Genomic DNA, 56,998 nt, shown 5'->3' with positions numbered 1-56,998 from the left:
TTGCGGTGCAGCACGCGCACGTGGTCGTCCACGGCGGCCAGCTCGTCGGCCAGCTTGCCGGTGCCGTCGGGGCTGTTGTCGTCGGCCACGAGGACGTGGGCCTCGGGGACGGCCTTGCGCACCCGGCCGACGATGGCCTTGATGTTCTCCGCCTCGTTGTAGGTCGGAATGATCACCAAGGCCAGGCCGAGCGGGCCGAACTTCCTCCCCCGGTCCTGTGCCGCGAGAGTCCCGTCGCCGTCGTTCACTGCTGCCCCTTCGAGTCCGTACGCAGGGGACCACCATAGTGGCCGCCGCCTGCGATGACATGGCGGGACCTTTCATAAGGTGGTGTCGTTTTCCGAAGATCGGGGTAAGTAGGTCTTTTTCGGCGTCTTCGGAAGCCCTGGCTCCGCGCCAGGGAGCGCGTGGGGCCGAGCGTACGCGTACGGGTGAGCCCGCGGTGTGCCGCGTCGCTGCGGATGGGGGCCCGGCGCCCTTCGGGCCGACCTGGGGCCCGCTGGCTGCGGGTCGACCTAAAGCCGTTGTCTACTGAGCGCCCGGGCCCCACCCGGGTCACACCTCCCCGACCGGCCGGAAAGTTCCCTCGCGCGCGGCGCGGGCGCTGAGCCTGGCTCCCAGTGACGGCGGCCCGGAGTGGCGCACCGTCCCTGACCCAGCGGCGCCGCGGCGAGTGCGTGAACGTTCGCCGGCGGGGTGTCCGGTGGTGGACCCGGCCGAACCTACCGGCCCCCCGCCGTCGGCTGTCAACAGCCGCCCTACCTGCGGGTCTTCGGTCAAAGCGCTGGTCAGCGCGGAGGCGGCGGGGTCCGCGGGGCGGTGCGCGGACGGGTGATCTTCGCCGCTCCGCGCGGCCGGATCACTCGCCCGGCCGTACGAACACCGTCCGTCCCGCGACCACCGTGCGCAGGCATACGGGCAGGTCGGCGCCCGGGGTGAGGTCGGGCAGGCCGGGCGTTCCGGAACGGGGGTCGGTGGACCAGCGGGCGACCCGGTCGTCGGGTGCCTGGACGACCAGGTGGTCCGTGCGCCACACCGCGTAGTCCGCGGGCGCCCCGGGCACCAGGACGCCGGCGTCGTCGCGCCCGATCGCCCGCCAGCCGCCTCGGGTGTGGGCGGTGAACGCGGCGCGCACGGAGACGCGGTGCTCGGGGGTGCGGTGGAAGGCGGCGGCCCGGACCGTGCCCCAGGGGTCGAGCGGGGTGACGGGGCTGTCGGAGCCGAAGGCGAGCGGCACCCCGGCGCGCAGCAGGGCCGCGAAGGGGTTCAGCGAGCGGGCCCGTTCGACGCCGAGACGCTGGGCGTACATGCCGTCCTCGCCGCCCCACAGGGCGTCGAAGGCGGGCTGGACGGAGGCGGTGAGGCCGAGTTCGGCGAACGCGGCGATGGTTTCGGGGGTGAGCATCTCGGCGTGCTCGACGCGGTGCCGGGCGGCGCGGATCCGGGCGAGGCCCACCTTCTCCGCGGCGGCCCGCACGCCCTCGACGACGGCGGTGACGGCCGCGTCGCCGATGGCGTGGAAGCCCGCCTGGAGCCCGGCCTCGGTGCAGGCGCCGACGTGCTCCGCGACCTGGCGGGCGTCGAGGTAGGCCTTGCCGGTGTGGGCGGCGTCGGTGTACGGGGCGTGCAGGCAGGCGGTGTGGGAGCCGAGGGCGCCGTCGACGAAGAGGTCGCCGGCCGCGCCGAGGGTGCCGAGGGCGCGCGCCTTCGCCACGCCGTCCGCGCCCTGTTCGGCCCAGTAGCCGACGATCCGGGGGCCCTCCTCCTCGGCGGCGAGCCGCAGCAGGCCGGTGAGGTCGTCCTCGGAGGAGATCTCGGGTCCGGCGCACTCGTGCACCGAGCCGATGCCGAGGGAGGCGGCGTGAGCGAGGGCGGCGCGCTGGGCCTCGGTGCGCTGCCCGGCCGTCACGGCCGCGAACGCGGCGGCGCGTACGGCGTGGTGGGCGTCGGCGGTGAGCGGGCCGTCGCCGGGACGGGCGGCCAGGCTCGGGACCAGGTCCAGCAGGGCCGTGGTGACGACCGCCGAGTGGACGTCGATGCGGGACAGGTAGAGGGGCCGGCCGCCGGCCGCCTCGTCGAGCTCCGCGCGCGTCGGGGGGCGGCCGCCGGGCCAGCGGGAGGCGTCCCACCCGTGACCGAGCAGCACCTTGTCACCCGGCCTGGCCGCGGCGAAGTCGCGTACCCGGGCGAGGGCCGTCGTCAGGTCGGGCGCGGTCGACAGGTCGAGGCCGGTCAGGGAGAGGCCCGTGGCGGTGGTGTGCACATGGGCGTCGGTGAAGGCCGGGGTGACGAGGGCGCCGTCCAGGTCGACCACCTCGTCGACGCCGTCGGCGAAGGCGTCGGCAGCGCCCTCGGAGCCGACCCAGGCGACCTGGCCGCGCTCGACGACCATCGCGGTCGCGAACGGGTCGGCGGGGCTGTGGACCTCTCCACGGCGGAGCAGGACGGTCTTCGGCTCGGGGGTGCGCTCACTCATGGGCACCAGTCTCGCGCCTCGCCGGGCCCGCCCCGCACACGGGCCCCGTCGGGCGCGCCCGGCCGGTCCGCCCGCCGGGCCTGCCGGACCCGGGCGGCCGGGCGTCGTCATATCCGCGGCGGCCGGGCCTCGTACGGCGTGGACAGGACGACCGTCGTACGAGTGGAGACGCCCGCGAGGGCGCGCAGCCGGCTCAGCAGCTCCTCCAGTTCGTGCGGGGTGGCCACCCGCACCTTGAGGATGTAGTTCTCGTCGCCGGCCACGCTGTGGCAGGCCTCGATCTCGGGCACGCCGGAGAGCCGGTCGGCGATGTCGTCGGGCGCGCTGGGGTCGAACGGTTTCACCGAGATGAAGGCCGTCAGGGGCAGCCCGACCGCCTCCGGGTCCACCACGGCCGCGTAGCCGCGGATGACGCCGCGCTGCTCCAGCCGGCGCACCCGCTGGTGCACGGCCGACGTGGACAGGCCCGTGGCCTTGCCCAGGTCGGTGTAACTCATCCGCCCGTCCTTGACGAGCAGCTGCACGATCTGTCGGTCCAGCTCCTCCATGGCGCAAGAACCTACAGTGCGCCCGATCTCCGCGTATACCTATGCAGCCCAGGTCATACGCGGGTTCGGGACGGAACGCGGGGGTGTGCGGGAGACGCGGGCGGGGCATGTGGAGGGACGCGGGGACGGGCATCTGCGTTTGGCATGTGACGAACGCCACAGCGTACGCCGACGGTACGTGAGTTCCTCGTGGTTACCGCCGAGACGTGCAGGGAAGTGCTTGCTGTGGTCGAGGCCGCAGTGCCGTCACGGCCCAGCCCTAGGGGGAGAATCCCATGCAGAGTCTTAAGCGCCCTGGTCGCACCGCGCCCAAGCGGCTCCAGCCGGTCGCCGTCGAACCCGAGCCGGAGGGCGTCGAACCCGACGACCTGGCCGACGAGTTCGACGCCTACGACACCTTCGAGATGTACCGGGTGATCTGCCCGGACTGCGCGCAGCCCATCGCGCTGCTGGCGGACGAGGAGGTCCTGCCGGAGCACGCGCTGTGCGCCTCGCCGTGGAACCCCTTCGGGCTCACGGTCTGCGCCGGCACGGGACGCGCGGCGGCCGAGGCCCGCCCGGCGGATGCGTCGGCGGAGCCTCAGGAGCAGGACACCGCGCTGCTGTTGACGCTCCCTCAGGGGCTCGACTGGCGTACGCAGCCCTTCTCGCACGTCGGCGGCCCGGGCTCGCGCCCCATGCGCGTACAGGTGCTGCGCCGCCAGGCCGCCTGAGTTCCTGGCCCGTCCGGCCGACTCGACTGCCGCCCTCGCCCCGGGCCACGGCATCCGCGGACCGCCGTGGTGCGGGACCGGCATGCCCGCGGCCGTCTTGGACGGCGGCCCCGGTGCGGCGACCGGCCCCCGGGGGAAAGCGGGCCTTCCCCGGCTGACGAGCCGTGACCTGGAGCCGAGGGTGCGCGTTGCCCTGGTATGACCCCCACCCACACGGCGGCACCCGGGCGGCACCGCCAGCTGTTCGTCCCCGCGCCGGCAGGAGCGGTCCCACCGGCTCCGCCGGCCGCGCAGGACCCGCCGATCTACCGTGACCTGATCCGGGTGTGGGCCGAGCGGGGCCGCACGCTGCCCGGGCGGCACGACCCGGAGTGGGTGCGGCTGGTGGCCCCGCTGGTGCGGCCGGGGCAGTTCAGCGGGTCTCCGGACCCACTAGGTGACGTGCGATGACCATGCGCTGGATCTGGTTCGTGCCCTCCACGATCTGCAGCGCCTTGGCCTCGCGCAGATAGCGCTCGACGGGGAAGTCGGCGGTGTAGCCGTAGCCGCCGAGGACCTGGACGGCGTCGGTGGTGACCCGCATCGCGGCGTCGGTGCAGTGCAGCTTGGCCATGGCCGCCTGCGCCGCGAACGGCCGGCCGGCGTCCCGCAGCCGCGCCGCCGCCAGGTACAGGGCACGGCCGGCCTCGATCCGGGTCGCCATGTCGGCGAGCAGGAAGCGCAGCCCCTGGAAGTCGGCGACGGGCCTGCCGAACTGCCGCCGGTCCCGGGCGTAGGCGACCGCCTCGTCGAGTGCCGCCTGAGCCACCCCGACCGCGCAGGCGGCGATGCCGAGCCGGCCGGAGTCGAGCGCGGCCAGGGCGATCGCGAAGCCCTGACCGGCCTCGCCGACGCGCCGCGCGTCCGGGACGCGCACGCCGTCGAAGTGGAGCTGCGCGGTGGGTGAGCCCTTCAGTCCCATCTTCCGCTCGGGCGGCGCGGCGCTCAGCCCGTCGGCGTCGCCCGGCACCAGGAACACGGTGATCCCGCGCCGGCCCTCGCCGCCGGTGCGCGCCATGACCGTGTAGAAGTCGGCGATGCCGCCGTGCGTCGTCCAGGCCTTGGCGCCGGTGATCACCCAGGTGTCGCCGTCGCGCACCGCGCGGGTGCGCAGGGAGGCGGCGTCCGAGCCGGAGGCGGGCTCGGAGAGGCAGTACGCGCCGAGGAGCCCGCCGCCGAGCACCGCGGGCAGGTACGCGGCCCGCTGCTCCTCGGTGCCGTGGGCAGCGAGCGGGTAGGCGGCCAGGGTGTGGACGCTGATGCCGAGACCGACGGTGAGGCGGGCGGCGGCGAGCTCCTCAAGGACCTGGAGGTAGACCTCGTAGGGCTGGTCGCCGCCGCCGTGGGCGGAGTCGTACGGCAGCCCCAGCAGGCCCGCTTCGGACAGCAGGGTGAACAGCTCGCGCGGGAAGCGGCCGGCCTCCTCGTCCTCGGCGGCCGTCGGGAGGATCTCGCGGCGTGCGATGTCACGGACGAGTGCGAGCAGGTCACGGGCCTCGTCGGTCGGAAGCGGCCGGTCCACCGGCGGCGGGAAGTGATCGGGCACGGTGACTCCTCTCCTCGCCGGCCGGCGGCCTCGCGCTGTGAGTATGCCCGCGGGCGGTCGCCGCCGCACGGGCGGACGGGCCGACGGCGGTCAGCGCACGCGGGCCGCGCGGCCCGGTCTCACGCGTCCTCCCGCTGGGCCTCCTTCGGGGCGGGGAAGGCGGGGTCGAGTTCCTCGATCGCGCGCAGGGCGCCGCCCAGGGTCCGCACGAGGAGTTCGCGCATGGTGTCGCGGGTCAGCCCCCGGGGGCGGTCGATCCAGTCGAGGGTGGCCCCCTCCACGCTGCACACCCAGGAGAGCAGGCCCATCCGGGGCAGCGAGGGGATGTCGGAGCGGCCGTAGGCGCCCTCGGCGATGGTGACCACGAAGGCCTCGCGCACGCCGTCCCGGATGCCGTGCACCTCGGCGTCGAAGCCGACGCCGCCGCTCACGATCGTGCGGTAGGAGGCCTGGTGGTCCTCGGCGAAGCGCAGATAGCTGTCGATCGTGCGGTGCACCCGGTCGAGCTGGGGCAGCTCCCGGCCGCTCGCCGCGAAGGAGACCAGTTCGGCGACGGAGTCCTGGATGATCGCCAGGTAATAGCCGCGCTTGGACTGGAAGTAGTAGTAGATCAGCCCCTTGGCGACGTGCGCCTGCCGGGCGATGTCGTCCATCGAGAGTGCGTCGTAGGACGTGTCGGCGAACAACTTCCGCCCGATGGCGATGAGTTCGGCGCGACGCGCGAGTGAGCGCTCGGTACCGCGCGCCCGGGGACGGGCGGCGTCGCGCTGGTGACTGATATTCAACTCGACCCTGGTCTCCAACGGTCGGCGGGACGACGTCAGTATGTCAGGTCGAAGCGTGGGTCAGGTCACACCGGTCACCGGCCGGAGGGCGGCGCTCCGCGCCGGTGTCAGACCAGTTGGAGCTGGGCCACGAGCATCGCGAGGACCACGACGAGGGTCCACCCCAGGACGTGTTCGAAGATCTTGGGGCCGTCGTCCTGAGGTCCGCCGGTGCGGGCTCGGGCGGGGGCGGTCGCGATGTGTGCGGTCATGGCGTCTCTTCGCTGGCTCTCTGCTGGCGGTGCGGGCGGGTGCCGGACTCGGTCTGTCCACCTTGCCACCGAAAAGGGCTTTTGCGGCAGAGAGCTTGCTCACACGAGATCACACAGCTCGGCGGCTCGGCGGCTCGGCGGCTCGCACGGGAACGGCCCCCGGCCATGTGCGCCGGAGGCCGCCGCGCGCGAGGTCACCGCACGCCGACCGCCGCCAGCGCCGTGCGCTGCGCCGCCGTCGGAAGGGCCGGGAAGTAGAGGTAGCAGACGCCTCCGCTGCCGGAGACGACCTTGCCGCCGGCGTTGAGGCGCTTGGTCCGCAGCCACACGTTCTCGAACTCCCGCCGCCGGTAGACGCGCCGCACCGCCGCGTTGGTCGGCGAGGCCGGGTCGTTGGCGATCACGTCGCCGTCCGCGGTGAAGCCGATCACGGTCATCAGATGGCCGGCGGTGCCGTAACCCGCGCCGGTCAGCTCCTCCTCGATGAAGGACTGCGACGTCATGGCCGGGATGCCGGCCGCGATCAGCGTCTCCAGGTCGGTCAGCGAGCCGAGCCGGGTCACCACGCCCTGGAGGCCCTCGAAGGTGGCCGCGTAGGCGGCGTTGAACGGCCAGTTGCCGCAGCCGGCGTACTGGTGGTCGTAGGTGTACCGGGCCGCGTGGCAGACCTGGGGGTCGGCGTAGGAGGGGTTCACCCAGGCCAGCTGGCCGGGGGTGAGGCGGCCGCCCCAGTACTCGATGATCATCTGCGAGGAGGTGGGGCTGCACCACGCCTCGCCGCCGTCGTCGTACTCCGGGTACTGGCCCTCGTGCGTCTCCTGCGAGTAGCGGGGCACGTCCAGCTCCCGGGCGACGCCTGGCACGGAGGCGGGGACGGTGAAGCGGTCGGGGACGTCGGAGCCCATCGCGCCGATCCGCCACACCGTCGGGGTGGTCTGCGCGCCGGGCCGGCGGTAGAGGGTCAGGCGCAGCCGGTACGTGACGAGGCGCAGGCCGCCGGAGGCGTCGTCGATCGCCACGGTGTCCGTCCAGACGGTGCTCTTGCCGTCGCTCTGCCCGCCCACCGAGGCCCGCTTGACGTCCTGGTCGCCGGACGCCCATCGGCCCAGCACGTACCAGGGGGTCTCCGTGCCGTCGGAGTACGTGCCCTCGAACTCGACGGCGATCCAGGTGCCGGCGGGGGTGCTCGCGTTCCAGGAGGCGATCGCCTCGGTCGCGGGGACGGGCAGCCGGTGGACGGGGGACGTCCAGGTCGCGTACTCCCAGCGGGCGGTGGTCCCGGTGTGCGGGTCGGTGTGGTCCACGACGCCGAGCGGCGTGTCGACCACGACTCCGGGCCGGTCTCCCGCGACGGCCCGGACGCCCTGGGCGACGCCGGAACGCCAGTCGTCGTACGTGGTCCAGGCCCGGTAGTCGACGGGGCGGGCGGGGGCCGCCGTCGCTTCGGGCGTCACGGTGTCCGGTCCGGCCGGGTCGACGGCCGCCGCGGACCCGGAGCCGCCCGCCACGGCGGCGACGACCGCGGCGGCGAGGACGGACCTGCGGGAGGGCCGGTCGGCGGCACGGGAGAGCTGGTCGGTCACGCCGGGGCCCTGGTCGGTCCCGCTGAACGGCTGTTCGGCTCGGCTCATGGACGGAAGACTCCCCAGGGGTGCGGGACGGGTCCGGTACGACGGTAGTGCGCCCACTATGAACGCGGACGCCCGGGCCCGCCAGCACCCGCACCCGTGCCACGCCGCCCGTCCGGCGAGGAGCGACCGAATAGACTCGTACGCCACCGGACAAGCCCCGCACACGCCGCACGCCCCTCCGGCGCGCCACCTCACCCGCCCCCTCGGGCCCGCCACCGGACAAGCCCTTCTGGAGCCGTCATCCACCAGCTCGCCGCCCGGCTCCGCCGGCTGCCGCCGTCCTGCGGTCCGGTCCGTCTCGTGGGCGTCGACGGACACGCCGGATCGGGGAAGTCCACCTTCGCCGCCCGGCTGGCCGAGGCCCTCGGCGGTGCGCCGGTCCTGCACCTCGACGACATCGCCAGCCATGACGAGCTGTTCGCGTGGACGCCGCGTCTGATGGCCGAGGTGATCGAGCCGCTCGGCCGGGGCGAGACGGCGCACTACTCCCCCTACGACTGGCGCGCCCGCCGCTTCGCCCCGCCCCGGCCGCTGCCGCCGGCCCCCGTGGTCCTGATGGAGGGCGTCGGCGCGGGCCGTCGCGCGCTGCGGCCGTACCTGGCGCGGCTGCTGTGGATGGAGATGCCTGCCGAGGAGGCCTGGGCGCGCGGGCGGGCACGTGACGGAGAGGAGCAGCGGGAGTTCTGGGACGGCTGGGTCCGGGCCGAACTGCGTCATGTCGCCGAGGACCCTTCGCGTCCCCATGCCGACGCGCTGGTACGGCAGTTGGGCGAGGGATACGAGGTGCTGCCGGGGCCCGCAGCCCGGTCTGGCCCGGACCGCGATGTCACACACCGTGAGGACCCGCGTTCGATGTGGTGAACCTGTGAAGGGACTTGCGCTCGAACTTGGCCAACTGCTCCGACGACGCTTGACCGGTGGCCGGGGCAGGACTTACGTTCTCAATGTGCGGCAATCGAAGCCGCCCGAAGGACGCGAAGCCCCCGGTTGTTCCCCCGTGATCGGGGGCTTCGTTCTGCCCGCGCCCCGTTCCCGCGCCCCTCTGCGAGCGCGATGTGACGCCGGACTCTCACTCAGCGTCACCGTGCTGTCATGCGCCCCCTCTGCTCCCACCTGGCCGGACGGCCCGTGCGGCACCCTACGGCGGGCCGCGTCCGCGCGGGTACGATGCCCTCGGTGCGACCTGGGAAAGCCGCTAGCACCTTCCAACTCCGGTCCGCGGCACAGTGGTTCGACCACCGGCGGGCGACGGTCCGGCGGCACACCGACGGGGGCAGGGTCTGTGGGGGACGTGATGGACTTCGGCACGCAAGGCCCCGACGCCCCGGCCGACCTGGCCTGGCTGCGCGGCGTGGACGCCTACACGATGGGCGCGTATCCGCAGGCGGAGGAGGAGTTCCGGGCCGCCGTGCGCATGGACCCCGGCATGGCCGACGGCTGGCTGGGCCTGCACGCGCTGCGCGTCGACACCACGACCGCGCTGCTGCGGATGTTCCGTCACCGCGACCGCTTCGGCGAACAGCGCACCCGGCACCGCCGGACGCTCAACTCCTGGTACTGGCTGGGCTGGTGGGTGCAACCGGTGCTGGAGAGTCCCCGCGACCTGCTTCTGGCGCACGCCTCGCACTGGCTGGACGGCCGCCATGTGCCCGAGCTGGACCGGGCGCTCGCGGGACTCCCGCCCGTCGACACCGACCACCAGGTCCGCTTCCTGCACGCCTGCCGCGCCTATCTGGTCAAGGACTGGGAGCAGCTCGCCCGGCACACCGACCCGCTGATCGACGACCCGCTGCTGGGCATCGAGGCGGGCCTGTTCGGCGGCATGGCCCGGGTCCGCCTGGAGATGTACGGGCAGGCGGAGCCCCTGCTCTCGGCGGCGCTGATGCGTTGCCGCAGCGAGCAGCCGCAGCGCAAGGAGCTGCGGTACTGGCTGGCCCGCGCCCATGAGGGCACCGGCCGTTCCGCCGCCGCCCTCCCCCTCTACCGGGCCGTGCACCGCGTGGACCCCGCGTTCATGGACACCTCGGCCCGGCTGGCCGCGATCGCCGAGGGCGACGGCTACGACGACCCCGCCGACTTCGCGGCGATCGCGCTGACCGGCGCCGGCCAGGACGCCGGGGACGGGCCGGACGCCCTGGACCCGCTGTTCGGCACGGAGGGCCGGGACCTCAGGCTCCCCGAGCCCGCCGATCTGCCGCCGGCCGGGCCGCTGCCGTCGGCGGTCGACCCGGCGGTGCGCGCGAGGACGCTCGGGGCCACGACCCTGCCCGCCGGCCCCACCGACCCGGCCCTGCTGCAGGAGGCGCTCGCCGAGCTGGAGCGCATGGTGGGCCTGGAGCCGGTGAAACGTCAGGTCAAGGCCCTGTCGGCGCAGCTCAACATGGCGCGGCTGCGGGCCGGGCAGGGGCTCCCGGTGCAGCCTCCGAAGCGGCACTTCGTCTTCTCCGGCCCGTCCGGCACCGGCAAGACCACGGTGGCCCGCATCCTCGGCCGGGTCTTCTACGCCCTCGGACTGCTGGGCGGCGACCACCTGGTGGAGGCGCAGCGGGCCGATCTGGTCGGCGAGTACCTCGGGCAGACGGCGGTGAAGGCCAACGAGCTGATCGACTCCGCGCTCGGCGGGGTGCTCTTCGTCGACGAGGCGTACTCACTGTCGAACTCCGGCTACGGCAAGGGCGACGCGTACGGGGACGAGGCGCTGCAGGTGCTGCTGAAGCGGGCCGAGGACAACCGGGACCACCTGGTGGTGATCCTGGCCGGCTACCCGGAGGGGATGGACCGGCTGCTGGCCGCGAACCCGGGCCTGTCGTCCCGCTTCACGACGCGGGTCGACTTCCCGTCGTACCGGCCGCTGGAGCTGACCTCGATCGGCGAGGTGCTCGCCGCGGAGAACGGCGACGTGTGGGACGAGGAGGCGCTGGAGGAGCTGCGGTCCATCGCGGGACACGTCGTCGACCAGGGGTGGATCGACGAGTTGGGGAACGGGCGGTTCCTGCGCACGCTGTACGAGAAGAGCTGCGCCTACCGGGATCTGCGGCTGTCGGTCTACCCGGGGACGCTGTCGCGGGACGACTTGTCGACTCTGCGGCTGCCGGACCTGATGCAGGCGTACGGAGAGGTGCTGTCGGGCCGGGGCCCGCAGGACCCTCCGGGGATGTGAGCCGGAAGGGCCCCGCGGGCAGCCGCCTCTCAGGGCGACACACCTGACACGCTCTCCTGCCGGGGCACTACGTCGCCATCACCACCTCGGGGACGCCGGGGGCGGAGCGGTGGGCCGGGTCGCGTACCTCGCCGACCAGCAGTTCGAGTACGTCCTCCAGGGCCACCAGGCCCAGGACCTTGCCCGAGCCGTCCACCACCTGCGCCAGGTGGGTGGCCGCCCGGCGCATGACGGTCAGCGCGTCGTCGAGCGGCAGGTCCGGGCGGAGCGTCGTCATCGGGCGCCACACCTGCTGGGGCACGGCCCGGTCGGACTCCTCCAGGTCGAGGACGTCCTTCACGTGCAGGTAGCCCATGAAGGCGCCGTTGCCCGCGCCGACGGGGAAGCGGGAGTAGCCGGTGCGGGCGGTCAGCCGGACAATCTCGCCGGGGGTGACCGACGGGCTGACCGTCACCAGGGACTCGCGCTTCAGCAGCACGTCCGTCACCGGGCGGGAGCCCAGCTCCAGGGCGTCCTCCAGCCGCTCCTGCTCCTCCGGGTCGAGCAGGCCCGCCTGGCCGGCGTCCTCCACCAGCCGGTTGAGCTGCTCGCTGGTGAAGACGGCCTCGATCTCGTCCTTCGGCTCCACGCGGAAGAGCCGCAGCACGGCCTGGGCGCAGGCGCCGAGGGCGACGGTGATGGGCCGGCACAGACGCGCGAACCAGACCAGGCCGGGGCTGAGCCACAGCGCGGTCTTCTCCGGGGCGGCCATGGCGAGGTTCTTCGGGACCATCTCGCCGATGACGAGGTGGAAGAAGACCACGGCCGCGAGGGCGATGACGTAGGTCAGCGGGTGGATCACGCCCTGCGGCAGGTGGATCCACTCGAAGACGGGTTCCAGCAGGTGCGCCACCGTCGGTTCGGCGACCGCGCCCAGGGTGAGCGAGCAGACGGTGATGCCGAACTGGGCGGCGGCCATCATCTGCGGCAGGCGCTCCAGGCCGTGGAGGACCTGACGGGAGCGGGCGGTGCCGAGGGGTTCGATCTGGCTGCGGCGCACCGAGACGAGCGCGAACTCGGCGCCGACGAAGAAGCCGTTCGCGAGCACGAGGAGGCCTGCGAAGACGAGTTGGAGGACGCTCATCGGGCGGCCTCCACGGCCACGCCGGTGCGCACCAGGCGGACCCGTTCGGCCCGGTAGTGGCCGACGCGGCGCACCGACAGCCGCCAGCCGGGCAGTTCGGCCCGGTCGCCGACGGCGGGGATCCGGCCGAGCAGGTCGGCGACGAGCCCGGCGACCGTCTCGTACGGTCCCTCGGGCGCGTCCAGGCCTATGCGCCGCAGGGTGTCGACGCGGCAGCTGCCGTCGACGTCCCAGGCGGGCCTGCCGTCCTCGGGCGGCACGGGGGCGAGTTCGGGCGTGTCCAGCCCGTCGTGCTCGTCGCGGACCTCGCCGACGATCTCCTCGACGATGTCCTCCAGGGTCACCACGCCGGCCGTGCCGCCGTACTCGTCGACGACGACGGCGATGGGCTGCTCGCTGCGCAGCCGGGCCAGCAGCGGCTGGACGGGAAGGGTCTCGGGGACGAGCAGCGCCGGGCGGGCGATGCGGCCCACGGGGGTGCGCAGCCGGTCCTGGACGGGGACGGCCAGGGCGTCCTTGAGGTGAGCCATGCCGACGATCTCGTCGATCTTCTCGCGGTAGACGGGGAAGCGGGACAGGCCGGTGGCGCGGGTCAGGTTGACCACGTCCTCGGCGGTGGCCGACGCCTGGAGGGCGCTGACCTTCACGCGCGGGGTCATCACGTGCTGCGCGGTCAGCTCGGCCAGGGACAGGGTCCGCACGAAGAGGTCGGCGGTGTCCTGTTCGAGGGCGCCGGCCCGGGCGGAGTGGCGGGCAAGGGAGACGAGCTCGCCGGGGGTGCGGGCGGAGGCCAGCTCCTCGGCGGGCTCGACGCCCAGGGCGCGCACCAGCCGGTTGGCGACGGCGTTGAGGCCGGCGATGACCGGGCGGAAGAGCCGGGCGAAGACATGCTGCGGGCCCGCGACGAAACGCGCGACCTGCATCGGCTTGGACACCGCCCAGTTCTTCGGCACGAGCTCGCCGATCACCATCTGCACGGCGGACGCCAGCAGCATGCCGACGGCGACGGCGACACCGGAGACGGCGCCCTCGGGGACGCCGACGGCGGTGACGGGGCCGTCGAGCAGCTCGGCGAGCGCGGGTTCGGCGAGCATGCCGACGACGAGCGAGGTGATGGTGATGCCGAGCTGGGTGCCGGAGAGCTGGAAGGACAGCTCCTTGAGCGACTCGACGACCGTGCGGGCCCGTCGGTCGCCTTCGGCGGCGGCCTTCTCGGCGTCCGGGCGCTCCACGGTGACCAGGCCGAACTCGGCGGCCACGAAGAACCCGTTGGCGAGAATGAGCAGGAACGCGGCTGCCAGGAGCAGCAGGGGCGTTGTCATGATGCCGCCGCCTCCACGTCGGAGGGGGCGGCGCAGGTACTACAGGACGAACCGTCCATCGCCGGAGAGGGTCACTCCTCGGTTAGCAGGAACCCCTGTGCACCCGGCCGGGCGCCACAGGGGTGGAGGCGAAAGGGGAACGCATCCGTCACCAGATTAATCAAGACAGGCGCTTTTGCGGCAGGGCGGGCGGCCCCGAGTCAGCCCTGATCCTTCCCCGGGCCGGGCTCGGGGTCGCGGACGGAGCGGTTCTCCACGAGGGCGCGCAGGGCGCGCGCGTCGGCGATGGCCTGCTGTTTGGCGATGCCGGGCTGGATGCCGAGCGCGGGCAGGCTGGTGCCGTCGCTGAGGTCGAGGAACACCCAGGGGTCGCCCGGCCGGAGGTTCACCCGGAGGATCTCCGCCCAGTCCAGACGCCGCTTGCTCGCGATGTTGACGACGGTGACGCCGGTGTCGTCGGCGACGACCCGTACCCGGGCGAGCTGGGCCAGCACCCAGAAGACGATGCCGCCGGTGACGATGAAGCTGAGCCGCTCGCCGGGGCCGAGCTGCTCAAGGAGCAGTGCGATCCCGGAGATGACGACGAAGATCACCGCTCCGGCCGTGAGAAGCACCACACGGGTGCGTCCGGGCCGGAAGGTGACGGGGAGGGCGGGCAGGTCGGACATCGCTGCGTGATCCCCCGGGTCAGAGACGGCAGGCGTGGATGGCCGTGGTGAGGATGGCGCGGGCGCCGATCTCGTAGAGGTCGTCCATGATCCGCTGGGCCTCCTTGGCGGGGACCATGGCGCGGACGGCGACCCAGCCCTCGTTGTGGAGCGGGGAGACGGTGGGCGACTCCAGGCCCGGGGTGAGCGCGACGGCCTTCTCCAGCTGCTCAACGCGGCAGTCGTAGTCCATCATCACGTACGTCCGGGCGACGAGGACGCCCTGGAGGCGGCGCAGGAACTGCTGCACCTTGGGCTCGGCCTCGTCGGGCTCGGCGCCGGTGCGGCGGATCACGACGGCCTCGGACTGCATGATGGGCTCGCCGAAGACCTCCAGGCCCGCGTTGCGCAGCGAGGTACCGGTCTCGACGACATCGGCGATGACCTCGGCGACGCCCAGTTCGATGGCGGTCTCGACGGCGCCGTCGAGGTGGACGACGGAGGCGTCGATGCCCTCCTGGGCGAGGTGCTTGGCGACGATGCCCTCGTAGGAGGTGGCGACCGTCTTGCCCTTGAGGTCAGCGAGGGTGCTCGCGGTGCCCGGCTTGGTGGCGTAGCGGAAGGTGGAGCGGGCGAAGCCGAGGGGGAGGATCTCCTCGGCTTCGGCGCCGGAGTCGATCAGCAGGTCGCGGCCGGTGATGCCGATGTCGAGGCGGCCGGAGGAGACGTAGATGGCGATGTCGCGGGGGCGGAGGTAGAAGAACTCGACCTCGTTGCCCGGGTCGACGATCCGCAGTTCCTTGGACTCGCGGCGCTGCTGGTAGCCGGCCTCATGCAGCATCTCCCCCGCAGGTCCGGACAGGGAACCCTTGTTGGGGATGGCGATGCGCAGCATGGGGTCGGCTTCCTTCGCGTGGTGTGTCGGCGTGGTGTTGACGGACGCGGGTCACAGGTGGGCGTAGACGTCGTCGAGGGAGATCCCCCGGGCGACCATCATCACCTGGACGTGGTACAGCAGTTGCGAGATCTCCTCGGCGGCCGCGTCCTTGCCCTCGTACTCGGCGGCCATCCAGACCTCGGCGGCCTCTTCGACGACCTTCTTGCCGATGGCGTGGACGCCCTTGCCGACGAGTTCGGCGGTGCGGGAGGTGGCGGGGTCGCCGTTGGCGGCCTTCTGCTGGAGCTCGGTGAAGAGCTCCTCGAACGTCTTCTTGGACATGGTGTCGCCCACTGTACGCGCTGTGCCGACCGGCCTAATGCCACGGTTCGGATACTGAGCGCAGGGTGGCCGCCGTGGCCACCGCCGCCGTCACCGCCTCGTGTCCCTTGTCCTCGTTGGAGCCCTCGATGCCGGCCCGGTCCAGGGCCTGTTCCTCGGTGTCGCAGGTGAGGAGGCCGAAGCCGACGGGGACGCCGGTCTCGACGGAGACCTGGGTGAGGCCCTGGGTGACGCCCTGGCACACGTACTCGAAGTGGGGGGTGCCGCCGCGGATGACGACGCCGAGGGCGACGATCGCGTCGTAGCCGCGTCCGGCGAGGACCTTGGCGACGACCGGGAGCTCCCAGCTGCCGGGGACCCGGAGCAGGGTCGGCTCGTCGATGCCCAGGTCGTGCAGGGCGCGCAGGGCGCCGTCGACCAGACCGTCCATCACCTTCTCGTGCCACTGGGCCGCGATGACGGCGACCCTGAGGTCGCCCACATTGCGTACGGACAGTTCGGGTGCGCCCTTGCCGCTCACGTTCTCGTCTCTCCTCGGTGCTGGTCTTGCCGGTTTGCCGCTTGCTGGTTGCCGCTTGGTTGCCGCTACTGGTTGCCGCAGGGGGACACGGGGGCCGCGTCCAGCCAGGGCAGGTCGTGTCCCATCCGGTCGCGCTTGGTGCGCAGGTAGCGGATGTTGTGCTCGCCCGCCTGTACGGGCATCGGCTCGCGGGCGCTGACCTTGAGGCCGTGCCGGACGAGCGCGTCGGTCTTCTCGGGGTTGTTGGTCATCAGGCGGACGCCGCGCACCCCGAGGTCCTCCAGGATCCGCGCGCCGGCCGCGTAGTCCCGGGCGTCAGCGGGCAGGCCGAGCTCCAGGTTGGCGTCGAGGGTGTCGTGGCCCTGCTCCTGGAGTTCGTAGGCGCGCAGTTTGGACAGCAGGCCGATGCCCCGGCCCTCGTGTCCGCGCAGGTAGACGACGACTCCGCGGCCCTCGGCCTGGATGCGCTCCAGGGAGGCGTCGAGCTGGGGGCCGCAGTCGCAGCGGGCGGAGCCGAACACGTCGCCGGTGAGGCATTCGGAGTGGACGCGGACGAGTACGTCCTCGCCGTCGCCGATGTCGCCGTGGACGAGGGCGACGTGCTCGACGCCGTCGACGGTGGAGCGGTAGCCGTACGCGGTGAACGTGCCGTGGACGGTGGGGAGCCGGGTCGCGGCCTCGCGGCGGACGGTGGGCTCGGCGGAGCGCCGGTAGGCGATCAGGTCCTTGATGGAGATGATCGTCAGGCCGTGCTTGCGGGCGAAGGGGATGAGTTCGGGGAGCCGGAGCATCCGGCCGTCCTCGCCGGCGATCTCGACGATCGCGCCTGCCGGGCGCAGGCCGGCGAGCCGGGCGAGGTCGACGGCGGCCTCGGTGTGGCCGTCGCGGACGAGGACGCCGCCGGGCTTGGCGCGCAGCGGGAAGACATGGCCGGGCCTGACGAAGTCGCCGGGTCCGGCGACGCCGCCCGCGAGGAGCCGCAGGGTGGTGGCGCGGTCGGAGGCGGAGATGCCGGTGGTCACGCCGTGCGCGGCGGAGGCGTCGACGGAGACGGTGAAGGCGGTCTTCATCGACTCGGTGTTGTCGGCGACCATCTGCGGCAGGTCGAGGCGGTCGAGTTCGTCGCCCTCCATGGGCGCGCAGATCAGGCCGCGGCACTCGCTCATCATGAAGGCGACGATCTCGGGGGTGGCCTTCTCTGCGGCGATGACGAGGTCGCCCTCGTTCTCCCGGTCCTCGTCGTCGACGACCACCACGGGGCGGCCGGCCGCGATGTCGGCGACGGCCTGCTCGACGGGGTCGAGGGTGAAGTCCTCGACGGGGTCACCGGGGTACGTGATCTGTGCCGGGTTCATGCCGGCGCTCCTTCCAGGGCGGGCCGCGGTCCCCTGCGGGAGCGCAGCCACCAGTCGCGCATGCCCCACAGGACGAGCGCGCCGTAGATGACGTAGACGAAGCCGGAGAAGGCGTAGCCGTTGGCGAAGTTCAGGGGGACGCCGACGAGGTCGACGAGGAGCCAGGCGAACCAGAACTCGACCATGCCGCGGGCCTGGGCGTACATGGCGACGATGGTGCCGACGAAGATGTAGGCGTCGGGCCAGGGGTCCCAGGACAGGTCCGGGTAGGCCTTGAAGAGAAGGGCGACGGCGACGGTGCCGGCGGCCGCTGCGGCGAGCATGGTCACGCGCTCGGTCCAGGTGGCGAAGCGGGGGGCGATGTGGCCGTCGTCGGTACGGCCCTTGTCGCGGTTCCACTGCCACCAGCCGTACAGGGCGACGACCATGACGACGGCCTGCTTGCCGGCGCTGCCGGTGAGGTGGCCGAAGAAGGCGCCGAAGAGGATGAGGCCGGAGAGGAACTGGACGGGCCAGCTCCAGATGGAGCGGCGCCAGCCGAGGGCGAGGGCGACCAGACCGAAGATGTTCCCGATCATGTCCGACCAGAGGATGTGCTGGTCGAGGAGGGTGAACGCCTCTGAGTTGAGCCAGTTCACCGGGTGCCTCCCTGACCGGCCATCAGCCGCTCGACGTACTTGGCCACGATGTCCACTTCGAGGTTGACCGGGTCGCCGGGCTGCTTGCGGCCGAGCGTGGTCAGGGCGAGCGTGGTGGGGATGAGGCTGACGGTGAAGTAGTCGGGGCCGGCGTCGACGACGGTGAGGCTGATGCCGTCGACGGTGATGGAGCCCTTCTCCACGACGTACCGGGAGAGATCGGCGGGGAGCGAGACCTTGACGATCTCCCAGTGCTCGGACGGCTTGCGCTCCAGCAACTCGCCGGTGCCGTCGACATGGCCCTGCACGATGTGCCCGCCGAGGCGCGCGCCGACGGCCGTGGGCCGTTCCAGGTTGACGCGGGAGCCGACGGTCAGGGCGCCGAGGCTGGAGCGGTCGAGGGTCTCCGCCATGACGTCCGCGGTGAACTCGTCGCCCTCGTGTTCGACGACGGTGAGACAGACCCCGTTCACGGCGATGGAGTCGCCGTGCTTCGCGCCGTCGGTCACGACGGGGCCGCGCAGCCGGAAGCGGGAGGCGTCGCCGAGATTCTCGACGGCGGTGACCTCACCCAGCTCTTCGACGATTCCGGTGAACACTTCCCGGGTCCTCCTGCCTCTTCGGGCACGGACTCCGGGGCTGTCGAGACGACAGAAGTACGGGCGAGGACACCGGGGGCGACGCCGGACAGACCCGTCCGCGGACGAGTACGTATACGGCGGCGCGCACGAATGCCCGCCCGCCGCGCACTGCCTCCCATCCGGACTTTAACCGTCGGTCCAGGAATTCCACCTGGTCAACCGGTCGCTGGAAGCGACCGGGTCGCGGACTGTAACCGCCGGTTCGGACTTTCACCGACCCCGGAGTGCGCTGCTTTAGGTACAGGGCCAGTGTGCCACGCCGGATCCACGTCCATACGGGTGAAGAATGTGGGGTGCCTCACAGGGATTGGTCCGTACCTGTTGACGCATTGGTCTAGTCCTCTTAATGTCGACGGACACGGCCCCGGCGGCGGTGACGACGGCCCTTGCCCGCCGCCGGGAGCCCTGTCGCCGCGCGTCACCTGGCGCGCGAACGCCCTCAGCGCGCCTCGGGCGTCGCCCCGAACAACTCCCCCTGAGCGGACTGACGTGCGGTCAGCAGCGCGCCGTGCAGCACCGCAGCGCCGCCCAGGGTGCCGGGGCGCACCTCCGTCGGCAGCGGCGCCATCCGCCGCAGCCGCTCGGCCACCCGGGCGGCGAGCGCCTCCCCGCCCGCCTGGCCGACCTCGCCGCCGAGCACCACGCAGCCCGGATCGAGGACGGCGACGACGGACGCCACCCCGATGGCGACCCGGTCGGCCAGCACATCGAGGAACCGCACGGCGACCTGGCTCCCCGCGAGGCCGGCCGCCTGTGGCGCCTCGGCCTCCGGTCCACCGCCCCTCTCCCCCACCGCGGCCACGGCCCACCGCACCAGAGCGGCGGCGTCCGGCTCACCGGCCACCGCCCCCGGGTCCGCCAGCGCCCGGCCGCGCGCCGCCGGCACACCGCACTCCCCCGCCAGCTCCACGATCGCCGCCGAGCCCGCCAGGCTGTGGAAGCCGCCCTCGCAGTCCCTCGCCGACGGGAGGGCGCCGGTGCCCGGCACCGGGAGGAAGCCGATCTCACCCGTGCCGCCGGAGGCCCCCCGGCGCAGGGCGCCGTCCAGGACGACGGCCGCGCCGGTGCCGTGGCCCAGCCAGAGCAGGACGAAGGTGTCGCGGTCCCGGGCCGCGCCCGCGTGCTGCTCGGCCAGGGCGGCGAGGTTGGTCTCGTTCTCGACGCTGACGCGGGCCGCGGGGAGCCGTTCCTGGAGGGCGGCGACCAGCCGGCGGTGCCAGGCGGGCAGGCCGGAGGAGACCCGCAGTTCGCCGCTCGCGGGGTCGATCAGGCCGGGCGCGCCGATGCCGACGGTGTGCAGCCGGTCGGCCCCGGCCTCCTTCACCGCCCGCTCGACCAGCGTGACCGCCTGCTCCACCGCGGGACCGGTGCCGGCGTCGTCCCCGATCGGCGCGGACGCCTCGGCGAGGACCCGGCCGAGCAGGTCGGACACGACGACGGTGACGCCCTCGGTGCGCACGTCCAGCGCCGCGAGGTGGGCCCGGCCGGCGACGATGCCGTAGACCCTGGCGTTGGGGCCGCGCCGCTGCGCGCCGGTCTCGCCGACGACCTCGATCAGCCCGGAGGCGGCGAGGCGCTCGACGAGGTCGGCGACCGTCGGCCGGGACAGGCCGGTGAGCTCCTTCAACTGCCCGGCCGTCAGCGGGCCTTCGTCCTGCAACAGCCGCAGGGCGAGCCGGTCGTTGATGGCCCGGGCGGTGCTCGGGGATGCGGGCATGCGGGGAATCCTCCCATGGGGAGCCGGCGTCCGGTTCCTGGCGACCCCTATTTATCAGGCAGGCTTCCTGATAGTTTACGGCGCGCACCGTACGGCGGCCCGGAGAGGGGACAAGGAGCATGAGCGAAGTGATCTGCGCACCCGCGGAGGTGAAGCGGGCCCGGTACGCCGTGGCCGCCGTCTTCGCCGTGCACGGCGCGGTCACCGGCTCCTTCGCCACCCGCGTCCCCTGGATCCAGGACCACGCCTCGGTGAGCGCGGGACAGCTCGGGTTCGCCCTCGCCTTCACGGCGTTCGGCGCGTCGTGCTCCATGCCGCTGGCCGGCCGGATCTCCCACACGCTGGGCAGCCGGGCCGCACTGCGCGCGCTGATCGCGTCGTGGACGCTGGCCCTGGTCCTGCCCTCGCTGGCGCCGAACCTGCTCACCCTGTGCCTGGCGATGTTCGTCTACGGCGCCACGGCCGGCATGGCCGACGTCGCCATGAACGCGCTGGGCGTGGAGGTGGAACGACTGCTCGACAAGTCGATCATGTCCGGGCTGCACGGCCTGTGGAGCGCGGGCGCGCTGGTCGGTTCGGCGGGCGGGACGCTCGCGGCGCACCTCGGCGCGGACGCGCGCGTGCACCACGCGCTGGCGGCGGCCGTCCTGACGGCGCTCGGTCTGCTGGCCTGCCGCTGGGTGCTCGACGTGCGGCCCACCGAGGACGAGGAGCCGCCGCCGCGGTTCGCGCTGCCGCCCCGCTCGGCGCTGCTGATCGGCGCGGTCGGGTTCTGCGCGGTGTTCGCGGAGGGCGCCGCGCTGGACTGGTCGGCCGTGTACCTGCGCGATCAGCTGGAGTCGTCGGCCGGTGTCGCGGCGGCCTGCACGACGGGCTTCATGCTCACCATGGCGGTGGCCCGGATCGCGGGCGACGCGGTGGTGAACCGTTTCGGCGCGGTGCGCACGGTACGGGTGGGCGGCGTGCTGGCGGCGCTGGGCGGCCTGCTGATCGTGTTCGGGCGACACCCGGCGGTGGCCACCGGCGGGTTCGGGCTGATGGGCCTGGGCATCGCCGTCGTCGTCCCGCTCTGCTTCGCGGCGGCCGGGCACAGCGGGCCGAACCCGAGCCAGGCCATCGCGGGCGTCGCCACCATCACGTACACCTCCGGCCTGATCGCGCCGAGCCTGATCGGCGGGGTGGCACAGATGACGAGCCTGGTGGTGTCGTTCGGCGTGGTGACCTTGCTGGCCTGCGGCCTGGTGGTGTTCGCGGGGGTGCTGCGCGGCGGCGAACGGATGCCCGAGCGGGCCGCCGCACGGAGCGAGACGGTCGCCGAGCCCCGCGCCTGAGGGGCTCGACCAGGGGGCGGACCGGCAAGCGGTCGGTTGCATTCCGGTTTTCGCGTGAGAATGGGCCGGACATCCGCACCCGCACGAAAGCGAAACCGCACCATGGATCTTGGCGTCGGCTGGAAACTGCACGGCGACGGACGCACCCCCGCGCCGGGCGCGGTGGTCCGCCCCGACGAGCGGCTGTCCTGGCCCCGCACGGTGGGGCTGGGCGCGCAGCACGTGGTCGCGATGTTCGGCGCGTCCTTCGTCGCGCCCGTCCTGATGGGGCTCGACCCGAACCTCGCGATCATGATGTCGGGCGTCGCGACCGTGATCTTCCTGCTCGCCACCCGCGGCCGGGTGCCCAGCTACCTGGGCTGCTCGCTGTCCTTCGTCGGTGTGGCGGCCGTCATCCGCGCCCAGGGCGGCACGAGCGCCACGGTCACCGGGGCGGTGCTCGTCGTGGGCGTGGCGCTGTTCCTGGCGGGGCTGGCGGTGCAGCGGTTCGGCGCGCGGATCATCCACGCCGCGATGCCGCCGATCGTGACCGGCGCGGTCGTGATGCTGATCGGCTTCAACCTCGCCCCGGTGACCGCTTCCACCTACTGGCCGCAGGACCAGTGGACCGCGCTGCTGGTCATGGCGTTCACCGCGCTGGCCGTGGTCTGCCTGCGCGGCTTCTGGTCCCGCGTCGCGATCTTCCTGGGCCTGGTCTTCGGCTACGCCGTCTCCTGGGCGTTCGACCGGATCTTCGGGCGGATCCACTCGGCGGACGCGAGCGGCAAGGTCACCGACCACTGGCGGCTGGACCTGTCCGGGGTCGGCCGGGCGGACTGGATCGGCCTGCCCTCCTTCCACGGGCCGAGCTTCCAGTGGTCGGCGATCCTGGTCGCGCTGCCGGTCGTCATCGCGCTGGTCGCGGAGAACGCCGGGCACGTCAAGGCGGTCGGCGAGATGACCGGCGACCGGCTGGACGACAAGCTCGGCACGGCGATCGCGGCCGACGGCCTCGGCTCGGTGCTGTCCACCGCCGTCGGCGGCCCGCCGAACACCACGTACTCCGAGAACATCGGCGTGATGGCCGCGACCCGCGTCTACTCGACCGCCGCCTACTGGGCCGCCGCCGGTTTCGCGCTGCTGTTCGGCCTGTGCCCCAAGTTCGGCGCGGTGGTGGCCGCCGTCCCGGGCGGCGTCCTCGGCGGGATCACCGTCATCCTGTACGGCATGATCGGCCTGCTCGGCGCGCAGATCTGGACCAACGCGGGCGTCGACCTGAGCAACCCGCTGAACCTGGTCCCGGCCGCCGCCGGCATCATCATCGGCGTCGGCAACGTCACCCTGACGTTCACCGACACCTTCTCCCTCAGCGGCATCGCGCTCGGCACCCTCGTCGTCATCGTCGGCTACCACGCGCTGCGCGCCTTCGCCCCCGCCCACCTCAAGACCCAGCACCCGCTGCTGGACGAGGGCACCAGTTCCTACGACGACCCCGAACGCGCCAGCTCGTAGGCGTACGAAGGGCTGAACGACCCCGCCTCGCCCTTGCAGCCGTCGGACTCGCCCGGCAGTTTCACCCACAGGTAGGCGTCGACGCGGGCCTCGCCGGTGTCGAGGGTGGGGGCCCGGCCCACCGCACGGCCGTCCGGGTCGCACCACTCGCCGCCGGCGGGCGCGCCGTTGCCGTTGCGGCTGGTGTCGATGACCGCGCCGAGGCCCGCGGGGCCGCCCAGCGCGGCGAGGACCTCGCGGGCGTAGGCGACCTCGTCGGCGGTGCGCTGGTAGTTGGAGACGTTGCTGAAGATCCCGGCGGACCACGCGGAGGCGGCGCCCGCCTGCCTGAGCAGGTCCGCCTGCCGCGCCGGCCCGTTCCAGTGGGAGTGGCCGGCGTCGTAGTAGACGCGGGCCCTGGGGTCGGCCGCCGTGAGGACCTGGCCCGCGCGGGCCAGCGAGGCGAAACGGGCGGCCCGCCGCTCCGCCGGGAGGCAGTCGGCGTAGGCGATCGCGTCGGGCTCCAGGATGACGACGACCTCCCCCGAGCCGAGGCCGGCGGCGAACCGGTCGATCCAGGCGTCGTAGGCGTCGAGGTCGGGTGCGCCGCCCCCGGACGCCCCGCCGCAGTCCCGGTCGGGGATGAGGTAGGGCACGAGGACCGGCACCCGGCCCTGCGCGGCGGCGCCCGCGGTGACGGCGCGGACCCGGGAGGTGATCGTGTCCGGGGTGTGGTCGGCGAACCACACCGCGGCCGGCCGGCTCGCGATGCGCGACTCGATGACCGCGCGGCGCGCGTCGCCCGGGTTGGCCCGGACCCAGTCCGCGACCTGGGATTCGGGGTGGCGGTAGAGCCGGCCCGGCGCGGCCGCCCCGCGTCCCTTCCGGCGGGCCGTGGCGGTGGGCGCGGACGAGGCGCTCCGGCCGGCCGCGGGGGTCCTCCCGGAGGCTGACGGGGAAGGCGACGCGGCCGGGGACGGGGAGGCGGGCGCGAGGGCCCGGGGGCCGCTCGTCTCCCGCCGCAACGGCTCGCTCGCCCTGCCCCGGCGTCCGTCGCCGGTGTCGTCTCCGTCGCCGGACGACGCCACCATGGCGGCCGCCGCGGCCAGGGCGACGGTCCCCGAGGCGACGGCGACCACGACGCGCCGCCGGACGGCCCGCCGATGACGCGGTACTCGCACGGTGCTGCTCCCCCTCCCGCGCGACGGGCACGTCCCCCGTTCCGGGGAAGCCCCGGGCCCGCCGGCGCGCGAGTCAGCCTAGGGCTGCGACCCTTCCCCCATGCCGCACTCGGAACAGTCCGCCCCACCCGTCACCCCGGCCGCCGCCGCTCTCGACGGGGTGCTCGCCCGGATGCGCGACCTTGACGCGGCCCTGCCACCGCGGGACGGGATCGCGGTCTTCAACCGGGTCTGCCTGGCCGTCAGGCGGGAGGCCGAACGGCGCGTCGGCACGGGCCTGTTCACGGCCCCCGGCGCCGCCGGCACGCTGGACGTTCGGCTCGCCGAGCGCTACCTCACGGCGGTCGACGCGGACGCCCGCGGCCGCCGTCCGCCGGCCTGCTGGCGCCCGCTGTCGCAGCTGCGCCGCCATCCCGGCGTACGGCCCGTGCAGTTCGCGCTCGCGGGCATGAACGCGCACGTCGGCCACGACCTCGCGCTCGCCGTCGTGGACGCCTGTCGTAGCCTCGGCTGCGAACCGGCGGACATGGAGGACGAGTTCGACCGCGTGGGCGATCTCCTCGTCACGCTGGAGGAGCGCATCCGCGAGGAGCTGACGCCGGGCCCCGACCTTCTGCGGATCGCCGATCCGCTCACCCATCTCCTGGGCTCGTGGAGCCTGGAGCGCGCCCGGGACGCCGCCTGGTCCACGGCCCGCGCCCTGTGGGCCCTGCGCCGGCTCCCGGACCTCGCCCGGGAGTCGGCCGACCGCCTCGACGCGGCGGTCGGCTTCGCCGGCCGGATGCTGCTCACCCCGCTGTGAGCCCGGCCCTCAACCCGCCTCAGTCCTCGGGGAGTTCCACCGGGGCGATCTCGTCGTACAGGTCGCCCGGGCCCGGGTTGGTCGCGTCGGTCTCCCCGCCGAAGTGGTGCATCACTCCCCAGACCGCGTTCAGCGCGGTCTGCACGGCGCCCTCGGCCCAGCCGGCGGTCCAGGAGATGTCGTCGCCGGCGAGGAAGATGCCCCGCTTGTCCTCGGGGAGCCGGTCCTGCATGAAGTGGGTGAACAGACGCCGCTGGTAGCGGTAGTGGCCGGGCAGGTTGGCCTTGAACGCGCCCATGAAGTAGGGCTCGTTCTCCCAGGAGACCGTCACCGGGTTGCCGATGATGTGCTTCCGGATGTCGACCTTGGGATAGATCTCGCCGAGCGACTTCAGCATGACCTCCATCCGCTCGTTCGCGGACAGCGGCAGCCACTTCAGGCTGTCGTCGCACCAGGTGTAGGAGAGGCAGATGACGGCGGGCTTGTCCGGGCCGTCGTCGAGCAGGTAAGTCCCGCGCGTCATACGGTCGGTGAGCGTCATCGACATGACGTCCCGGCCGGTCGGGTTCCCCCTGTCGTCGACGGCCTTGTCCAGCCAGAAGGGGCGGTCCACCGGCACGAACAGCTTCGAGGACTCCATGTAGTGGGTGCGCTCGATGGCGGTCCAGTGGTCGATCGGGAAGAGCGAGTCGTCGCAGGCGATCTTCGACAGCAGCATCCAGGACTGGGCGGTGAAGATCGCCGCCTGGTAGGTGCGGATGTCGCCGTGCGCGTCCGTCACGGTGATGCGGCTGCCGGCCGTGCGGTGCAGCCGGGTCACCGCGGGGCGGGGCTCGCCGCCCTCGTGCAGGGTCGCGAGCGAGGTCCCCTGCGCCCAGTGGACGATCTTCTCCGGCTCACGCTCCCACAGGCGCAGCGGCAACTGCTGGCTGCCGCCGACGATGCCCCGGTGGTAGTCGTCGGCCTCGGTGTAGACGACGCGCAGGATCTCCAGGATGGAGTTCGGGAAGTCGGTGTCCCAGCCGCCGGTGCCGAAGCCGACCTGGCCGAAGATCTCGCGGTGGCGGAACGACTTGAACGCCTCGGAGTCGCAGAGGAAGCCGTAGAAGGTCTGGTTGTCGAGCTTCTCGACGAGCTTGGACCAGATCTCGCGGATGCGCGGCACGTCCCGCTCGCGCAGGGCGCGGTTCATGTCGCTGAAGTCGGCGCCCTCTTCGAGGCACTTCCCCCAGGCCTCCGCCACGTCCCGGTAGACCTGCGGGAGGTCGTCGATCGTCTCGGCGTAGTGGGACTCGCCCTTGAGGTCGACGACGGTCGAAGGCGTCGCCTCCGAGAGGGGGTTGGGGAACGGGCGGGTCTCCAGACCCACCAGGTCGATGTAGTGCTGGAGCGCCGTGGAGGACGGCGGGAAGCGCATCGCGCCCATCTCGGCGGTGAGCGAGGGGTCGCAGCCCTCGAAGCCGACGGTGCGCAGCCGGCCGCCGATGCGGTCGGCCTCGTAGACGACGGGCTTGAGGCCCATCTTCATCAGCTCGTACGCGGCCACGATGCCGGACAATCCGCCGCCGATGACCGCGACCTCGGCGCCGTGCTCGGTCGCCGGGATCTGGCCGAGCCCCGCCGGATGGGCGAGGAAGTCGTCGTAGGCGTACGGGAAGTCCGGGCCGAACATGGTGATCGGCGGCTGCTGCGCGTCGGTGTGCTCGACGGCGTTGGGCACCGTGGACGTCATGGGGTGCGGACTCCTTGCGGCGAGGAAGAACGGGGGTGGGGGCGGGGGCGGCCGGGGGCCGGGTCAGACCAGGGAGCCGTAGAGGCCGGGCCGGCGGTCCTGGAGGTAGGGGTTCGCCTCGCGGGAGGCGGCGAGGAAGGCGGGGTCCACGTCGGCGAACACCAGTTGCTCCTCGCGTCCGGCGCGGGTGCGGGCGACGCCGTCGGGGCCGGCCAACGTGGACAGCCCGACGAACTCGAACTCCCCTTCCACACCGACCCGGTTGACGTACGCGACGTACATCTGGTTCTCGAAGGCGCGCACCGGGATCATCGACTCGGCGACGAACTGGAAGGGGTGCATCTGCGCCGTCGGCACCACCAGGAGGTCGGTGCCGGCCAGGGCGTGGGCGCGGACGTTCTCCGGGAACTCGACGTCGTAGCAGACGAGGAGGCCGACGGTGAGGCCGTTCAGCTCGGCCTGGACGACCTGCTGCCCGCCGGGGGCGAAGTGGTCGCGCTCGAAGCAGCCGAAGAGGTGGGTCTTGCGGTAGCCGGCGAGGCGGGCGCCTTCGGCGGAGATCAGCTGGACGGAGTTGTGGACCGTCGCGCCCTCGCGCTCCGGGTAGCCGTACGCCACGGCGAGCCCGTGCCGGCCGGCGATCTCGGCGACCGCGTCGGCCGAGTCGCCGTCGGCGGGCTCGGCGAGACGGGCGATGTCGTCGCCGATCGCGTACCCCGTGAGGAACATCTCCGGGGTCACGAGCAGCCCCGCGCCCGCGTCGGCGGCCCGGCCGGCGGCCTCGTCGAGGACCTTGAGGTTCTCGGCGACCGAGCCGGGCCGGCCGGAGCTCTGGAGCAGGGCGGTGCGCATGCGTGATCCTCACCGGGGGCAGGGGTGATTGTGGGGGCCACCTAGACGGTACGGGCGTCGCCCTCGGCGGAACAAGAAGCACCCGTTGCGCGCTGACCAGCGGTTCGTTGCGTCGATTCCGGGCGGGGCGGCGATTCGTTGCACGCACTGGGGTGCGCTTCAGCGGCAGCGCGCTCGCGCCGGTCTCACCGCCCGTGCCGCGAGCACCGCCGCCACCAGCAGGTAAGGCGCCGCGAACAGCGCGAACGTCGTGGTGTGGGCGCCGGTGGAGGCGAGGGCGGTCGCGTACGCAGCGTAGACGGCGATGGTGGTCAGCTCGGTGGCCAGGCCCGCCAGCGAGGTGACGGTGGCCCGGCCGGTGCCCTCGATGCGCTGCTGGAGGCGGGCGTCGGCGAGCACCGTCGCCAGCTGGAAGCCGCCGAAGGCCGCGGCCACCAGCGCGATCCCGGCCGGTGTCCCGGCGGCCGCGCCGACGGCGAGGGCGAGCGCGGAGACCACGAGCAGCGCGGCGAGCCCCTTGGGCGCGCTGCCGAGGCGTTCGGCCGGACCGGCGAGCAGGCTGCCCGCCGTGACGCCCGCCCAGATCACCACGAGCAGGTAGGGGACGGTCGCGTCCGCCACGCCGGTTTCCCTGGCCAGCAGGGGGGTGTACTCGTCGAGCGCGCCCCAGACCGCCCCGACGGCCGGGACGAGCAGCAGCGCCCCGCGCACGGAGCGGTCACGGCGCACCTCGCCGAGCCCGGACCGCAGGGCGGCGGCCCAGCCGGCGGCCGCCCCCTCGTCCGCTCCGGAGGCGGGACCGGCGGCCGGGTGGCGGTGTTCGGGGAAGCGGGTCGCCGTCGCGGCGCAGAGCAGGCAGGCCAGGACGCTGGCCGCGCCGACGGCCGGGTAGCCGTGGGCCGCGAAGACCGGGCCGGCCGCCGCCATCGCCGTCATCGCGGCGGCCTGTCCGGCCGCGTGGGCCCGGCCCATGACCCGGGCGTAGGTGTCCGCCGTGCCGAGCCGCTCCAGCTCCTCGTAGACCAGGGCCTCCAGCGCCCCGGAGCCCAGCGCGCCGCGCGCGCCCCACAGGACGAAGCCGAGCGCGAAGGCCCAGTACGAGGGGAAGAGCACCCACAGGGCGAACCCGGCCCCGCCGAGCAGCGGGCCGAGCCACAGCAGGGTCCGGCGGGAGACGGCGTCCGCCCAGGCGCCGGAGGGGACCTCCAGCAGCACGCCGGTCGCCGACCACAGGACGAACAGCGAGGACATCTGCCAGACGGACAGCCCGGTGTCGGCGAACAGCAGCGCGTACACCGGGTAGAGCAGGACGAACTCGTCGAGGAACGCGTAGACGTACAGCGTGGCCGTGAGACGACCGGGGGTGGGTGACATGGGGCCTTCCCGAGGGAGCGGTTCGGAGGTCGTGGACACGACGTCCGAGGCGGCCCTCGGGAGGCATGAGCGGTGGATCAATGTCGCCAGGTCATGAACCCGATGCTAGCCCCGACCACCCCGCCGCCCCCGCAATTTCCCCGACCCGCAGCCCGGCCCCGCCCCACGGCTCAGCCCAGCGGCCCGCGTCACGTCGGGGAGCCCGACGAGAAGCGTCTCAGGAGGGGGGACAGGACCAGCACCGACTTGGTGCGTTCCACGAAGGGCTCGCCCGCGATGCGTTCCAGCACGCGTTCGAAGTGGCGCATGTCGGCCGCGAAGACCTGGGCGACCGCGTCCGCGTCCCCGGTGACGGTGGAGGCGGCGACGACCTCCTGGTAGCGCTCCAGGCCCCGCTGGATGGTCTCCGGGGAGGTGTTGCGCCGGCAGTAGATCTCGACGAACCCCTCGGTCTCCCAGCCGAGCGCCGCCGGGTCGACGCGGACGGTGAAGCCGGTGATGGCCCCGGTGGCGCGCAGCCGGTCCACGCGCCGTTTCACGGCGGGGGCGGAGAGGCCGACCAGCTGGCCGATGTCCGCGTAGGAGCGGCGGGCGTCCTCGGCGAGGGCGTGCACGATGCGTTCGTCGAGATCGTTCAGCACGGCGGTTCGTTCACTTCACTTCTGACGCAGCTGACGCTGCTGGCGGTGCGAGACGGGAGCGGCGGTAGCCGTAAAGGAAGTAGAACACGAGCCCGCCGGCCATCCAGACGCCGAAGACCACCCAGGTGATCGCGGACAGACTGCCCATCATCCAGACGCAGAAGGCGAAGCCCAGAACGGGCAGGAACGGCGACAGCGGGACGCGGAAGGTGCGGGACATCTGCGGGCGCGTCCGGCGCAGGACGACGACGGCGACGTTGACCAGCGCGAAGGCGAACAGGGTGCCGATGCTGGTGGCGTCGGCGAGCTGCCCGAGCGGGACGGCGGCGGCGAGGACGCCGCAGAACAGGGACACGATCAGCGTGTTGGCGCGGGGTGTGCCGGTCCTCGGGTGGACGCGGGAGAACACCTTGGGCACGAGTCCGTCGCGGGACATCGCGAAGAGGACCCGCGTCTGGCCGTAGAGCACGGTCAGGACGACGCTGGCGATGGCGACGACGGCGCAGAACGCCAGCAGGGTGCCCCAGAAGGACTGCCCGGTGACGTCCCGCATGATCTGGGCGAGCGCGGCCTCGGAGTCGTTGAAGCTCCGCCAGGGCCGGGCGCCGACGGCGACGGCGGCGACGAGGACGTACAGCACCGTCACGATGACCAGGGAGAGCATGATCGCGCGGGGCAGGTCGCGCTGCGCGTTCTTCGCCTCCTCGCCGGCGGTGGAGGCCGCGTCGAAGCCGATGTACGAGAAGAACAGCGTCGCCCCCGCCGCGCTGACGCCCGTCATGCCGAGCGGCATGAAGTTCTCGTAGTTGCCCGAGCGGAAGCCCTGGACGCCGATCGCGCAGAACAGCACCAGCGCGGCGATCTTCACGACGACCATGACGGTGTTGGCGCGGGCGGACTCCCGGGCCCCGCCGAGCAGGAACGCCATGGCCAGCAGAACGACGACGAGGGCGGGCAGGTTGAACACGCCCCCGTCGCCCGGCGGGGCGGACAGCGCGGCCGGGATGGTGACGCCGAGGGTGCCGTCGAGCAGTTCGTTGAGGTACTCGCCCCAGCCGACGGCGACGGCGGCCACGGACACGCCGTACTCCAGGACGAGGCACCAGCCGCAGACCCAGGCGACGAGTTCGCCCATCGTTGCGTACGCGTACGAGTACGAGGAGCCGGCGACCGGGATGGCGCCCGCGAGCTCGGCGTAGGACAGGGCCGAGAACAGGGCGGTGAGGCCGGCGATCACGAAGGAGAGGGTGACGGCGGGGCCGGCCTTGGGGACGGCCTCGCCGAGGACGACGAAGATGCCGGTGCCCAGCGTGGCGCCGATGCTGATCATGGTCAGCTGCCAGAGGCCGAGGGAGCGTCGCAGGGCCCCTCCCTCGCCCTGCCCGCCCTCGGCCACCAGGCGTTCCACGGGCTTGCGCCGCATCAGACTGGCGACCGGACCCGGGGGCGGCGGGGCGGCCTGGGTGCGGTGGTCGGGGGGTGCGCCATGGTCGAGCACGCTCTGACTCCTTCGTCGCTGCCTCTCGACGCGAGGGGGCCCCGCGGGCACACCTGCACCGGGCAGGAACCCACCGAGCGGGGTCCCCGCCACGCCACGTACAGCGCACGACACTATGACCAGGGACGTCGCAGGTGTAATGCAGCAACCATGCGCGCACACACAGAATCGTTGCGTTCATGGCGACGAGGTTGCACATCTGTTGCAGGCTGCCCGAGGGCACCCCGAGGGGCGCGGGGAACTGCGCGACCAGCCGCGGCCTCCCCGCACCCGAATCCGGCCCCACCAGCGGTGCTACCAGCTGGCGTGCAGCGGCTTGCCCTCCGCGTAGCCCGCCGCGCTCTGGACGCCGACGACGGCGTTCTCGGCGAACTCCGCCAGGGAGCCCGCGCCGGCGTAGGTGCAGGAGGAGCGGACGCCCGCGATGATCGAGTCGATCAGGTCCTCGACGCCCGGGCGGGCCGGGTCGAGGAACATGCGGGAGGTGGAGATGCCCTCCTCGAACAGCGCCTTGCGGGCGCGGTCGTAGGCCGACTCCTCGGCGGTGCGGTTGCGGACCGCGCGCGCGGAGGCCATGCCGAAGGACTCCTTGTAGGCGCGGCCGTCCGCGTCGTGCTGGAGGTCGCCGGGGGACTCGTAGGTGCCGGCGAACCAGGAGCCGACCATCACGTTGGACGCGCCGGCCGCGAGGGCCATCGCCACGTCGCGCGGGTGGCGTACGCCGCCGTCGGCCCACACGTGCTTGCCGTGCCGGCGCGCCTCGGCCGCGCACTCCAGGACGGCGGAGAACTGCGGCCGGCCGACGCCGGTCATCATGCGGGTGGTGCACATGGCGCCGGGTCCGACACCGACCTTGACGATGTCGGCGCCCGCCTCGATCAGGTCCCTGACGCCCTCGGCGGAGACGATGTTGCCCGCGACGATCGGGACTCGGGGGTCCAGGTCGCGCACCAGCCGGACGGCGTTGATCATCGACTCCTGGTGGCCGTGCGCGGTGTCGATGACGAGCGTGTCCACGCCCGCGTCGAGCAGCAGCTTGGCCTTCTCGGCGAAGTCGCCGTTGATCCCGACGGCGGCGGCGATCCGCAGCCTGCCCTCGGCGTCGGTGGCCGGCGTGTACAGCGTGGCGCGCAGGGCGCCCTTGCGGGTGAGGATGCCGGCGAGCCGGCCCTCGGAGTCCACGGCGGGGGCGTAGCGCCGGTTGCGGCGGTCGAGGGTGTTGAAGGCCTCGCGCGGGTCGATGTCCGCGTCGAGCAGCAGCAGGTCCTTGGACATGACCTCGCTGAGCTGCGTGAAGCGGTCCACGCCGGTGAGGTCCGCGTCGGTGACGACACCGACGGGGCGGCCGTCCGCGTCGACGACGACGCCCGCGTTGTGGGCGCGCTTGGGCAGCAGGGCCAGCGCGTCGGCGACGGTCTGGTGGGGCGCGAGCACGATGGGGGTGTCCAGGACCAGGTGGCGGCCCTTGACCCAGGAGATGACGTCGGTGACGACGTCGAGGGGGATGTCCTGCGGTATGACGACGAGTCCGCCTCGCCGGGCCACGGTCTCGGCCATGCGGCGGCCGGCGACGGCGGTCATGTTGGCGACGACCAGCGGGATCGTGGTGCCCGTGCCGTCCGGTGAGCTGAGGTCCACGCCCTGCCGCGAGCCCACGGCGCTGCGGCTCGGCACCATGAAGACGTCGTCGTAGGTCAGGTCGTGGGCGGGCTGGATGTCGTTGAGGAAACGCACGTGCTGCACATCCCGGTCGATCAGAGGTGACCCCCGGGCAGGTAGCCAGGGGGGAGAAGCACGTACTTCATTCTCCCACGGGGCCCGTGGCGCACCGCCCGGTCGGATCGTCCAGGGGAGCCGCGCCGCCGTTAGGAGGATCGTCCGAGGGCCAGCACCACGGAGAGGGCGGGCGCCCGGTCCACCGCCGAGGAGAACACCGCCTGCGCGATCTCCCACTCCTCCGGCCGCGCCTTCGCGTACGGCATCCAGTTCCGTACGACGACGAGCATGCCCTCTGTGTCGGGGCGGGCGGGCAGGTCGCTGAGGCTGTCGGCGAGGGCGTCCCAGTTGCGCCCGAACCGGTCGGGCAGCTCGAGGTCGCGGACGCAGGCGTCCATCAGGTCGGCCTTGTCCTCGACGCCGTCGAGGTCCAGCGTGAGCACGTGATCCGTCATCCAGGCACCGCCCTGCGCGAGTCGTGGTCTCCGGTTCCGGGGACGGCCGCGCGGCCGCCCCCGGGTCTGACGTTACGTCAGGAACCGTCGGGATCGGCGCGGTTGAGGGCCGGTTTCGGCATCGGTCCGGCCGTCATCAGGTAGTCCGCGGCCGAGGTGTCCGTCACCAGGCTGGTGACGAGCCCGGACCGCAGCACCGCGTCGATCGCGGCCGCCTTGCGCTGCCCGCCCGCGATCGCGACGACCTCGGGGACGCGGCGGAGCTGGTCGGCCTTGACGGTGATGCACCGCTCGCCCAGATCGCGCCCGACCCGGCGGCCGTCCGCGTCGAAGAGGTGCGCGGACATCTCGGCGGCGACGCCGAGCGAGGCGTAGTGGCCGCGTTCCTCGTCGCTGAGCATGTCGTGCACCGTGGAGATGCCCGGCTCCCAGGAGCCGATGGAGACGCAGGCGACCGTGACCTTGTCGAAGTACTCGAAGGCCCGGGCGATCCCGGTCTGGTGGCGCAGCGCGGCGGCGGTGGCGGCGTCCGGCAGCAGCATCGGCGCGTAGATGGGGTGCGCGTCGCCGCCGGACACCTGTGCCGCGCGGCGGACGGCCTCGACCGAGCCGCGCTCGGCGGTCCCGGCGTCGTACACGCCCGTCAGCTGCACCACCGTGCACGGGGGCAGCCGGTCCAGCGCCGCCGCCATGTGGATCGTGGAGCGGCCCCAGGCCAGGCCCAGGACATCCCCCTCGTTGACGAGTTCGCCGAGCAGGTCGGCGGCCACCTCTCCCAGGTTCTCCGGGTCGGGCGACTCCTCGACGTCCGCCGGGGACTCGACCACGACGGCGTGCCTGAGGCCGTAGCGGGCGCGGAGCGCGTCGGAGCGCTCGGCGTCCAGCTCGGCCGGCACACGGATCTCGATGCGTACGAGATCCCGTTCGAGAGCGGTTTCCAGGACCCGGGCCACCTTGAAGCGGCTGACGCCGAACTCCTCCGCGATCTGGATCTTGGACTTGCCCTCGAGGTAGAAGCGGCGGGCCATGGCCGCCGCCTGCACCAGCTCAGCGGGTCCCATCCGCATGGCTGACCGGCCCGCCGACATACCCGACACGGCGATCTCCTCACTGCTGTTCACACTTGGATTCGCCGTTCATCCTTGCAGATCCGGCGCATTCGATCAGTCCCGATGAAAGCCGTTCACGTACCTGTGGCTCAGTGGTCGCACGCCCAGGAGGCCTTGGCGGTGGCCGCTTCCGCCTGCGTGCGCAATGCACGTACCGCTTCGGCCGGGTCCTCGGCGCCGTAGACCGCCGACCCGGCCACGAACACGTCGGCGCCGGCTTCCGCGCACCGCTCGATCGTCGAGGCCGAGACACCGCCGTCCACCTGGAGCCACAGCTGCAGGCCGTGCTTGCCGATCAGCTCCCGGGTGCGGCGGATCTTGGGCAGCATGATGTCGAGGAACGCCTGCCCCCCGAAGCCCGGCTCCACCGTCATGATCAGCAGCATGTCCAGCTCGGGCAGCAGGTCCTCGTACGGCTCGATGGGCGTGGCGGGCTTGAGCGCCATGGACGCGCGGGCGCCCTTCGCCCTGATCTCGCGGGCGAGGCGGACGGGCGCGGCGGCCGCCTCCACGTGGAAGGTGACCGACGAGGCGCCCGCCTCGACGTACTGCGGGGCCCAGCGGTCGGGGTCCTCGATCATGAGGTGGCAGTCCAGCGGGGTGTCCGTCGCCCGGGCCAGGGACTCCACCACGGGCACGCCGAGCGTGAGGTTCGGGACGAAATGGTTGTCCATGACGTCGACGTGGAGCCAGTCGGCTCCCTCCACCGCCTTCGCCTCGTCCGCGAGGCGGGCGAAGTCGGCGGACAGGATGCTGGGGTTGATCTGCGCGGCCATGCCTCCAAGCCTGCCATGCCCTCCGGGGGTTGGTGGCACCGGTCCGCCGGCTGGTACCGGTGGGGCCGGCCGCGGGCCCGGGGCGGGTCCCCGTCCGGTGTCAGGCGGTGCGGCGGAGGATCGCCAGGTACATGGCGTCCGTGCCGTGCATGTGCGGCCAGAGCTGGACGTCGGGGCCGTCGCCGAGGGCCGGTACGTCCGGGAGCAGGGGGCGGGCGTCGATCAGCTCGGCCCCGGGGTGCTGCTTGAGGACGTCGGCGACGACGGCGCGGGTCTCGGCGAGGTGCGGCGAGCAGGTGGCGTAGCCGACGACGCCGCCGACGCGCACGGACTCCAGCGCGGAGCGCAGCAGCCCCCGCTGGAGGGGCGCGAAGCCCTCCAGGTCCTCCGGCCGGCGCCGCCACCGCGCCTCGGGGCGGCGGCGCAGGGCGCCGAGGCCGGTGCAGGGCACGTCCATCAGCACCCGGTCGAAGGAGCCGGGCCGCCACGGCGGGCGCGTCCCGTCGGCCGCGATGACCTGGTACGGGCCCGGGTTGCCGTCCAGTGCCTTCGCCACCAGGCCCGCCCGGTGCGGCTGCTTCTCGGAGGCGAGGAGCAGCGCCCCGCGCTCGGCCGCGAGGGCCGCCAGCAGCGCGGCCTTGCCGCCGGGTCCGGCGCAGCCGTCGAGCCAGCGCTCGTCGCGTCCGTCCAGCGGGGCGGCGGCGAGCGCGAGCGCGACGAGCTGGCTGCCTTCGTCCTGCACGCCGGCCCGCCCCTCCCGCACGGCGTCGACGGCTCCGGGCTCGCCGCCCTCGGTGAGCCGCACGGCGTACGGCGACCAGCGGCCCGGCACTGCGGCCTCCTCGCGCAGCAGCTCGTCCACGGTGGACCGGCCGGGCCGGGCGACCAGCGTCACCTCGGGCCGCTCGTTGTCGGCCTCCAGCAGGTCCTCGATGCCGTTGCGGCCGCCGCCGAGGGAGTCCCACAGCGCCGAGACGACCCACCTCGGGTGCGAGTGGACGACGGCGAGATGGTCCTCGGGGTCGTCGTCGTAGGACGGGGCGACCTGCTCCAGCCACGTGTCGAGGTCGTGCTGCGCCACCTTGCGGAGCACGGCGTTGACGAACTTGGCCCGCCCGTCCCCGAGCACGACCCGCGCGAGCTCGACGGAGGCGGAGACCGCGGCGTGGGTCGGGATGCGGGTGCCGAGCAGCTGGTGCGCGCCGAGGCTGAGCACGTCCAGCACCGGCGGGTCGACCTCCCTGAGCGGCCGGTCGACGCACGCGGCGATCACTGCGTCGTACGTCCCCTGCCGCCGCAGCGTCCCGTACACCAGCTCGGTGGCCAGCGCGGCGTCCCGCCCGTCGAAGTCCCCGCCCTCGCGCGCCTTGCGCAGCAGCGGCGGCAGCACGAGGTTGGCGTACGCGTCCCGCTCGTCCACGGCCCGCAGCGCCTCGAACGCGAGGATGCGGACGGGGTCCTTCTGGGGCCGGCGGTAGGGCTTGCCGGTGGTACGGGGCTGGGGACGGCGGGGCTGATCGCTCACGAAAAAGGTGCTCCGGGTGAAGGTGAACCAGACTCCCCCAGCGTACGCGGCACCCGTCGGGCCCCGACCGCGGGCGGGGGCCGCCGAAGCCGGGTCGGCGCCCCTGCCCGTCGGGCCCGGGCCTCAGCCGCCTACGTGCTCGCCCTCCGTGATGCGGGCCCCGCGGGCCCAGTCCGCCGCGCTCATCGGCTTCTTGCCCTGGGCCTGGACCCACAGCAGCTCGACGGCGTACGAGCCGGTGCCGACGTGGACGCTGTTCTTGCCGACGGCGAGCGCGCCGGGGGCGATGTCGTCACGGCCCGGGACCGGACGCACCTGGATCAGCTTCAGCCGCTCGCCCCGGAACGTCGTCCAGGCGCCCGGCGCGGGCGTGCAGCCCCGCACGACCCGGTCGACGCGCAGCGCCGGCGCGGCCCAGTCGACGCGCGCGTCCTCCACGGCGATCTTCGGGGCGAGGGTGACGCCGTCCTGCGGCTGCGGCACGGCCTTCAGGGTGCCGTCCTCGATTCCGTCCATCGTCGCCGCGAGGAGGCCGGCGCCCGCGAAGGCGAGCCGGGTCAGCAGGTCCCCGCTGGTGTCGGTGGCGCGGACCTCCTCCGTCACCGTCCCGTAGACGGGCCCCGAGTCCAGGCCCTCCTCGATGAGGAACGTGGAGGCGCCGGTGATCTCGTCCCCCGCCATGACGGCGTGCTGCACGGGGGCGGCCCCCCGCCACGCCGGCAGCAGCGAGAAGTGCAGGTTGACCCAGCCGTGCGCCGGGATGTCGAGGGCCACCTTGGGCAGCAGCGCGCCGTAGGCGACGACGGGACAGCAGTCCGGCGCGATCTCCCTGAGCCGCTCAAGGAACTCCGGCTCCTTCGGCCTGGCCGGCTTGAGCACCTCGATGCCGGCCTCCTCGGCCCGCTGGGCCACCGGGGAGGCGACCAGCCGCCGTCCCCGCCCGGCCGGGGCGTCGGGCCGCGTGACGACGGCGGCCACCTCGTGCCGCCCGGAGGCGATCAGGGCGTCCAGGGCGGGGACGGCGACCTCGGGGGTGCCGGCGAAGACGAGCTTCATGGGTGGGACGGGCCTCTCGGACGGGTCGGACGGCGGGCAACGCCCAAGTTTATTGGGGCTCGGGCGCACAGCCGGAAGGCGAGTACGGGATGCCGTGTGCCGGAGGCCTTGCTTCCGCCGGCGTCCGCCCGGAGGCAGGAGACGTACGCCTGCCCGCCATCGGTCGCGCGCACCCCGCGCAGGGGGCGTACGCATATGCCCATACGCCCCCACACCGTGACCAGCGGAGCGAACCCGCGTTGGTCAAGAAAGAGTTGACCACACCGGACCGCGCCCCACCGCGGCCCGCCCCTTTCTCCTCATCGCCGGTTCGAGAGGCTTGTTCATGGCCGACCACGCAACCCACGACGCCCAGGCCCGGGCCAGCCTGCACTTGCTGGTACGGGACATCGAGCGGGTCCGCCGACAGGTGGACGCGCTCCGCACCCTCACCGCCCAGCTGGGCAACGTCTACCGACCGCGCCGCTCCGGCCCCTCCACGGGCTTCGTCGTCTACGGACGCGCCCCCGCCCCCACGGTCCGCCTCGCCCAGGAGCTGCGGGACAGCGTGGAGACGCTGGTGACGGCGGCGGTGGACTTCGACCGTTCGCTCGGCTTCTCGTGGGACGCGGTGGGCTCCGCGCTCGGCGTCACCAAGCAGGCGGTCCACCGCCGCTACGGCGCCCGCCGTGCCGCCGCCCAGACCGCCGCCGCGGAGCCCGAGCGGGCGCCGGAGCCCGCGGGCGGCCGCACGGTGAATGTGGGCGCCGGGATCGCCGCGGTCCCGACCGTGCCGGCGGCCCGCTCCATGCCGACCCAGCCGACGGCGGGCAGCCCGTCCCTGCGCGAGGAGGTCCGCCCGACGGCCTTCCCCGGCCCCCGCAACGGCTGACGCCCACCCCGCCACCCCCTGCCCTCTCGCCCCTGCGAGAGGGCAGCCCGCCTCCCCGCTCGGCCCCGTCGGCCACCGGATGGCCCCACGCACCCACACCGGGGTGCCCGCGGCCCAAGGGCCGACGTGACCGACCGACGAGGCAAGGGCGTCCGGCCCGCTACGACCGAGGCCACCCGGCCGACAAGGCGGGGTATCCCGGCCGCCGGGACCCGCGCCTCAGCCGATGTCCGGCGGGTCGATCCGTACCCACACCGGGGTGCCCGCGCCCGCAGGGCCGACGTGACCGACTGGACAGCGGCGTCCCGGCCCGCGAAGCCCACGCCACCCGGCCGACAACGCGGGGCACCCCGGCCGCCCAGAACCGCCCCTCAGCCCATGCTCGGCAGGTCGATCCGTACCCACACCGGAGTGCCCGCGCCCGCAGGGCCGACGTGACCGACTGGACAGCGGCGTCCCAGCCGGCGAAGCCCACGCCACCCGGCCGACAACGCGGGGCACCCCGGCCGCCCGGAACCGCCCCTCAGCCCATCCTCGGCAGGTCGATCCGCACCCACACCGGCGTGCCCGCGCCCGCAGGGCCGTCGTGACCGACTGGACAGCGGCATCCCAGCGGCGAAGTCCACGCCACCCGGCCGACAACGCGGGGCACCCCGGCCGCCGGGAACCGTGCCTCAGCCGATGTCCGGCGGGTCGATCCGTACCCACACCGGGGTGCCCGCGCCGCTTCCCGCGGTCGGGCCGCCCGTGCCCCCGCTGCGGGCCATGCGGGCCGCCTGGGCGGTCTTCAGCGCCGCGGCCAGTGCGGTTCCGCGGCCCGGTGGGACACGGATCAGCGCCCGTTCCCAGTGTTCGCCCGGCGGTGGCGCGCCGGGGCGGCGCGGCCGGCCCGCCGGGGTGGGCGGCACGGGAACGGGCCCCAGCACCTCCGCCTCCCCCGGCAGCTCCACCGCGCCCAGGAACGCCGCGACCGCCTCACCCGCCCCCGTCACCGACGCCATCCGCGACACCGGCGGGAAGCCCAGCTCGGCCCGCTCGGCCAGCTCCCGCACGGCGTGGCCGACCGGGTCCCACCGCACCAGCGCCTGCACGGGCCGCAGCGTCGGCTCGGCGACGACGACCACCGTCCCGCCGTCCCCCTGCGGCCGCACCAGCGAGGCCGCCGCGATCCAGCGCCGCAGCGCGTCCTCCCCGGCCCGCAGGTCGGGCCGCCCCAGCATGGCCCAGCCGTCCAGCAGCAGCGCGGCCGCGTACCCGCCCTCGGCGACGGGTTCCGCGCCCGGCGTGCTCACCACGAGCGCCGGCGCACCCGGCACGGTGTCCAGCACATGCTCCCGCCCCGAGGTGCGCACCGGCACCGCCGGGAACGCCCGCCCCAGCTCCTCGGCGGTCCGCCGCGCCCCCACGACCTGGGCCCGCATCCGGAACCCCCCGCACTCCGGGCAGTGCCACGCACCCTCCTCGCGCCCGCACCAGCCGCACGCCAGGGCGGTGCCGCCGTCCCGCGCTTCAAACGGACCCGAACAGTGCCCGCAGCGCGCCGGCGCCCGGCAGTCCGCGCACGCCAGCCGCGGCACGTACCCCCGGCGCGGCACCTGCACCAGCACCGGTCCCTGACGCAGCCCCTCCCGCACGGCCTGCCAGGCGAGCGTCGGCAGCCGGGCGGCACGCGCGGCCTCGTCCCGGGCGAGATCCTGATCGCCCACCGTCCGCACCAGCGGAGCCGCCCGCCGCACCTGCTCCCGCCCCGCGGCCAGGGGCCGCGCCCAGCCGCTCTCGACGAGCTGGGCGCCCTCCACGGTGCAGCTCCAACCCCCCATCAGAAAGCCGCACTTGTCCTGTGCGGCGCGCAGCATCAGCACATCGCGGGCGTGCGGCTGCGGAGCGTGCTGCTCGCTGTGGCTGTCGTCGCCGTCGTCCCAGACGGCCACCAGCCCGAGGTCGCGCACGGGGGCGAACATGGCGGCCCGCGTCCCGACGACGGCCCGTACGGCCCCGCGTCGCACGGCGAGCCACTCCCGGTACCGCTTCTGCGGCCCGGCGTCGGCGGTCAGCAGCGCGTGCCGCCCCTCGCCCAGCAGGGCGGTCAGCGCGGCGTCCACCCGCGCGGCGGCACGCCCGTCCGGCACGACGACGAGGGCGCCGCGCCCGGAGGCCAGCGTCGCGGCGACGGCCCGCGCGAGCTCCTCGCCCCACTCGGGCCCGGGCAGGGCGTTCCACACGGCCCGTGGAGACGCGCCCGAGGCCAGGGCGTCCAGGAACGCAGGCCCGTGCTCGTAGCGCGCCCAGGTGCCCGCCTCGGGGCTCCTCGGCGGCGGCAGCGGCGCGGGCGAGGGCTGCTGTTCCGCCTTGGCGCTGCGCGGGGGCACCGCGAGCTGCAGCACGTCGGCGAGGCTCCCCGCGTACCGGTCGGCGACGGCCCGCGCCAGCCCGAGGAGTTCCGGGCTCAGCACCGGCTCGGGCGACACCACCTGGGCGAGGGCCGCCAGCGGGCCGGAGTAGTCGGACGCGGCCAGCCGCTCGACGAGGAAACCGTCGATGAGCCCGCCGCCCTCGCGCCGCCCCTCGCGCACCCGCCCCCGCCCGGCGCCGAACCGCACCCGCACCCGCACCCCCGGCTGCGCCTCGGCGTCCAGCTCGGCCGGCACCGCGTAGTCGAAGTAGCGGTCGAGATGCAGCACACCCTTGTCGACGAGGACCCGCGCGACCGGCAGTTCCTCCGCCAGCGCGGCCCCCCGCCAGGTCCGCGGCTTGGCCCGGGGCGCCTTCGCCTTGCGCACGCTCTCCCGGATCAGCGCGAGCTGCTCCGGCGCCGCGGCCTCCCCGGCCCCGCCGCCCCCCTGCCCGTTGTCGCTGCTCACGCTTGCATTCTTACCAAACGGCACCGACAACCACGGCCCACGCACGCGCCGAGGCCCGGCCCCCTCGAAGGGGACCGGGCCTCGTGCGTCGGTCGGAAGCGGCCTCGGCCCCGAGGGCCCCGCCTCCCGTGTTACAGACCCGCGGCCTCGCGCAGCGCGTCCACGCGGTCCGTGCGCTCCCAGGTGAACTCGGGAAGCTCACGGCCGAAGTGGCCGTACGCGGCGGTCTGGGCGTAGATCGGGCGCAGCAGGTCGAGGTCGCGGATGATCGCGGCCGGGCGGAGGTCGAAGACCTCGTCGATGGCCTTCTCGATCTTCTCGGGCTCGATGGTGTGCGTGCCGAAGGTCTCGACGAAGAGACCGACCGGCTCGGCCTTGCCGATCGCGTAGGCGACCTGGACCTCGCAGCGCGAGGCGAGACCGGCGGCGACCACGTTCTTGGCGACCCAGCGCATCGCGTAGGCGGCCGAGCGGTCGACCTTGGACGGGTCCTTGCCGGAGAAGGCGCCGCCACCGTGCCGGGCGAAGCCGCCGTAGGTGTCGATGATGATCTTGCGGCCGGTCAGGCCGGCGTCGCCCATCGGGCCGCCGATCTCGAAGCGGCCGGTGGGGTTGACCAGCAGACGGTAGTTCTCGGTGTCGAGCTTGATGCCCTCGCCGAGGAGCGCCTGCAGCTCCGGCTCCACGACGAACTCGCGGATGTCCGGCGTGAGCAGCGAGTCCAGGTCGATGTCGGACGCGTGCTGCGAGGAGACGACGACCGTGTCCAGGCGGACCGCCTTGTCGCCGTCGTACTCGATGGTGACCTGGGTCTTGCCGTCGGGGCGCAGGTAGGGGATGGTCCCGTTCTTGCGGACGTCCGACAGGCGCTTGGACAGGCGGTGCGCCAGGAAGATCGGCAGCGGCATCAGCGTGGGCGTCTCGTCGGACGCGTAGCCGAACATCAGGCCCTGGTCGCCGGCGCCCTGGCGGTCCAGCTCGTCCTCGTCGCCCTCGACGCGGGACTCGTACGCCGTGTCGACGCCTTGGGCGATGTCGGGGGACTGCGCACCGATGGACACCGAGACGCCGCAGGAGGCGCCGTCGAAGCCCTTCTTGGAGGAGTCGTAGCCGATCTCGAGGATCTTCTCCCGGACGAGCTGGGGGATCGGCGCGTAGGCCTGGGTGGTGACCTCACCGGCCACGTGCACCAGACCGGTCGTGATCAGGGTCTCGACCGCGACCCGGGAGGTCGGGTCCTCGCGCAGAAGCGCGTCGAGAATGGTGTCGCTGATCTGGTCAGCGATCTTGTCGGGGTGACCCTCGGTCACGGACTCCGAGGTGAACAGGCGACGGGACACAACGCTCCCTGGGGTTGCAGCGGCTGCTGGCTGATCATAGGCGGACACGTCGGGGGCTGCGCCCGGCGTCGTCCGAGAAACAGTTTATCGGTCTGGCTCGTCCGTCGGTCCTGGTGTCTCGCCTCTCGGGAGCACTGTGACCTGCGGCACGCGCATTCTGCACAATGCGGTGCGCCCTTGGCCAGGGGGGCACGCCCCGACCACGAAGGTTCCCACCGACGGCGGGGGCCATGCGGCGGCTCCACGGAAGATTCACCCGAGGCGTCGCGCCACCAGGTCCCACACCGTGTCGGCGAGGGCTTCCTTCGGGCCGTGCGGCACGGGCGTCTCGCTGCCGTCGGCGCCCAGCACGACCGCCTCGTTCTCCTCGGCGCCGAAGGTCTTACGCTCCCCCACCTCGTTCACCACGAGCAGATCGCAGCCCTTGCGGCGCAGCTTGGCCCGGCCGTTGGCCAGGACGTCGTCCGTCTCGGCGGCGAAGCCGACGACGACCTGGCCGGGGCGGGCGCGCTCGGCGGAGACCTCCGCGAGGACGTCGGGGTTGCGCACCAGGACGATCGGGTCGGGTTCCTGGCCGTCCTTCTTCTTGATCTTGCCGGTCCGGTAGGCCGCCGGGCGGAAGTCGGCGACGGCCGCCGCCATGACGACCGCGTCGGCGTCCGCGGCTGCCTTCAGGACGGCCTCGCGCAGGTGCACGGCCGTGTCGACGTGCACGACGTCGACGCCCGCCGGGTCGGGCAGGGCGGCGTTCGCCGCGACCAGGGTGACCCGGGCGCCGCGGGCGGCGGCGGTGCGGGCGAGGGCGTAGCCCTGCTTGCCGGAGGAGCGGTTGCCGAGGAAGCGCACGGGGTCGAGGGGCTCGCGGGTGCCGCCGGCGCTGACGACGACGTGCCGTCCCGCGAGGTCGGGCTCCCGCACACCCCGGGCGAGGACGCGCCGGCAGACCTCGAAGATCTCGGCCGGGTCGGGCAGCCGCCCCTTGCCGGTGTCGACGCCGGTGAGACGGCCGACGGCCGGTTCGACGACGACGGCGCCGCGGCGGCGCAGCGTCGCCACGTTCTCCTGGGTGGCCGGGTGCTCCCACATCTCGGTGTGCATCGCGGGCGCGAAGACGACCGGGCAGCGGGCCGTGAGCAGGGTGTTGGTCAGCAGGTCGTCGGCGAGGCCATGGGCGGCCCTGGCGAGCGTGTTCGCGGTGGCGGGGGCGACGACGACCAGGTCGGCGTGCTGGCCGATGCGGACGTGCGGGACCTCGTGGACGTCGTCCCAGACCTCGGTGGAGACGGGGTTGCCCGAGAGGGCGGACCAGGTGGCGGCGCCGACGAAGTGCAGCGCGGAGGCGGTGGGCACGACCCGGACGTCATGGCCGGACTCCGTCAGTCTGCGCAGCAGCTCACAGGCCTTGTAGGCGGCGATGCCACCACTGACTCCCAGTACGACCTTCGGCTTGTCCACCGTCTCTCCCCGGACTCGGCGCCCGCACTCCGTGGGTCCGGCGTGCGGGTCCATGCTGCCATCACGGCGGGGGCCGGCCCCCGCCTCCCCCGAGCAGACCACAGGCCCGGCAGAGAAGACTGCCGGGCCTGTGGAAAAACCTACTGCGAGCTGAAAATACTACTGAGCCGGGCCTTCGATGGCCTCGGAGGTCAGCAGGCCCGCGTTGATCTCGCGAAGGGCGATCGAGAGCGGCTTCTCGTGGACGTGGGTGTCGACGAGCGGACCGACGTACTCGAGGAGGCCCTCGCCGAGCTGCGAGTAGTACGCGTTGATCTGGCGGGCCCGCTTGGCCGCGTAGATCACGAGGCTGTACTTCGAGTCGGTGGCCTCGAGGAGCTCGTCGATCGGCGGGTTGATGATGCCCTCGGGCGCGGAGATGGAAGAGGACACGCTCTACCTTCCGATGGATGGGAAACGAGGAACGGTGATCAAAGTCGCGATCACACGCCATCCGTCAAGGCTAGCAGCTCACGCGCCACGTCCTCGACGGAGGTGTTGACCAGGGTCTCGTCGAACTCGGGCTCGGCCGCGAGTTCGATCTTCGCCGCGTCCAGACGGCGTGCGATCACCTCGGGCGGCTCGGTGCCCCGGCCGGTGAGCCGGCGGACCAGCTCCTCCCAGGAAGGAGGGGCCAGGAAGACCAGCTGGGCCTCGGGCATGGACTCGCGGACCTGCCGGGCGCCCTGGAGGTCGATCTCCAGGAGCACGGGCTCGCCCGCCTCCAGCCGCTCCAGCACGGCGGCCCGGGGGGTGCCGTAGCGGTTGCCGGCGAACTCGGCCCACTCCAGCAGCTCGCCGTTGGCGATCAGCTTGTCCATCTCGTCGTCGGTGACGAAGAAGTAGTGGACGCCGTGCCGCTCGCCGGGGCGCGGCTTGCGGGTCGTCGCCGACACCGAGAGCCAGAGCTCGGGGTGCTCCTTGCGCATATGCGCGACGACCGTGCTCTTGCCGACCCCGGAGGGGCCGGAGAGCACGGTCAGCCGCGGACGTGCGTCCGGGGGTACGGGGGACGTCCCCCGGGGTGTTGCAGCCATGCAGCGATTATTCCAGTTGTCACGCGGTGCCCGGGACGGTCGTCCCGAAGCACCCGGGACTCACTTGGCGGTCTCGCCGAACTCGCGCTCCAGGGAGGCGATCTGGTTGGAGCCGAGACCGCGCACGCGGCGGCTCTCGGAGATGCCGAGACGCTCCATGATCTGCTTGGCGCGGACCTTGCCCACGCCGGGGAGCGACTCGAGCAGGGCGGAGACCTTCATCTTGCCGATGACGTCGTTCTCCTGGCCCTGCTTGATGACCTCGTGAAGGGAGGCGCCGGAGTGCTTGAGTCGATTCTTGACCTCGGCCCGCTCCCGGCGAGCCGCGGCGGCCTTCTCGAGCGCGGCTGCGCGCTGTTCGGGGGTAAGGGGCGGAAGAGCCACGCCTACGTCACCTCGGATGTCGAACTGTCGGATACGGACCGGTGAGGAACCTAGTCGCCCCACACCTGGTGAGCGACGAGCAACACGCTCGCCCGTTCACTCTCCGTCGGAGACTAGCGGCCAACTCCGCCGGAGTCAGCGAGAACCAAGGAAAAGTCCTGGTCAGCCTCCGCCAGGACGGATATTTAGGACATAATGTCCCGGATTTGGGGCTGTATTCAGACTCACGTCCCCGGCGGGCCGTCCGACGGAGCCCCCGGTCGGACGGCCGGGGAGGCTCAGACGGCCGTCACGGCGGCGCGGATCTCCTGTGCGAACCGTTCCGCGACGTCACGCAGAGCGACCACGTCGGGCCCGTGGCGCAGCACACCGCGGCTGACGTTCGGGACGACGTTGCGCACCGCCCCTCGGAAGACCCGCGGCAGATCGGCCGGCGTCGCCCCCTGCGCCCCGATGCCGGGCGCGAGGAGCGGGCCGTTGACATCGAGGTCGTACGCGGACAGGTCGCCCAGCGTGGCGCCCACGACCGCGCCGAAGGAGCCGAGGGGCTCCTCCCCCGCGTTCTCGGCGGCCAGGTGCGCCAGCATCGTCGCGCCCACGTTGCGGCCGGCGTGGTCCTCCACACGCACCGCGTGCTGCACCTCGCGGCCCTCCGGGTTGGAGGTCAGCGCCAGCACGAACAGTCCGGCGCCGCTCTCCCGCGCCATCGCCACCGCCGGCGAGAGCGAACCGTAGCCGAGGTACGGCGAGACGGTGAGGGCGTCGGAGAACAGCGGTGCGTCCTTGTGCAGGAAGGCCTCGGCGTAGGCGGCCATGGTCGAGCCGATGTCGCCGCGCTTGGCGTCCATCACGACCAGCGCGCCGGCCGCCCGCGCCTCCTCGACCGACTTCTCCAGCACGGCGACGCCGCGGGAGCCGAAGCGTTCGAAGAAGGCCGCCTGCGGCTTCAGGACGGCGACCCGGCCGGCCAGCGCCTCGACGACCGTCCGGCTGAACCGCTCCAGCCCGGCGACGTCGTCGTTCAGGCCCCACTCGGCGAGCAGGGAGGCGTGCGGGTCGATGCCGACGCACAGCGGGCCGCGCTCGTCCATGGCCCGGCGCAGCCGCGCGCCGAAGGGCTCCAGGGTCATACCGTCCTCCTGACGTCGGCGCCGACCGCGTCGGCCAGCGTGGCGTAGGGGCTGGTGCGCAGCCGGGCCGCGAGCCCCTTGTGGATCGCGCGGCCCCAGAAGGGCCCCTCGTAGACGAAGGCGCTGTAGCCCTGGACGAGCGTGGCGCCGGCGAGGATGCGCTGCCAGGCGTCCTCGGCGTTCTGGACGCCTCCGACGCCCACCAGGGTGATCCGGTCGCCCACGCGCGCGTAGAGGCGGCGCAGCACCTCCAGGGAGCGCGCCTTGAGCGGGGCGCCGGACAGTCCGCCGGTCTCCTTGACCAGCGCGGGAGCCGAGGTCAGTCCGAGGCCCTCGCGTGCGATGGTGGTGTTGGTGGCGATGATGCCGTCCAGGCCGAGTTCCACGGCGAGGTCGGCGACCGCGTCGACGTCCTCGTCGGCGAGGTCCGGAGCGATCTTCACGAGCAGCGGCACCCGGCGGTTGGTCACCGTGCGGTCGGCGGCCTCGCGCACGGCGCTCAGCAGGGGGCGCAGCGCCTCGGTGGCCTGGAGGTTGCGCAGTCCGGGGGTGTTGGGCGAGGAGACGTTGACGACCAGGTAGTCGGCGTACGGCGCGAGACGCTCGGTCGACTTCACGTAGTCGCCGACGGCCTCCTCCTCGGGGACGACCTTGGTCTTGCCGATGTTGACGCCCACGACCGTCTTGAAGACCGGCTCGCGGGAGGCGAGGCGGGCGGCGACGGCCAGCGAGCCCTCGTTGTTGAAGCCCATGCGGTTGATCAGCGCACGGTCGGGCACCAGCCGGAACAGCCGCTTTTTGGGGTTGCCCGGCTGCGCCTCACCGGTGACCGTGCCGATCTCGACGTGGTCGAAGCCGAGCATCGCCATGCCGTCGATCGCGACCGCGTTCTTGTCGAAGCCGGCGGCGAGCCCGAAGGGGCCGTGCATGCGCAGTCCGAAGGCCTCGGTGCGCAGCTCCCGGTGGCGGGGCGCGAGGGCGGCGGCGACGAAGGTGCGCAGGACGGGGATGCGGGCGGCGAGGCGGATCCAGCGGAAGGCGAGGTGGTGGGCCCGCTCGGGGTCCATCCGCTTGAAGACGAGAGTGAAGAAGATCTTGTACATGATTCCCTCATGAAGAGCCCTCATGACGAGGGGGACACCGTTTCCGGTGTCCCCCTGTGGGCTGCTAGTCGCGGGCCGCGGTCAGGTGTTCCGCGTGTTCCTGGAGCGAACGGACGCCCACGTCGCCGTGGTTGAGGGCGTCGATGCCCTGGACGGCGGCGGCGAGCGCCTGCACCGTCGTCAGGCACGGCACGGAGCGGGCCACGGCCGCCGTGCGGATCTCGTAGCCGTCGAGACGGCCGCCGGTGCCGTAGGGGGTGTTGACGATGAGGTCGACCTCGCCGTCGTGGATGAGCTGCACGATGGTCTTCTCGCCGTTCGGGCCGGTGCCCTCGTACTGCTTGCGCACGACGGTGGCCTTGATGCCGTTGCGCTTGAGGACCTCGGCGGTGCCGGAGGTGGCGAGCAGCTCGAAGCCGTGGGCGACCAGTTCGCGCGCAGGGAAGATCATCGAGCGCTTGTCGCGGTTGGCGACCGAGATGAACGCGCGGCCCTTGGTGGGCAGCGGTCCGTAGGCGCCCGCCTGCGACTTGGCGTACGCCGTGCCGAAGACGGAGTCGATGCCCATGACCTCGCCGGTGGAGCGCATCTCGGGGCCGAGGACGGTGTCGACGCCGCGGCCTGAGGTGTCCCGGAAGCGGGTCCACGGCATCACGGCCTCCTTGACGGAGATCGGCGCGTCCAGCGGCAGTTCGCCGCCGTCGCCGGTCGCCGGGAGGAGCCCCTCGGAGCGCAGTTCGGCGATGGTCGCGCCGAGCGAGATCCGGGCGGCGGCCTTGGCCAGCGGCACCGCGGTCGCCTTGGAGGTGAAGGGGACCGTGCGGGACGCGCGCGGGTTGGCCTCCAGGACGTAGAGGATGTCACCGGCCATCGCGAACTGGATGTTGATCAGGCCGCGCACGCCGACGCCGTGGGCGATGGCCTCGGTGGAGGCGCGCAGGCGCTTGATGTCGAAGCCGCCGAGGGTGATGGGGGGCAGGGCGCACGCCGAGTCGCCGGAGTGGATGCCGGCCTCCTCGATGTGCTCCATGACGCCGCCGAGGTAGAGCTCGTCGCCGTCGTAGAGCGCGTCGACGTCGATCTCGATGGCGTCGTCGAGGAAGCGGTCGACGAGGACCGGCCGGGAGGGGCTGATCTCGGTCGACTCGGCGATGTAGGACGAGAGCCGGGTCTCGTCGTAGACGATCTCCATGCCGCGCCCGCCGAGGACGTACGAGGGCCGCACCAGGACCGGGTAGCCGATCTCGTCGGCGATGGCCTTGGCCTCGGCGAAGGTGGTGGCCGTGCCGTGCTTGGGGGCCGGCAGGCCCGCCTCGGCGAGGACCCGGCCGAAGGCGCCGCGGTCCTCGGCGGCGTGGATCGCCTCGGGCGGGGTGCCGACGATCGGCACGCCGTTGTCCTTGAGCGCCTGCGCCAGGCCCAGCGGGGTCTGGCCGCCGAGCTGGACGACGACGCCGGCGATGGGGCCGGCCTGCGCCTCCGCGTGCACGATCTCCAGCACGTCCTCGAGCGTCAGCGGCTCGAAGTACAGGCGGTCGGAGGTGTCGTAGTCGGTGGAGACGGTCTCCGGGTTGCAGTTGACCATCACGGTCTCGTACCCGGCGTCGGACAGCGCGAAGGAGGCGTGGACGCAGGAGTAGTCGAACTCGATGCCCTGGCCGATGCGGTTGGGACCGGAGCCCAGGATGATGACGGCCGGCTTCTCGCGCGGGGCGACCTCGTTCTCCTCGTCGTAGGAGGAGTAGAAGTACGGGGTCTTCGCGGCGAACTCGGCGGCGCAGGTGTCGACCGTCTTGTAGACGGGGCGGACGCCCAGGGCGTGCCGCACCTCGCGCACGACGTCCTCGCGCAGCCCGCGGATCTCGGCGATCTGCTGGTCGGAGAAGCCGTGCCGCTTGGCCTCGGCGAGCAGGTCGGCGTCGAGGCGGTCGGCGGCGGCCAGCTCTTCGGCGATCTCCTTGATCAGGAAGAGCTGGTCGACGAACCAGGGGTCGATCTTCGTGTAGTCGAAGACCTCCTCGGGCGTGGCGCCCGCGCGGATGGCCTGCATGACGGTGTTGATGCGGCCGTCGGTGGGACGGACCGCCTCTTCGAGCAGCGCGGTCTTGTCGCCGGGCTCGCCCACGAAGGTGAACTGGCTGCCCTTCTTCTCCAGCGAGCGCAGCGCCTTCTGGAAGGCCTCGGTGAAGTTGCGGCCGATGGCCATGGCCTCGCCGACCGACTTCATGGTGGTGGTCAGCGTGGAGTCGGCGGAGGGGAACTTCTCGAAGGCGAACCGGGGGGCCTTGACGACCACGTAGTCGAGCGTGGGCTCGAAGGAGGCCGGGGTCTCCTGGGTGATGTCGTTGGGGATCTCGTCGAGGGTGTAGCCGACGGCGAGCTTGGCGGCGATCTTGGCGATCGGGAAGCCGGTCGCCTTGGAGGCGAGGGCCGAGGAGCGCGACACGCGCGGGTTCATCTCGATGACGATGACCCGGCCGTCCTCGGGGTTCACCGCGAACTGGATGTTGCAGCCGCCGGTGTCGACGCCGACCTCGCGGATCACGGCGATGCCGACGTCACGGAGGATCTGGTACTCGCGGTCGGTGAGCGTCATCGCCGGGGCGACGGTGATCGAGTCGCCGGTGTGCACGCCCATCGGGTCGAAGTTCTCGATGGAGCAGACGACTACGACGTTGTCGTTCTTGTCGCGCATCAGCTCCAGCTCGTACTCCTTCCAGCCGAGGATGGACTCCTCCAGGAGCACCTCGGTGGTCGGGGAGAGCGTGAGGCCCTGGCCGGCGATGCGGCGCAGCTCCTCCTCGTCGTGGGCGAAGCCGGAGCCGGCGCCGCCCATGGTGAAGGAGGGGCGCACGACGACCGGGTAGCCGCCGAGCGTGTCGACGCCGGCGATGACCTCGTCCATGGTGTGGCAGATGACCGAGCGGGCGGACTCGCCGTGGCCGATCTTGCGGCGGACCTCCTCGACGACCTCCTTGAACAGGTCGCGGTCCTCGCCCTTGTTGATGGCCTCGACGTTGGCGCCGATCAGCTCGACGCCGTGCTTGTCCAGGACGCCGCTCTCGGCGAGGGAGATCGCCGTGTTGAGGGCCGTCTGGCCGCCCAGGGTGGGCAGCAGGGCGTCGGGGCGCTCCTTGGCGATGATCTTCTCGACGAACTCGGGGGTGATCGGCTCGACGTAGGTGGCGTCGGCGATCTCCGGGTCGGTCATGATCGTCGCCGGGTTTGAGTTCACGAGGATGACCCTGAGGCCCTCGGACTTCAGCACCCGGCACGCCTGGGTTCCGGAGTAGTCGAACTCGGCGGCCTGGCCGATGACGATCGGGCCGGAGCCGATGACCAGGACGGACTGGATATCGGTGCGCTTAGGCACGCTGGCCCTCCATCAGGGAAACGAAGCGGTCGAACAGGTAGGCGGCGTCGTGCGGGCCGGCGGCGGCTTCGGGGTGGTACTGCACGGAGAAGGCCGGCTGGTCGAGCAGCTGGAGCCCCTCCACGACATCGTCGTTCAGGCAGACGTGGGAGACCTCGGCGCGGCCGAACTTCGTCTCGCTGACCTGGTCGAGCGGCGCGTCCACGGCGAAGCCGTGGTTGTGCGCGGTGACCTCGACCTTGCCGGTCGTACGGTCCTGCACCGGCTGGTTGATGCCGCGGTGACCGTACTTCAGCTTGTAGGTGCCGAAGCCGAGGGCGCGGCCGAGGATCTGGTTGCCGAAACAGATGCCGAACAGAGGCGTCTTCCGCTCCAGCACCTCGCTCATCAGCGCGACCGGGCCGTCCGCGGTGGCCGGGTCGCCCGGGCCGTTGGAGAAGAACACGCCGTCGGGGTCCACGGCGTACACCTCGTCGGCGGTGGCCGTGGCGGGCAGCACATGCACCTCGATGCCGCGTTCGGCCATGCGGTGCGGGGTCATGCCCTTGATGCCCAGGTCGATGGCGGCGACCGTGAACCGCTTCTCGCCGACCGCGGGGACGACGTACGCCTCCTGGGTGGCGACCTCCTCGTAGAGGCTCGCGCCCTTCATCTGCGGCTGGGCCTGCACCCGGGCGACGAGGTCGGCCTCGGCGGCGATCGCCTCGCCGGAGAAGATCCCGGCCCGCATGGAGCCGCGCTCGCGCAGGTGACGGGTGAGGGCGCGGGTGTCGATGCCGGAGATGCCGACCACGTTCTGTGCGACCAGCTCGTCGTCGAGGGACCGCTTGGCCCGCCAGTTGGACGGCACGCGCGCGGGGTCGCGCACGACGTAGCCGGAGACCCAGATGCGGCGGGACTCGTCGTCCTCGTCGTTCCAGCCGGTGTTGCCGATCTGCGGGGCGGTGGCGACGACGATCTGCCGGTCGTACGACGGGTCGGTCAGGGTCTCCTGGTAGCCGGTCATGCCGGTGGAGAACACCGCCTCGCCGAAGGTCTCCCCCACGGCCCCGTAGGCGCGGCCGCGGAAGATCCGGCCGTCCTCCAGGACGAGTACGGCGGGGACCTTCGAGGTCCCCCTGGTGGAGGTCGTCATCGTGCGCCTTCCGTCGTGTTGTTCTTGGTCATTGAGTTGATGGCGTCGACCCATGTGCGGTGCTCGGCCGCGTGGTCGGACCGGAAGCCGGAGTCGATCAGCCGGTCGCCGTGCGCCCAGGTCACCACGAGCAGTCCGCCCTCGGTGAGGACCTTGCCGGCGATGCCCTTGCCGAGGACCGCCTCGCGCAGCGCGCCGGCCGGGATGAAGAAGTCGCTCGCACCGGGGCGTACGACGTCCACTCCGGCGTCCGTGAGGGTGAGCTCGACACGGCTGCGGGTGCCCAGGCCCTGCGCCACGATGCGGTCGAGCCACTGCCCCGCGGTGGTGGAGCCGTGGTAGCGGCCGCTCATGGTCAGTCTCGCCGGGCCCGGGTCGTCCGGCGCGGCCGGCAGCTCGGGCAGGTCGCCCTGGAGCGTGCCGCGCCACTTCCAGCCCTCGCGCATCAGCCAGTAGACGAGCGCGACGAACAGGGCGAGGCCGACGACCCAGCCGGCGCGGGCGGCCCAGTCGGTCACTTCGGCCGACTCCTTGTCGGCCGCCAGCAGGATCACAGGTGTCACGTGAGCTTCCCGTCGACGAGGGTGGCCTTGCCCCGCAGCCAGGTGTGCGTGACACGGCCCGGCAGCTCGCGCCCCTCGTAGGGGGTGTTGCGGCTGCGTGAGGCGAAGCCCGCGGGGTCCACCTGTCCACGGTATGCCGAGTCGACGAGCGTGAGGTTGGCGGGCTCACCTGCCGAGACGGGACGCCCGTGGCCGGCGGCCCGGCCGATGCGCGCGGGCGCGAAGGACATGCGGTCGGCGACCTGGGCCCAGTCCAGCAGGCCGGTGTCGACCATCGTCTCCTGGACCACCGACAGCGCGGTCTCCAGGCCGACCATGCCCATGGCGGCGGCGGCCCACTCGCAGTCCTTGTCCTCGTGCGGGTGCGGGGCGTGATCGGTGGCGACGATGTCGATGGTGCCGTCGGCGAGCGCCTCGCGCAGGGCGTGCACGTCACGCTCGGTGCGCAGCGGCGGGTTGACCTTGTAGACGGGGTTGTAGGAGCGCACCAGCTCATCCGTGAGGAGGAGGTGGTGCGGGGTGACCTCGGCGGTGACGTCGATGCCGCGGGACTTGGCCCAGCGGACGATCTCGACGGAGCCGGCGGTGGAGAGGTGGCAGATGTGGACGCGGGAGCCGACGTGCTCGGCGAGCAGCACGTCCCGGGCGATGATCGACTCCTCGGCGACCGCGGGCCAGCCCCCGAGGCCCAGCTCGGCCGAGACGACGCCCTCGTTCATCTGGGCGCCCTCGGTCAGCCGCGGCTCCTGCGCGTGCTGGGCGACGACCCCGCCGAAGGCCTTCACGTACTCAAGGGCGCGCCGCATGATCACGGCGTCGTCGACGCACTTGCCGTCGTCGGAGAAGACGGTGACCCCGGCGGCCGACTCGTGCATGGCGCCCAGCTCGGCGAGCTTGCGGCCCTCCAGGCCGACGGTGACCGCGCCGATGGGCTGCACGTCGCAGTAGCCGTGCTCCTTGCCGAGCCGGTAGACCTGCTCGACCACGCCGGCGGTGTCGGCCACGGGGAAGGTGTTGGCCATGGCGAACACGGCGGTGTAGCCGCCGGAGGCGGCGGCGCGGGTGCCGGTGAGGACGGTCTCGGAGTCCTCGCGGCCGGGCTCGCGCAGATGGGTGTGCAGGTCGACCAGGCCCGGCAGCAGCACCTTGCCCGCCGCCTCGACGACCTCCGCGCCCTCGGCGGACAGTCCGGTCCCGACGGCCGCGACGACCTCGCCGTCGATCAGGACGTCCTGCGGCTCGCCGCCGAGCACCTTCGCACCACGGATCAGGATCTTGCTCATGGTCGCTTACTTCTCCTCGGTGGAAGCGGTGGTACGGGCGTGGCTGACGGCGGGTTCGTTGCCGCCCAGGAGCAGGTACAGGACGGCCATGCGGATGGACACCCCGTTGGCGACCTGTTCGACGACGGTGCACCGGTCGGAGTCGGCGACCTCGGCGGTGATCTCCATGCCCCGGACCATCGGCCCGGGGTGCATCACGATCGCGTGCTCGGGCATCCGCGCCATGCGGTCGCCGTCGAGGCCGTAGCGGCGGGAGTACTCGCGCTCGGTCGGGAAGAACGCCGCGTTCATCCGCTCGCGCTGGACGCGCAGCATCATCACCGCGTCGGACTTGGGCAGCGTGCGGTCGAGGTCGTACGACACCTCGCAGGGCCAGGTCTCGACGCCGACGGGCACCAGGGTGGGCGGGGCGACCAGGGTGACCTCCGCGCCGAGGGTGTGCAGCAGGTCGACGTTGGAGCGGGCGACCCGGCTGTGCAGGACGTCGCCGACGAGGGTGATGCGCCGGCCGGACAGGTCCTGGCCGAGGCCGGCGTCCCGTCCGACGAGCCGGCGGCGCATGGTGAAGGCGTCCAGCAGGGCCTGGGTGGGGTGCTGGTGGGTGCCGTCGCCGGCGTTGATGACGGCCGCGTCGATCCAGCCGGAGTTGGCCAGGCGGTAGGGGGCCCCGGACGCGCCGTGCCGGATGACGACGGCGTCGACGCCCATGGCCTCCAGCGTCTGGGCGGTGTCCTTCAGGGATTCGCCCTTGGAGACGCTGGAGCCCTTGGCGGTGAAGTTGATGACGTCGGCGGAGAGGCGCTTCTCGGCGGCCTCGAAGGAGATCCGGGTGCGGGTGGAGTCCTCGAAGAAGAGGTTGACCACGGTGCGGCCGCGCAGGGTCGGCAGCTTCTTGATGGGCCGGTCGGCGACCCGGGCCATCTCCTCGGCGGTGTCGAGGATGTGGACGGCGTCGTCGCGGGTGAGGTCGGCGGCCGAGATGAGATGACGCTGCATCTGTCAGGCTCCGTTGAAGGCAAGTGAAGACAAGTGAGACAGGGGGGACTTTTCGGGCACACGGGCGCGCGGAGGCACGCACGCGTGGCATAGGCCGGACAGCTACTGCTGCGCGCCCGGGGCGGTCTGCTTCGCACCGAGCAGCACGGTGTCGCGACCGTCCTCCTCGGCGAGCTGGACCTTGACCGTCTCCCGCAGCGACGTGGGGAGGTTCTTGCCGACGTAGTCGGCGCGGATGGGCAGTTCGCGGTGGCCGCGGTCGACCAGGACCGCAAGCTGCACCGCGCGCGGGCGCCCGATGTCGTTCAGGGCGTCGAGGGCGGCGCGGATGGTGCGGCCGGAGAAGAGCACGTCGTCGACGAGGACGACCAGCTTGCCGTCGATGCCGTCACCGGGGATCTCGGTGCGGGCCAGCGCGCGCGGCGGATGCATGCGCAGGTCGTCCCGGTACATGGTGATGTCGAGCGAGCCGACCGGGATCTTCCGCTCGGTGATCTGCTCCAGCTTGGCGGCGAGCCGGCGGCCGAGGAAGACGCCCCGGGTCGGGATGCCGAGGAGCACCACGTCGTCGGCGCCCTTGGCGCGTTCGACGATCTCGTGGGCGATACGGGTCAGCACCCGTGCGATGTCAGGGCCTTCGAGGACGGGCCTCGCCTCTGACGCTTGCGTGTCCTGCTGCTTGTCCATACGAAACGGACCCCCTTCTCCGCCTCACGGGACGGACCTTAAAGGACGTCGGATTTGCGCCATCCACGGTAGCAGGCCCCGGGGACGCCCCCGATCACCCCCTTGGCGTAATCGGCCATCGATACCACGGAAGCGTCGGGGTGGACCATTCGGCTTGACGCAGAAGAATCACGCTGCGTAACCTCACAGTGAGTTACCAACCGCGCGGCATGGAAACCAAGCTCCAGTCGCGTCGACCCAGTGCCGGGAGCCATATGTCCAGCGAATACGCCAAACAGCTCGGGGCCAAGCTCCGGGCGATCCGCACCCAGCAGGGCCTTTCCCTCCACGGTGTCGAGGAGAAGTCCCAGGGACGCTGGAAGGCGGTCGTGGTCGGGTCCTACGAGCGCGGCGACCGCGCCGTGACCGTGCAGCGGCTCGCGGAGCTGGCCGATTTCTACGGCGTCCCCGTGCAGGAGCTCCTTCCCGGCACCACCCCGGGCGGCGCGGCGGAGCCCCCGCCGAAGCTGGTCCTGGACCTGGAGCGGCTGGCCCACGTGCCGGTGGAGAAGGCCGGCCCCCTTCAGCGGTACGCGGCGACGATCCAGTCCCAGCGCGGTGACTACAACGGCAAGGTGCTCTCGATCCGCCAGGACGACCTGCGCACGCTCGCCGTCATCTACGACCAGTCGCCCTCGGTCCTCACCGAGCAGCTGATCAGCTGGGGCGTCCTGGACGCGGACGCGCGTCGCGCCGTCTCCCACGAGGAGGGCTGAGCCCCAGGGGGCCCAGCAGAAACGTACCGCCGGGGTGGGCGGCCACCCAGAGGTTCGCCCCCCCCCGCCCCGTAGGAGATCGGCGGCCCCCAACACCGCCGTCGGTGCCGGGGGGCCCGGCCCCCCCCCCCCCGCGG

General features: G+C 72.9%; 51 protein-coding genes and 1 riboswitch (1 of these 52 running past the window's edge). Of the genes, 8 read left to right on the top strand and 43 right to left on the bottom strand.

Annotated elements, in window-relative coordinates; all coding sequences use genetic code 11:
* The 3 genes from ACFYXA_RS33105 to ACFYXA_RS33095 all read right to left on the bottom strand — a co-directional run.
* Positions 1 to 248, bottom strand: partial view of a polyprenol monophosphomannose synthase gene (locus ACFYXA_RS33105; RefSeq protein WP_389039886.1) — the 5' end (the start) only. The gene continues 637 nt to the left of window position 1, outside the view; only the first 248 of its 885 coding nucleotides appear in the window; its start codon is at positions 246 to 248; its stop codon lies off the left edge, out of view.
* A gap of 611 nt (positions 249 to 859) precedes the next feature.
* Positions 860 to 2,476 carry an amidohydrolase gene (locus tag ACFYXA_RS33100; protein ID WP_389039883.1) on the bottom strand — a complete coding sequence of 539 codons (1,617 nt, stop codon included), beginning with the start codon at positions 2,474 to 2,476 and terminating at the stop codon, positions 860 to 862.
* 107 nt (positions 2,477 to 2,583) lie between these two features.
* Positions 2,584 to 3,024: an Lrp/AsnC family transcriptional regulator gene (locus ACFYXA_RS33095; protein ID WP_130444603.1), complete on the bottom strand. Its 441-nt coding sequence runs from the start codon at positions 3,022 to 3,024 to the stop codon at positions 2,584 to 2,586.
* 275 nt (positions 3,025 to 3,299) lie between these two features.
* Here ACFYXA_RS33095 and ACFYXA_RS33090 point away from each other — a divergent pair, with 275 nt between their 5' ends.
* Positions 3,300 to 3,737: a hypothetical protein gene (locus ACFYXA_RS33090; protein ID WP_351097385.1), complete on the top strand. Its 438-nt coding sequence runs from the start codon at positions 3,300 to 3,302 to the stop codon at positions 3,735 to 3,737.
* Between the two features lie 412 nt (positions 3,738 to 4,149).
* Here the strand turns inward: ACFYXA_RS33090 and ACFYXA_RS33085 are convergent, their stop codons facing one another.
* From ACFYXA_RS33085 to ACFYXA_RS33070, 4 genes are all read right to left on the bottom strand, one after another.
* Positions 4,150 to 5,322, bottom strand: coding sequence for an acyl-CoA dehydrogenase family protein (locus ACFYXA_RS33085; RefSeq protein ID WP_389039880.1), 1,173 nt, complete (start codon positions 5,320 to 5,322; stop codon positions 4,150 to 4,152).
* A 119-nt stretch (positions 5,323 to 5,441) separates the two neighbouring features.
* A complete protein-coding gene (locus ACFYXA_RS33080) occupies positions 5,442 to 6,107 on the bottom strand; it encodes a TetR/AcrR family transcriptional regulator (RefSeq protein WP_389039877.1) in 666 nt (221 codons plus the stop codon).
* Positions 6,108 to 6,214: 107 nt separating this feature from the next.
* Positions 6,215 to 6,358, bottom strand: coding sequence for an SCO1431 family membrane protein (locus ACFYXA_RS33075; protein ID WP_130444595.1), 144 nt, complete (start codon positions 6,356 to 6,358; stop codon positions 6,215 to 6,217).
* 194 nt (positions 6,359 to 6,552) lie between these two features.
* Positions 6,553 to 7,989, bottom strand: coding sequence for a peptidase C39 family protein (locus tag ACFYXA_RS33070; protein WP_389039872.1), 1,437 nt, complete (start codon positions 7,987 to 7,989; stop codon positions 6,553 to 6,555).
* Positions 7,990 to 8,229: 240 nt separating this feature from the next.
* Between ACFYXA_RS33070 and ACFYXA_RS33065 the strand changes: the two genes are divergently transcribed.
* A complete protein-coding gene (locus ACFYXA_RS33065) occupies positions 8,230 to 8,850 on the top strand; it encodes a uridine kinase (RefSeq protein WP_389039947.1) in 621 nt (206 codons plus the stop codon).
* Positions 8,851 to 9,283: 433 nt separating this feature from the next.
* Positions 9,284 to 11,149: an AAA family ATPase gene (locus ACFYXA_RS33060; RefSeq protein ID WP_389039869.1), complete on the top strand. Its 1,866-nt coding sequence runs from the start codon at positions 9,284 to 9,286 to the stop codon at positions 11,147 to 11,149.
* Between the two features lie 67 nt (positions 11,150 to 11,216).
* On the opposite strand, the gene ACFYXA_RS33055 is transcribed toward ACFYXA_RS33060, so the two are convergent.
* From ACFYXA_RS33055 to ACFYXA_RS33010, 10 genes are all read right to left on the bottom strand, one after another.
* The gene (locus ACFYXA_RS33055) at positions 11,217 to 12,272 is read right to left on the bottom strand and encodes a hemolysin family protein (RefSeq protein WP_352248093.1); all 1,056 of its coding nucleotides are present in this window, start codon (positions 12,270 to 12,272) and stop codon (positions 11,217 to 11,219) included.
* Positions 12,269 to 13,594: a hemolysin family protein gene (locus tag ACFYXA_RS33050; RefSeq protein ID WP_351097373.1), complete on the bottom strand. Its 1,326-nt coding sequence runs from the start codon at positions 13,592 to 13,594 to the stop codon at positions 12,269 to 12,271. Before ACFYXA_RS33050 ends, ACFYXA_RS33055 begins: the two co-directional genes overlap by 4 nt.
* Positions 13,595 to 13,794: 200 nt before the next feature.
* A complete protein-coding gene (locus tag ACFYXA_RS33045; protein WP_352248089.1) occupies positions 13,795 to 14,262 on the bottom strand; it encodes a PH domain-containing protein in 468 nt (155 codons plus the stop codon).
* 19 nt (positions 14,263 to 14,281) lie between these two features.
* Positions 14,282 to 15,136: an ATP phosphoribosyltransferase gene (hisG, locus tag ACFYXA_RS33040; RefSeq protein WP_352248087.1), complete on the bottom strand. Its 855-nt coding sequence runs from the start codon at positions 15,134 to 15,136 to the stop codon at positions 14,282 to 14,284.
* A gap of 51 nt (positions 15,137 to 15,187) precedes the next feature.
* Complete coding sequence (locus tag ACFYXA_RS33035; protein ID WP_327427198.1) at positions 15,188 to 15,460, bottom strand: phosphoribosyl-ATP diphosphatase; 273 nt, start codon at positions 15,458 to 15,460, stop codon at positions 15,188 to 15,190.
* A 34-nt stretch (positions 15,461 to 15,494) separates the two neighbouring features.
* Entirely contained in the window at positions 15,495 to 15,980 is a 486-nt protein-coding gene (ribH, locus tag ACFYXA_RS33030) for a 6,7-dimethyl-8-ribityllumazine synthase (protein ID WP_352248084.1), read from the bottom strand.
* Between the two features lie 65 nt (positions 15,981 to 16,045).
* Entirely contained in the window at positions 16,046 to 17,335 is a 1,290-nt protein-coding gene (locus tag ACFYXA_RS33025) for a bifunctional 3,4-dihydroxy-2-butanone-4-phosphate synthase/GTP cyclohydrolase II (protein WP_352248082.1), read from the bottom strand.
* Positions 17,332 to 17,973, bottom strand: a complete 642-nt coding sequence (locus ACFYXA_RS33020; protein WP_389039860.1) for a nicotinamide riboside transporter PnuC — start codon at positions 17,971 to 17,973, stop codon at positions 17,332 to 17,334. Before ACFYXA_RS33020 ends, ACFYXA_RS33025 begins: the two co-directional genes overlap by 4 nt.
* Positions 17,970 to 18,572, bottom strand: a complete 603-nt coding sequence (locus tag ACFYXA_RS33015) for a riboflavin synthase (protein ID WP_389039857.1) — start codon at positions 18,570 to 18,572, stop codon at positions 17,970 to 17,972. Before ACFYXA_RS33015 ends, ACFYXA_RS33020 begins: the two co-directional genes overlap by 4 nt.
* A 143-nt stretch (positions 18,573 to 18,715) precedes the next feature.
* Positions 18,716 to 18,846: riboswitch (FMN riboswitch) on the bottom strand.
* 207 nt (positions 18,847 to 19,053) lie between these two features.
* The gene (locus ACFYXA_RS33010) at positions 19,054 to 20,331 is read right to left on the bottom strand and encodes an ROK family transcriptional regulator (protein WP_389039854.1); all 1,278 of its coding nucleotides are present in this window, start codon (positions 20,329 to 20,331) and stop codon (positions 19,054 to 19,056) included.
* Between the two features lie 119 nt (positions 20,332 to 20,450).
* Here ACFYXA_RS33010 and ACFYXA_RS33005 point away from each other — a divergent pair, with 119 nt between their 5' ends.
* The gene (locus ACFYXA_RS33005; RefSeq protein WP_352248076.1) at positions 20,451 to 21,662 is read left to right on the top strand and encodes an MFS transporter; all 1,212 of its coding nucleotides are present in this window, start codon (positions 20,451 to 20,453) and stop codon (positions 21,660 to 21,662) included.
* 102 nt (positions 21,663 to 21,764) lie between these two features.
* The gene (locus ACFYXA_RS33000; protein WP_352248074.1) at positions 21,765 to 23,153 is read left to right on the top strand and encodes a solute carrier family 23 protein; all 1,389 of its coding nucleotides are present in this window, start codon (positions 21,765 to 21,767) and stop codon (positions 23,151 to 23,153) included.
* Here ACFYXA_RS33000 and ACFYXA_RS32995 read toward each other — a convergent pair.
* A complete protein-coding gene (locus ACFYXA_RS32995) occupies positions 23,123 to 24,271 on the bottom strand; it encodes a glycoside hydrolase family 6 protein (RefSeq protein WP_389039944.1) in 1,149 nt (382 codons plus the stop codon). The genes ACFYXA_RS33000 and ACFYXA_RS32995 overlap by 31 nt on opposite strands.
* 142 nt (positions 24,272 to 24,413) lie before the next feature.
* On the opposite strand from ACFYXA_RS32995, the gene ACFYXA_RS32990 reads away from it, so the two are divergent.
* A complete protein-coding gene (locus ACFYXA_RS32990) occupies positions 24,414 to 25,115 on the top strand; it encodes a DUF5995 family protein (RefSeq protein WP_352248072.1) in 702 nt (233 codons plus the stop codon).
* A 19-nt stretch (positions 25,116 to 25,134) separates the two neighbouring features.
* On the opposite strand, the gene ACFYXA_RS32985 is transcribed toward ACFYXA_RS32990, so the two are convergent.
* The 11 genes from ACFYXA_RS32985 to fmt all read right to left on the bottom strand — a co-directional run bounded on the left by ACFYXA_RS32985 (position 25,135) and on the right by fmt (position 37,849).
* Positions 25,135 to 26,847, bottom strand: coding sequence for a flavin monoamine oxidase family protein (locus tag ACFYXA_RS32985; RefSeq protein ID WP_389039848.1), 1,713 nt, complete (start codon positions 26,845 to 26,847; stop codon positions 25,135 to 25,137).
* Positions 26,848 to 26,910: 63 nt separating this feature from the next.
* Positions 26,911 to 27,699, bottom strand: coding sequence for a carbon-nitrogen hydrolase family protein (locus ACFYXA_RS32980; RefSeq protein WP_352248068.1), 789 nt, complete (start codon positions 27,697 to 27,699; stop codon positions 26,911 to 26,913).
* A 159-nt stretch (positions 27,700 to 27,858) separates the two neighbouring features.
* Complete coding sequence (locus tag ACFYXA_RS32975) at positions 27,859 to 29,073, bottom strand: MFS transporter (RefSeq protein ID WP_389039843.1); 1,215 nt, start codon at positions 29,071 to 29,073, stop codon at positions 27,859 to 27,861.
* 188 nt (positions 29,074 to 29,261) lie between these two features.
* On the bottom strand, positions 29,262 to 29,714 hold the full coding sequence (locus tag ACFYXA_RS32970) for an Lrp/AsnC family transcriptional regulator (RefSeq protein ID WP_130444560.1): 453 nt from the start codon (positions 29,712 to 29,714) through the stop codon (positions 29,262 to 29,264).
* A 10-nt stretch (positions 29,715 to 29,724) separates the two neighbouring features.
* Positions 29,725 to 31,212 carry an amino acid permease gene (locus tag ACFYXA_RS32965; protein ID WP_352248064.1) on the bottom strand — a complete coding sequence of 496 codons (1,488 nt, stop codon included), beginning with the start codon at positions 31,210 to 31,212 and terminating at the stop codon, positions 29,725 to 29,727.
* Positions 31,213 to 31,506: 294 nt separating this feature from the next.
* Positions 31,507 to 32,946 (bottom strand): GuaB1 family IMP dehydrogenase-related protein, encoded by a 1,440-nt coding sequence (locus tag ACFYXA_RS32960; protein ID WP_351097442.1) that lies wholly within the window; start codon positions 32,944 to 32,946, stop codon positions 31,507 to 31,509.
* A 131-nt stretch (positions 32,947 to 33,077) separates the two neighbouring features.
* Positions 33,078 to 33,383, bottom strand: coding sequence for a barstar family protein (locus ACFYXA_RS32955; protein ID WP_389039839.1), 306 nt, complete (start codon positions 33,381 to 33,383; stop codon positions 33,078 to 33,080).
* A 77-nt stretch (positions 33,384 to 33,460) separates the two neighbouring features.
* Positions 33,461 to 34,504 (bottom strand): sugar-binding domain-containing protein, encoded by a 1,044-nt coding sequence (locus ACFYXA_RS32950; protein WP_351097343.1) that lies wholly within the window; start codon positions 34,502 to 34,504, stop codon positions 33,461 to 33,463.
* A 77-nt stretch (positions 34,505 to 34,581) separates the two neighbouring features.
* Positions 34,582 to 35,268, bottom strand: a complete 687-nt coding sequence (gene rpe / locus ACFYXA_RS32945; RefSeq protein WP_130444550.1) for a ribulose-phosphate 3-epimerase — start codon at positions 35,266 to 35,268, stop codon at positions 34,582 to 34,584.
* A gap of 100 nt (positions 35,269 to 35,368) precedes the next feature.
* On the bottom strand, positions 35,369 to 36,793 hold the full coding sequence (locus ACFYXA_RS32940; RefSeq protein ID WP_389039834.1) for an RsmB/NOP family class I SAM-dependent RNA methyltransferase: 1,425 nt from the start codon (positions 36,791 to 36,793) through the stop codon (positions 35,369 to 35,371).
* Positions 36,794 to 36,916: 123 nt separating this feature from the next.
* Positions 36,917 to 37,849: a methionyl-tRNA formyltransferase gene (gene fmt, locus ACFYXA_RS32935; protein WP_389039831.1), complete on the bottom strand. Its 933-nt coding sequence runs from the start codon at positions 37,847 to 37,849 to the stop codon at positions 36,917 to 36,919.
* Positions 37,850 to 38,174: 325 nt separating this feature from the next.
* Between fmt and ACFYXA_RS32930 the strand changes: the two genes are divergently transcribed.
* On the top strand, positions 38,175 to 38,720 hold the full coding sequence (locus tag ACFYXA_RS32930) for a hypothetical protein (protein ID WP_352248055.1): 546 nt from the start codon (positions 38,175 to 38,177) through the stop codon (positions 38,718 to 38,720).
* A gap of 674 nt (positions 38,721 to 39,394) precedes the next feature.
* On the opposite strand, the gene ACFYXA_RS32925 is transcribed toward ACFYXA_RS32930, so the two are convergent.
* From ACFYXA_RS32925 to pyrR, 14 genes are all read right to left on the bottom strand, one after another.
* On the bottom strand, positions 39,395 to 41,581 hold the full coding sequence (locus ACFYXA_RS32925; protein WP_389039827.1) for a primosomal protein N': 2,187 nt from the start codon (positions 41,579 to 41,581) through the stop codon (positions 39,395 to 39,397).
* Positions 41,582 to 41,712: 131 nt separating this feature from the next.
* Positions 41,713 to 42,921 carry a methionine adenosyltransferase gene (metK, locus tag ACFYXA_RS32920; protein WP_351097332.1) on the bottom strand — a complete coding sequence of 403 codons (1,209 nt, stop codon included), beginning with the start codon at positions 42,919 to 42,921 and terminating at the stop codon, positions 41,713 to 41,715.
* Between the two features lie 252 nt (positions 42,922 to 43,173).
* Entirely contained in the window at positions 43,174 to 44,376 is a 1,203-nt protein-coding gene (coaBC, locus tag ACFYXA_RS32915; protein WP_389039824.1) for a bifunctional phosphopantothenoylcysteine decarboxylase/phosphopantothenate--cysteine ligase CoaBC, read from the bottom strand.
* Positions 44,377 to 44,535: 159 nt separating this feature from the next.
* On the bottom strand, positions 44,536 to 44,808 hold the full coding sequence (rpoZ, locus tag ACFYXA_RS32910; protein ID WP_003977348.1) for a DNA-directed RNA polymerase subunit omega: 273 nt from the start codon (positions 44,806 to 44,808) through the stop codon (positions 44,536 to 44,538).
* A gap of 50 nt (positions 44,809 to 44,858) precedes the next feature.
* A complete protein-coding gene (gene gmk / locus ACFYXA_RS32905) occupies positions 44,859 to 45,452 on the bottom strand; it encodes a guanylate kinase (RefSeq protein ID WP_130444537.1) in 594 nt (197 codons plus the stop codon).
* A 60-nt stretch (positions 45,453 to 45,512) separates the two neighbouring features.
* Positions 45,513 to 45,836, bottom strand: coding sequence for an integration host factor (locus tag ACFYXA_RS32900; protein WP_130444535.1), 324 nt, complete (start codon positions 45,834 to 45,836; stop codon positions 45,513 to 45,515).
* A gap of 278 nt (positions 45,837 to 46,114) precedes the next feature.
* Positions 46,115 to 46,966 carry an orotidine-5'-phosphate decarboxylase gene (gene pyrF, locus ACFYXA_RS32895; RefSeq protein ID WP_389039819.1) on the bottom strand — a complete coding sequence of 284 codons (852 nt, stop codon included), beginning with the start codon at positions 46,964 to 46,966 and terminating at the stop codon, positions 46,115 to 46,117.
* Complete coding sequence (locus tag ACFYXA_RS32890; protein ID WP_389039816.1) at positions 46,963 to 48,069, bottom strand: quinone-dependent dihydroorotate dehydrogenase; 1,107 nt, start codon at positions 48,067 to 48,069, stop codon at positions 46,963 to 46,965. Before ACFYXA_RS32890 ends, pyrF begins: the two co-directional genes overlap by 4 nt.
* A gap of 64 nt (positions 48,070 to 48,133) precedes the next feature.
* On the bottom strand, positions 48,134 to 51,442 hold the full coding sequence (gene carB / locus ACFYXA_RS32885) for a carbamoyl-phosphate synthase large subunit (protein ID WP_389039813.1): 3,309 nt from the start codon (positions 51,440 to 51,442) through the stop codon (positions 48,134 to 48,136).
* Complete coding sequence (carA, locus tag ACFYXA_RS32880; protein WP_389039809.1) at positions 51,435 to 52,577, bottom strand: glutamine-hydrolyzing carbamoyl-phosphate synthase small subunit; 1,143 nt, start codon at positions 52,575 to 52,577, stop codon at positions 51,435 to 51,437. The genes carB and carA overlap by 8 nt, the downstream gene beginning before the upstream one ends.
* Complete coding sequence (locus ACFYXA_RS32875) at positions 52,574 to 53,140, bottom strand: hypothetical protein (protein WP_352248040.1); 567 nt, start codon at positions 53,138 to 53,140, stop codon at positions 52,574 to 52,576. Before ACFYXA_RS32875 ends, carA begins: the two co-directional genes overlap by 4 nt.
* Complete coding sequence (locus ACFYXA_RS32870) at positions 53,137 to 54,423, bottom strand: dihydroorotase (RefSeq protein WP_352248038.1); 1,287 nt, start codon at positions 54,421 to 54,423, stop codon at positions 53,137 to 53,139. The genes ACFYXA_RS32875 and ACFYXA_RS32870 overlap by 4 nt, the downstream gene beginning before the upstream one ends.
* 6 nt (positions 54,424 to 54,429) lie before the next feature.
* Positions 54,430 to 55,419 carry an aspartate carbamoyltransferase catalytic subunit gene (locus tag ACFYXA_RS32865; RefSeq protein ID WP_351097317.1) on the bottom strand — a complete coding sequence of 330 codons (990 nt, stop codon included), beginning with the start codon at positions 55,417 to 55,419 and terminating at the stop codon, positions 54,430 to 54,432.
* 102 nt (positions 55,420 to 55,521) lie between these two features.
* Positions 55,522 to 56,106 carry a bifunctional pyr operon transcriptional regulator/uracil phosphoribosyltransferase PyrR gene (gene pyrR, locus ACFYXA_RS32860; RefSeq protein ID WP_130444521.1) on the bottom strand — a complete coding sequence of 195 codons (585 nt, stop codon included), beginning with the start codon at positions 56,104 to 56,106 and terminating at the stop codon, positions 55,522 to 55,524.
* A 254-nt stretch (positions 56,107 to 56,360) separates the two neighbouring features.
* Here pyrR and bldD point away from each other — a divergent pair, with 254 nt between their 5' ends.
* Positions 56,361 to 56,861: a transcriptional regulator BldD gene (gene bldD, locus ACFYXA_RS32855; protein ID WP_020128858.1), complete on the top strand. Its 501-nt coding sequence runs from the start codon at positions 56,361 to 56,363 to the stop codon at positions 56,859 to 56,861.
* Positions 56,862 to 56,998: the final 137 nt, after the last annotated feature.

It is taken from the genome of Streptomyces sp. NPDC002566, from assembly GCF_042889585.1.
Lineage (GTDB): Bacteria > Actinomycetota > Actinomycetes > Streptomycetales > Streptomycetaceae > Streptomyces.
The sequence above is the reverse complement of the archived record's forward strand: the minus strand, read 5'-3'. Positions and strand labels throughout refer to the sequence as shown.

Coding starts and splice junctions, on each gene's coding strand:
- ACFYXA_RS33100 (WP_389039883.1), bottom strand. CDS start 2,476: ATGAGTGAGCGCACCCCCGAGCCGAAGACCGTCCTGCTCCGCCGTGGA.
- ACFYXA_RS33095 (WP_130444603.1), bottom strand. CDS start 3,024: ATGGAGGAGCTGGACCGACAGATCGTGCAGCTGCTCGTCAAGGACGGG.
- ACFYXA_RS33090 (WP_351097385.1), top strand. CDS start 3,300: ATGCAGAGTCTTAAGCGCCCTGGTCGCACCGCGCCCAAGCGGCTCCAG.
- ACFYXA_RS33075 (WP_130444595.1), bottom strand. CDS start 6,358: ATGACCGCACACATCGCGACCGCCCCCGCCCGAGCCCGCACCGGCGGA.
- ACFYXA_RS33070 (WP_389039872.1), bottom strand. CDS start 7,989: ATGAGCCGAGCCGAACAGCCGTTCAGCGGGACCGACCAGGGCCCCGGC.
- ACFYXA_RS33060 (WP_389039869.1), top strand. CDS start 9,284: ATGGACTTCGGCACGCAAGGCCCCGACGCCCCGGCCGACCTGGCCTGG.
- ACFYXA_RS33055 (WP_352248093.1), bottom strand. CDS start 12,272: ATGAGCGTCCTCCAACTCGTCTTCGCAGGCCTCCTCGTGCTCGCGAAC.
- ACFYXA_RS33050 (WP_351097373.1), bottom strand. CDS start 13,594: ATGACAACGCCCCTGCTGCTCCTGGCAGCCGCGTTCCTGCTCATTCTC.
- ACFYXA_RS33045 (WP_352248089.1), bottom strand. CDS start 14,262: ATGTCCGACCTGCCCGCCCTCCCCGTCACCTTCCGGCCCGGACGCACC.
- hisG (WP_352248087.1), bottom strand. CDS start 15,136: ATGCTGCGCATCGCCATCCCCAACAAGGGTTCCCTGTCCGGACCTGCG.
- ACFYXA_RS33035 (WP_327427198.1), bottom strand. CDS start 15,460: ATGTCCAAGAAGACGTTCGAGGAGCTCTTCACCGAGCTCCAGCAGAAG.
- ACFYXA_RS33025 (WP_352248082.1), bottom strand. CDS start 17,335: ATGAACCCGGCACAGATCACGTACCCCGGTGACCCCGTCGAGGACTTC.
- ACFYXA_RS33010 (WP_389039854.1), bottom strand. CDS start 20,331: ATGCCCGCATCCCCGAGCACCGCCCGGGCCATCAACGACCGGCTCGCC.
- ACFYXA_RS33005 (WP_352248076.1), top strand. CDS start 20,451: ATGAGCGAAGTGATCTGCGCACCCGCGGAGGTGAAGCGGGCCCGGTAC.
- ACFYXA_RS33000 (WP_352248074.1), top strand. CDS start 21,765: ATGGATCTTGGCGTCGGCTGGAAACTGCACGGCGACGGACGCACCCCC.
- ACFYXA_RS32990 (WP_352248072.1), top strand. CDS start 24,414: ATGCCGCACTCGGAACAGTCCGCCCCACCCGTCACCCCGGCCGCCGCC.
- ACFYXA_RS32985 (WP_389039848.1), bottom strand. CDS start 26,847: ATGACGTCCACGGTGCCCAACGCCGTCGAGCACACCGACGCGCAGCAG.
- ACFYXA_RS32980 (WP_352248068.1), bottom strand. CDS start 27,699: ATGCGCACCGCCCTGCTCCAGAGCTCCGGCCGGCCCGGCTCGGTCGCC.
- ACFYXA_RS32975 (WP_389039843.1), bottom strand. CDS start 29,073: ATGTCACCCACCCCCGGTCGTCTCACGGCCACGCTGTACGTCTACGCG.
- ACFYXA_RS32955 (WP_389039839.1), bottom strand. CDS start 33,383: ATGACGGATCACGTGCTCACGCTGGACCTCGACGGCGTCGAGGACAAG.
- rpe (WP_130444550.1), bottom strand. CDS start 35,268: ATGGCCGCGCAGATCAACCCCAGCATCCTGTCCGCCGACTTCGCCCGC.
- fmt (WP_389039831.1), bottom strand. CDS start 37,849: ATGAAGCTCGTCTTCGCCGGCACCCCCGAGGTCGCCGTCCCCGCCCTG.
- ACFYXA_RS32930 (WP_352248055.1), top strand. CDS start 38,175: ATGGCCGACCACGCAACCCACGACGCCCAGGCCCGGGCCAGCCTGCAC.
- gmk (WP_130444537.1), bottom strand. CDS start 45,452: ATGGCTGCAACACCCCGGGGGACGTCCCCCGTACCCCCGGACGCACGT.
- pyrF (WP_389039819.1), bottom strand. CDS start 46,966: ATGACCCTGGAGCCCTTCGGCGCGCGGCTGCGCCGGGCCATGGACGAG.
- ACFYXA_RS32890 (WP_389039816.1), bottom strand. CDS start 48,069: ATGTACAAGATCTTCTTCACTCTCGTCTTCAAGCGGATGGACCCCGAG.
- carA (WP_389039809.1), bottom strand. CDS start 52,577: ATGACGACCTCCACCAGGGGGACCTCGAAGGTCCCCGCCGTACTCGTC.
- ACFYXA_RS32870 (WP_352248038.1), bottom strand. CDS start 54,423: ATGAGCAAGATCCTGATCCGTGGTGCGAAGGTGCTCGGCGGCGAGCCG.
- ACFYXA_RS32865 (WP_351097317.1), bottom strand. CDS start 55,419: ATGCAGCGTCATCTCATCTCGGCCGCCGACCTCACCCGCGACGACGCC.
- pyrR (WP_130444521.1), bottom strand. CDS start 56,106: ATGGACAAGCAGCAGGACACGCAAGCGTCAGAGGCGAGGCCCGTCCTC.
- bldD (WP_020128858.1), top strand. CDS start 56,361: ATGTCCAGCGAATACGCCAAACAGCTCGGGGCCAAGCTCCGGGCGATC.